The sequence below is a fragment of the Pseudomonas sp. NPDC079086 genome, assembly GCF_044542155.1.
Taxonomy (GTDB): domain Bacteria; phylum Pseudomonadota; class Gammaproteobacteria; order Pseudomonadales; family Pseudomonadaceae; genus Aquipseudomonas.
In genome coordinates, this window is record NZ_JBITTY010000006.1 from 1 (window position 1) to 57,415 (window position 57,415).

Consider the following 57,415-nt stretch of genomic DNA (forward strand, 5'->3'; position numbering starts at 1 on the left):
AGCGTTTCAAACCGCTGTCAACCGCATCTTTTACCGCCTCCGATCAACTTGACCGACCCCCTTCAGACCTAAACACATCACCCCGAAGAGGAGGCGCATTCTACGCAGCTTTCGCTGCTTTGCAACCCCTTTTTAAATCTAACTTCTTGTTTTATAAGAAGTTTAAGGAGCCGCATACGCCTGAAGAGCTGCGCATTATAGGGACAATGAAACGCAGGTCAATCGATTGTTATGCTTTTGTTGCAATAACCACCAACATCCAGGCCGTCAGCCCCAGAACCGCGTCGTCTGCAGAAACGACAAAGCCGTTGAAGCTGACGCTTCAACGGCTTTGTCGAACCCACTACGCCGTTGCTAGGCGCTTTTACCGCGACGCAAGCGCAGCAGGTACTGAATCGGCCCCGAGGCGGCGTATGCCAGGAAGATGATCAGCAGAATCCGAGGCGGATCACTGAACACCACAGCAAACACAAGCACCACCGCCAGGATCGCCACAAAAGGTACGCGTCCTTTTAGATCAAGATCCTTAAAGCTGTTGTACTTGATATTGCTGACCATAAGCATGCCCGCAGCAGCGACCAGGATTGCAACCGCAAAGGCCATATTCGATCCCTTGATACCAAAATCACTAAAGGCCCATACCGTACCGGCAACCACACCTGCCGCCGCAGGACTGGCCAAACCAATAAAGTAACGCTTATCCGTGCTGCCTATTTGCGTATTGAAACGCGCCAAACGCAGTGCAGCACCCGCTACATAAATGAAGGCAACCATCCAGCCCACCTTGCCCATACTCCCCAGTGCCCACTCAAACGCGAGCAGAGCCGGTGCCACACCGAAGGCAACCATATCGGACAGCGAGTCATACTCAGCACCAAAGGCGCTCTGAGTATTGGTCAGGCGCGCCACGCGCCCGTCAAGCCCATCCAGCACCATGGCAACAAACACGGCCGCGGCAGACACATAGAAGTTGCCGTTCATGGCATTGATGATGGCGTAGAACCCTGCAAACAGGTTGGCCGTAGTAAACAGGTTAGGCAGCAGATAAATACCGCGATGACGAACCTTGCGCCCTTCGGCGTCATGCCCCTCTTCTATATGCTCATCGATTGGCAGCAAACTTTCAGCGTCGACGGGAGACTGCGGCTCATCTGGACGTTCATTCATGAACAACACCTTGCAACGGATTTGGAGAATTTCGACAAGCGCTGACAACAACGGTTCATAGCAGCGCCCATGCAACACTCAGGCTTTATACCAGAAGCGTTGCCGCACAATGAAAAAACGCGGCCTTGGCCGCGTTTTTCTTACGTCATAAACCCTTAGTTCTTGGCTTTGTCGACGATTTTGTTGGCACCAATCCACGGCATCATCGAGCGCAGTTGCTCGCCAATGATTTCGATACCGTGAGCAGCGTTGTTACGACGCTTAGCAGTCATCGAAGGATAGCCAGTAGCGCCTTCACTGATGAACATCTTGGCGTATTCGCCGTCCTGAATACGCTTCAGAGCGTTACGCATGGCCTGACGAGACTCGGCGTTGATGACTTCTGGCCCGGTCACGTATTCGCCGTATTCAGCGTTGTTGGAGATCGAATAGTTCATGTTGGCGATACCGCCTTCATACATGAGATCAACGATCAGCTTCAGTTCGTGCAGGCACTCGAAATAGGCCATTTCTGGCGCGTAGCCAGCTTCAACCAGGGTTTCGAAGCCCGCTTTAACCAGTTCAACGGTACCACCGCACAGTACAGCTTGCTCGCCGAACAGGTCGGTTTCAGTTTCGTCTTTGAAGGTCGTTTCGATGATACCGGTACGGCCACCGCCAACGCCCGAAGCGTAAGACAGCGCAACGTTCTTAGCGTTGCCAGAGGCATCCTGATAGATAGCGATCAGATCAGGAATACCGCCGCCTTTGACGAACTCGGTACGTACAGTGTGGCCTGGAGCCTTCGGCGCGATCATGATCACGTCAAGATCGGCACGTGGCACAACCTGGTTGTAGTGAATCGCGAAGCCGTGCGAGAAGGCCAGGGTTGCACCCTTCTTGATGTTCGGCTCGATTTCGTTCTTGTACAGCTGGGACTGGAACTCGTCCGGAGTCAGGATCATCACCAGGTCAGCACCGGCAACAGCAGTGGCCACGTCAGCCACTTTCAGACCATGGGCTTCAGCCTTAGCAACGGTGGCCGAGCCTTTACGCAGGCCAACAGTCACGTCAACACCGGAGTCTTTCAAGTTGCACGCTTGAGCGTGGCCCTGGGAGCCGTAGCCAATGATGGCAACTTTCTTACCCTGGATGATCGAGAGGTCACAGTCTTTGTCGTAATAAACTTTCATGTTCTTGGCTCTTTATAATCGAAAGGGATTGGGTGCATGCACCGCGACGAAGACACCTTAAGTGATCCGTCCCATTGCGTAAAATGATATATTTGCAACACAACATGCCGATAAGTGAAACAAACTATGGACAGCCACGCCCTGCGGCTTTTCCTTTCGCTAGCTGACAACCTGCACTTTGGCAAAACCAGCCGCGAGCTGCATGTCAGCCCTTCAGCACTGAGCCGCAGCATCAAGCAGCTAGAGGATGAACTAGGCGCACCGCTGTTTCTGCGCGACAACCGCTCAGTGCGCCTGACCCGCGAAGGACAACAGTTCCGCGAGTACGCGAGCGAAGTCATGAACGGCTGGCAAGCCATTCGCCAGACCTTCAAGCAGGATCAGTTAATCCTTCACGGTGAGCTCTCCCTCTACTGTTCGGTAACAGCCAGCTACAGCTTCCTCTACGACATCTTGAGCAGCTTTCGCCAGGACTATCCTCGCATCGAAATGAAGCTGCACACCGGCGACCCGGCAAAGGCCGTCGAGCGGGTGCAGGAAGGGCTGGAGGACCTGGCCATCGGCGCCCGCCCCGACAGCCTACCGACCGGTATCGCGTTTCAATCCATTGCCCGCTCTGCACTGTGCTTTATCGGCCCACTGTCGCCCCAGCTGCTAACCGAGGAACAACTGAAACACCCCGACGCGGATACCTGGAGGGACGTACCGATGATTCTCTCAGAAGAAGGCCTCGCCCGAACCCGCACCGATCGATGGTTAAAAAACCACAACATCAAACCGCGTATTTACGCCCAGGTGAGCGGTAACGAAGCCATCGTCAGCATGGTGAGCCTAGGTTTTGGCATTGGCGTGGCACCGCAAATTGTCCTCGACAACAGCCCGCTGACCGCACGCATCCGCATCTATGATATTCAGCCGCCACTGGCTGCCTACGATATCGGCCTGTTCGCGCTGGAGAAACGCTTGAAAGAGCCGTTGATCAACGCGTTCTGGAACCGCCAACGCTAAATAATCGCTGCGCCATGCGCGGAGCCCTTACCCCGAAAAGCAAAAAGCCCCCAGGAGATATCCCCCGAGGGCTTTTCGTTTTTCAGTACAGCGCGATCAGATGCTCAGTACCTTATCGCCACGTGCAATACCGGTGACACCACTGCGCACGGTTTCCAGAATCGACGTGGTGCCAATGGCCTGGATAAAGCTGTCGAGCTTGTCGCTCGTACCAGCCAACTGGATGGTGTATACGCTACTGGTCACATCGACGATCTGGCCACGGAAGATATCGGTGGTGCGTTTGACCTCGGCACGCTGAGCGCCGGTAGCCTTGACCTTGACCAGCATCAGCTCGCGCTCGACGTGAGCGCTTTCCGACAGGTCGACCAGTTTTACCACCTCGACCAGCTTGTTGAGGTTTTTGGTGATCTGCTCGATGACCTCATCATGGCCAACAGTGGTTAGCGTCAGACGCGACAGAGTCGGGTCCTCGGTCGGCGCCACGGTTAAGCTTTCGATGTTGTAGTTGCGCTGCGAGAACAGACCCACCACGCGGGACAATGCGCCGGGCTCGTTTTCCAGCAGCAGGGAAATAATGTGTCGCATGATTAGGTACGCTCCGTCTTGCTCAGCCACATATCGCGCATTGCACCGTCTTTGATCTGCATCGGGTAGACGTGCTCACTGGTATCAACCTGAATATCGAGGAACACCAAGCGATCTTTCATCGCAAAGGCTTCCTCCATCTTCGGTTTTAGATCCTTCAGATCAGTGATGCGCATGCCGACATGGCCATAGGCCTCGGCCAGCTTGACGAAGTCCGGCAACGATTCCATATAGGAATGCGAGTGGCGGCTACCGTAGTTCATGTCCTGCCACTGGCGCACCATACCCAGCGCACCGTTGTTCAGGTTGACGATCTTCACCGGCAAACCGTACTGCAGGCAGGTGGACAGCTCCTGGATGTTCATCTGGATGCTACCTTCACCAGTAACGCAGGCGACTTCGTCATCCGGGAAGCTCAACTTGACGCCCATGGCTGCGGGGAAACCAAAGCCCATGGTGCCCAGGCCGCCAGAGTTGATCCAACGGTTCGGCTTGTTGAAGCGGTAATACTGGGCAGCAAACATCTGGTGCTGACCAACATCGGAAGTCACGAACGCGTCGCCACCGGTGACTTCGGACAGCGTCTCAATCACGGTTTGCGGCTTGATGATGCTGCCGTCACCCTTGTCGTAAGGGAACATGATGCGACCACCGCGCCACTCTTCGATCTGCTTCCACCAGCTCGCCAGCGCATCCTTGTTCAGCTGCTCGCCGATCTCTTTAAGGATGGCGACCATTTCGGTCATCACGCTATCAACCGGGCCGACGATTGGGATATCGGCCTTGATCGTCTTGGAGATGGACGCAGGATCGATATCGACGTGAATGATCTTGGCATTCGGGCAGAACTTGCTCGCGCCGTTGATCACCCGATCATCGAAGCGTGCGCCAACAGCCAAAATCACATCAGCGTGGTGCATCGCCAAGTTAGCGGTGTAGCTGCCATGCATACCGAGCATGCCAAGGAACTGACGATCGGTGCCTGGATAGCCGCCCAAGCCCATCAGGGTGTTGGTGACTGGCAGGTTGAGCATTTGCGCCAGCTCAGTCAGCGGCGCCGCAGCACCACCCATGATCACGCCACCACCGGAGTAGATGACTGGGCGCTTAGCCGTCAGCAGCAACTCGGCAGCCTTGCGGATCTGCCCGGAGTGACCGCGCAGAGCAGGACTGTAGGAACGAAGCTTGACCTTCTTCGGATAAACGTACTCGAACTTCTCAGCCGGGTTAGTCATGTCCTTGGGAATATCCACAACCACCGGGCCTGGACGGCCGGATTGCGCCAGATAGAAGGCTTTCTTCAGGACTTCCGGAATTTCCGAGGCGTGCTTGATCATAAAGCTGTGCTTCACGATCGGCCGGGAGATACCGATCATGTCGGTTTCCTGGAAGGCATCGGTGCCGACCATGGTGCTTGGAACCTGGCCAGACAACACCACCATCGGAATGGAGTCCATGTAGGCGGTGGCAATACCGGTGATGGCATTGGTCGCGCCAGGACCAGACGTTACCAGCACCACACCGGCTTTGCCGGTGGCACGGGCATAGCCGTCAGCCATATGGGTTGCCGCTTGTTCGTGACGAACCAGAATGTGCTGAACTTCCGGCTCTTTGAACAGGGCATCGTAGATGTGTAGAAGAGCACCGCCCGGGTACCCATAGATGTTCTTAACGCCTTCGTCACGCAAAAAGCGGACGACCATTTCAGCGCCGGATAAAAGCTCCACGTTGTTCACCTCTAAAACGCCAGAAAACCGCCCAACAAGGAGGACGGCCTAAGATAGGTTTACTGTCAGCAGAGCATGAGCGACGGTGGTCGCCGACTACGTCAGCTACTACTGAGCAAGTATTGGGAATACCCCAAAGTGTTGCGGGGTTTTCCCACCCAGCGCGAGGTAACGCGTTGCGGGTGTAACAGGTCGGCGCGGGTGTGCACCTCATGTCTACTGAGCTAAAGCCTGCTTGCGGCGGACTCCACTACAGCGAGCGTGGAATTGTTGGGATTCGGAGCTGCCAAGTCAAGTAATCCGTGATTGAATCTGCAATCTTCTGCTGTGACGCAGCGCAGGATGACGATTCGAACATTTTGGTTATAGTAGTCAGCAGGTATCGCAGCTCAACATAAGGAAACAGCATGCGTCGCATGATGATCACCAGCAGCTTGCTGCTCGCCATGAGCGCCACCGCCATGGCCAGCCAGGTTTACAAGTGGGTCGACGCCCAAGGCGTTACACACTTCAGCGCACAGCCACCACAAGGCCAAGACGCCGACAGTATTAACACCGCAACACCACCGCCAAAGCCTGCCGTCGCAGAAGAAAAGAAAGCTGCGCCAACCTTTGAGAGCATCGCCGACCCCGAGCAAGCAGCCATCGATGAGAAGGTCAAACAGGACGTCGCAGCCAGAGAAGTGGAACGCAAAAAATACTGCGAGGATGTGCGCACCAACCTCGCACAATTGCAGAACAATCCACGCGTACGCGTGGACGTAGACGGTGAACTGCGTCGCCTAAGCGAAGAAGAGCGCCAGAGCCGGATCAGCGAAACGCAGAAGTCGATTGCCGAAAACTGCAAGTAAGCCAATGGGCGCGACTTAGGTCGCGCCAACAATCAGCTGATCGAATTCACCCAGCAATTTGATCAACTCTCTGGCCCTCTTGGCCTGACCGCCATACACCTGCTCGGCCATCGGCTGAATCCCGGAAACACTGGGCAACGCCGCCCCAGCCTCCAGCATCTGCTTCATCCTCGGCAGAAATATCCACTGCAGCCATTGCTCGAACGCCAGCGTATCGACACAAAACGGCTGCTGGCTGGATAGCGCCTGCGCACTGGGCGCCTGCGCCTCCCACCAGCCTTGCACACGCAATTCACGCTCAATCAGCAGCAACTGCTCTGCCACAGCCAACACACGCGTATCCATCAGAGACTGACTCGCGCCTGCTCACGGGCCTGGGCAGCACCCGCAGCATCACCTTGGCGCTCGCGCGCCTGGGCAATAAGATTCCATAAGCTTGCCTGCAAGGCCGGACGACCGTTGGCATAACTCAGACCACGACGGGCGAACTGTTCGGCCTGCGCCGCATCGCCTTGAGCCAAACGAACTTCGGCAAGCTTATAGAGCACCTGCGGCTCACGCGGGGCAATACGCTGAGCGCGCTCCAGGCTTGAGGCGGCGCCATTCAGATCGCCACCGCCCTGCTGCTGCTGAGCCGTAGTCAACAAGGCCAGAACCGGACCATCCAGCTGCTCATCCATGGCCAAACCGCCGCTTGGAATGCCGCTGGGTGCCGGCGCGACATAGCCGCCTTGAGTAGTTGCGGGCGGCGTGACACTCCACGGCTGCGTAGTGGTGCCGATATCCAGCGGGGCATTGCTTGCCGGGAACGACTGAATCGGCGAGGAACTACCGCCACCGCCTGGCACCATCACCACCACGCCGGAATCTTCCGGCATCGCCTGAGACTGTGCGCTCTGATTGCTGTAACCGCCAGGCGTACCCGACTGCGCGCCGGCTACCGCAGTACCGCCCTCAACTACCGGGATAGAGCCACGCGGCACACTGCTACAACCAGCCAACATCAACGAAACCGTTACAGCTGGAATCAACCACTTATTCACGTCACACCCTCTCACTTAATCCAACCAGCCGCGTACCCAATCCATCACTTCATTGACCGGTGCCTGAATACCACAGGCCGGCCCGGCGACAGGTTGGCTGCCGCGAATATACGGCATCTGCACTGCATTCGGACAACTCGGGTCAGTACCCTGACCACTATTGGCATCCACCCAGGCCTGCACCACGTTATCCGGCACCGGCATATCCAGCGGCAGCGGATCGGCCTTGCGCATAAAGTCCGTCCACACCTGCAATGCACCAGTCGCGCCGGTTAGCGGAGTCGGACCGTTGTCATCACGCCCCAACCAGACCACAGCCAGAACATCCTGACTAAAACCGGCAAACCAGCTGTCACGAGAGTCATTACTGGTACCGGTTTTGCCGGCCAGCGCCAGGGAGCGCGCCAGCTGGCTGTAGACCGAACGCCCCGTGCCTTCTGACATCGTGCGCTGCATGGCGTTCTGCAGCAGATAAATGGCGCCGCTGTCGAAACGCTGTTGAATTTGATACGGGTAGCGCTTGAGCGGCTCGCCATCGGCCGTCAACACGTTGCGAATACCGCGCAACGGTGTATTGAAACCACCATTAGCCAGGGTCTGATACATATTCGCCACGCTCATCGGGCTGAGCCCGCCAGCGCCCAGTAGCATCGACGGATACGCAGGCCATTTCTGCTCGACACCCAAACGATCCAGCGTCTTCAGCACCTCTGGCACACCAAGTTCCAGGCCGAGTTTCGCGGTCGACAGGTTGTAGGAGTTGACCAGGCCCTGGTACAGGTAAATCGTGCCATGGGCCTTGCGATCGTAGTTCTGCGGGCTCCAGACCTGACCGTCCTGCCCTTTGATCGAGAACGGCTGATCTTCGAGCAAACTGGTCAAGGTGTATTGGCTGGGCCGCTCCAGCGCCGTCAAATAGATCGCAGGCTTGATCAACGAACCAATTGGCCGCACCGCATCCAGCGCCCGGTTGAAACCGGCAAAGCGTGGCTGACGACTGCCAATAATGGCCTGTACCTCACCGCTTTCCGGGCTGGTCACGACCATCCCCGCCTCGACCTGATCAACCCCTTTGCGCCCGGAAAGGCGTTTCAAGGTGTCGGCCAAGGCACTCTCGGCCTTGAGTTGCATGATCGGATCGAAGCTGGTGAAGATGCGCAGGCCTTCTTCGGTCAGATCCTGCTCCTGGTAATCCTCACGCAGCTGACGTTTGACCAAATCGAGGAAGGCCGGGAACGAGCTGTCCGCCAGAGTACCGCGCTGGGTAATGCTCAGCGGTTTCTGCTTCGCTGCTTCCACTTCTTCAACGCTGGCCACGCCCTGCTCTGCCAAGACATCCAGCACCAGGTTGCGTCGCTCCAACGCGCGTTCAGGGTTACGCCGCGGATTGTAATAAGTCGGCCCTTTGACCATACCGACCAGCAGCGCCACCTGATCAAGCTTCAACTCGGACAGCGGCTGACTGAAGAAGTACTGGCTGGCCAGACCAAAGCCGTGCACGGCACGCTGACCGTCCTGACCGAGGAATACCTCGTTGAGGTAGGCCTCGAGAATGTCCTTCTTGTCGTAATGCAGCTCCAGCAAGACCGCCATCATGGCTTCAGTCGCCTTGCGCGACAGGCTGCGCTCATTGGTCAGGTAAAAGTTTTTCACCAGTTGCTGGGTCAGCGTACTGCCGCCCTGGCGCAGTTGCCCGGCGGTAGCATTGATCCATACGGCGCGAGCGATGCCCTTGGGCGACACGCCAAAGTGATTGAAGAACTCGCGGTCTTCAATCGCCACCAGGGTTTCCACTAGATAAGGCGGCACCTGATCGATCTTGATCAGGATGCGATCTTCCTGGTGCGCAGGATAAAGCCCACCAATCAGCAGTGGTTCAAGGCGGGCCACCGCCAGGTTGCCGCCGCCGGTTTGAGTCAGGCCGGCGACGTAGTCACCCGAAAAACGCACACGAACACGCTGCGAAGGTTCATTGCTTTCATAAAACTGGAAGCCACGCGAAAACAGCTCAATGTTGTTACCCGCCACCGAAACGCCACCGGGGCCACTTACCGCGCCCTCACGGCGATAACCTAATGCATCCAGCTCCTTAAGAAAGTCAGTCTTGGCTAATTTTTGCCCAACGAACAATTCCAGGGGCCTGGCATAGACTTTGGCGGGCACAGTCCAGCGCTTACCGGAGAATTTCTCCTGTACCACTGCATCGAGGTAAACCGCAAACACGGCGAGCACCACCAAACCAACCAGACTGAGCTTGATAGCCCAGCCCAACCAGGGGCGCATACCGCCGGAACGGCGTTTAGAACGGGGACGGGAAGATCGGGTACGAGTCATGGCGCGGCATTATACGCACTTTGCCCACTTGCCAGCAGGCCTGCGCAGCGGTTTGCAGACTGGCATTGAGCGGCCATAATGGCCGACTCTTATTCAGCACAACGCCAAGGATCGCCCGTGAGCCAAGCTCTGATCGCCGCACTGCAGAACCCGGCCCTCTACCCTCATCCAGTGGAGCAGTTCCAGGTCATCGAGACCCATATTTCCTGGGTGGTGCTCACTGGTCCTTTTGCTTACAAGATCAAGAAACCCGTGAACTTCGGCTTTCTCGACTTCACCGAGCTGAGCGCACGTGAGCACTTCTGCAAGGAAGAGCTGCGTCTCAATCAACGCCTGACTCAAGACCTCTACCTTGAAGTACTACCGATCAGCGGCAGCGTCGAGGCGCCGCAACTCGGCGGCAGCGGCTCGGCCATCGAATATGCACTGAAAATGCGTCAGTTCCCACAAAGCCAGCTGCTCAGTGACGTGCAGGCGCGCGGCGAACTGAGCGAAGCGCATATCGACGCCCTGGCCAAGCAGATTGCCGAGTTCCACGGCTCGACCCCTGCGGTCCCGGCCAACCATGCACTGTGTGCGCCTGAAGCGATCGTCGCGCCGATGCGGCAGAACTTCGAACAAATCCGCCCAATGCTCAAGGACGCTGCCGACCTGCAGCAACTTGATGCATTGGAAGCCTGGACCGAAGCCAACTGCGCACGCCTTGAGCCGCTGCTGGCCGCGCGCGCGGCCAATGGATCGATCCGCGAATGCCACGGTGACATTCACCTAGGGAACGCCACATTGCTGGACGGTCAGGTGGTGCTGTTTGACTGCATCGAGTTCAACGAGCCGTTCCGCCTGATCGATATCGCCTCTGACGCCGCCTTCCTCGCCATGGACCTGGAAGACCGCGGCCTCAAGGCCCATGCCTGGCGCTTCGTCAATGGCTGGTTGGAGCACACCGGTGATTACGCCGCCCTGGAGCTGCTGAATTTCTACAAGGCCTACCGCGCCTTGGTACGCGCTAAAGTTGCGCTATTCAGCCTGGCGCATCAGACAGATGCCGTACAGAAGGCAGTGACCCTGCGCCAATACCGCAATTACGCCAACCTAGCGGAAAGCTACAGCGCTATTCCGTCGAGCTTCCTGGTCATCACTCATGGTGTTTCCGCCGTGGGTAAAAGCCATGTCGCCATGCGCCTGGTCGAGGCACTGGGCGCAATTCGCCTGCGCTCGGATGTAGAACGCAAGCGCCTATTCGGCGAGCAGAAGGATGCCGACCTCGGCAAACTCAGCGCCGGCATCTACACCCAGGACGCCAGCGCTGCCACTTACCAGCGCCTGCACCAGCTGGCCGAAGCGGCGCTGCACGCCGGCTTTCCGGTAGTCATCGACGCAACTTATCTGAAGCAAGCACAGCGCGAAGCCGCCAGCCAGGTTGCCGAAGCTTGCGGTGCGCCCTTTCTGATTCTGGAATGCAGCGCCCCAGACGAGGTAATCGCCAGTTGGCTGGAGCAGCGCAAAGCCGCCGGTAACGACCCGTCTGACGCCACCATGGAGGTGGTACACGCCCAACAGGCCAGCTGCGAGGCCTTGAGTGACGATGAGTTGCTGCACAGCAAGCGCGTCGACACCCACGAAAGTGCCAGCCTGGACACCCTGATCGCGCGCATTCGTCAGCGCCTGACGGGCCTGTAATACAAAAAGGGGCAATATAGTTGCGGCGCGAGCAGAGCGCGCCGCGGCTTCTATAATGGCGGTGAGCCCATAAGGAGATGCACCATGAGCCAGCCCCGGCAACTGGATAACCCGTTGTATATCCTGATCCGCAACGAACAAATCTCCGCTTTCAATGCGCAAAGGCCCAAGGACACAGTCGTCGATCTGAGCAACGGTGATTTTCGCGGTATTGACCTGCGCGCCCTGGATGCCCAAGGCATCAACTTCACCAACGCCTACTTTCGCGGCACCGACCTGCGCGGCCTCGACCTGCGCAATGCCCAGCTCGAAGGTGCCAGCCTGGCCCACGCACAGATTTCCGGGGCCTACTTCCCGGTCGAGCTGACGGCTGACGAGATTCTTATGTCGGTGAATTTCGGCACCCGCCTGCGCTACAACACCCGTTGAGCGACAACCACGTTAGCCGACTGTTCGGCGCCCGAGCAGACGCCTACGCCAGCTTCCGCCCGCACTACCCCGCAAGCCTGTTTGCCTGGCTGGCCGCGCAATGCCCAGAACGCCTGCGGGCACTGGATATTGCCTGTGGCAATGGCCAGGCAAGTCGCCCACTGCGCGAGCATTTCAAGCAGGTACTGGCCTGCGATGCCAGCCTTGAGCAACTGCAGGCCGGCGCGGATCAACCAGGACTGCAACTGTTCGTCGCCGAGGCGCAAGCGCAACCCTTACCCAGCCAAAACCTGGATCTGATCGTGGTGGCACAGGCGCTGCACTGGTTTGCCACTCCGGAATTCTTTAGCGAAGTGCGCCGCCTACTCAAACCTGGCGGCGTATTCTGCGCATGGTGTTACAGCCTGATGCGTATCGACGAGGAGTTGGATGCGCTGATCGACGACTTTTACTGGAATACCCTCGGCGGTTACTGGCCAGCAGGACGCGCCAGTGTCGATGCCGGCTACCGCGACATCAACAACCCCTTTGCTCCACTCATCCCGCCCGCCTCGGCAATCGAAATCAGCTGGACGCTGGAACAGCTGCTGGGCTACCTACGCACCTGGTCTGCCGTGCAGCGCTACGAACAGCAAAACGGCGCCGATCCGCTGCTGCAACTACAGCCAAAGCTGCACCAGGTATGGCGTGATGCCAAACAGCCACGCTTTGTCCGCTGGCCGCTACACTTTCTGGCAGGCACGCCAAACTGACTCCATCCGCACGACTGCCCAGCAGCGCAAGGAGGCTTGATGAACGATGAACTGCAACACCTGAAGAACCTCGGCAAAACCTCAGCCCAGTGGTTACACGCAGTCGGCATTCACAGCGCCAATGACCTACGCCGCCTGGGTGCAGTCAGCGCTTACCGAGCGGTACGTGCGCGGGGCTTCAGGGCATCCAAGGTGCTGCTTTATGCGATTGAAGGCGCACTGCTGGACGTGCACTGGAACGAACTGCCACCCGGGCATAAAGCCGAACTGAATGGCCAGCTCGATGAAAGTTCACCCCACAACAAGAGCTAGCTCACAACCTCTCAGGCTTTTGATTTACCTGAAGCGCGCTGGCAACTATTGTTTTAGGGACGTTCGTGCGGTTTAGTATGCCCAGCCAGTTCAAGGAAATTCGCTCATGTATTTACTCGGGGAGCAACCGGCTTACGCCGATCAGCTAATCAACCGACTACAAAGCATCCCCACTCAATTGCTCGATGGGCTTGCACCTGCTGGATCGCCACTACAGCTTGAACGTGCGGAAGACCTGGCCAAGATGCTGCCGGGCAATCAGCTATTCATCATCGAGAATGGCCTGTTGCATGCCGTAGTCGACGAACGTCCGCTGTTTTATCTGCAGGAAGGCGACCTGGTTGGCCTGCGCCAGGGCTTGGACATGCCCAGCTGCCGTTACAGCAGCGAAGAGCAACTGAGCCTGATCCCCTACTCGCGCAGTGAAGTGTTCAAGCACATCTATGCCAGCGAGCAGCGCCAGGAACTGTTTATCCAGTATTTGATTGGCCATACCGCCCTGCTTTCTGATGCATTGGCGCGCTTGAAACAGCCAGAAATTCGCCCATCCACCGGTTTCCAGCATTTTGCTGCGGGCGAAGAGCTGATCCACCAGGGTGATGTCGCCGATAACGTATTTATCATCATTGAAGGTCATGCCGAAGCGTACGTCGACGGACACAAGGTCGGTGACGTACAGAAGGATGAAATCTTCGGCGCCATGGCCGTTTTCACCCGCGAGAAGCGCAGCGCCACTGTACTGGCCAGCGAGCCTTGCACCGTGATGGTTATTCCCAAGGAGCAGTTCCTCAGCCTGATGCAGAGCAATCCACGGATTGCCCACAGCCTGATCGAGAGCATGGCCAAGCGTATCGACCTGCTGAACAAGGAAGTCACCCAGCTGCGCCTACCAGCCGAAGCGTCCTGACCCCCCCTTGCACCATCAACAACCCGACCTTGCGTCGGGTTGTTTGTTTATGGGCCGAGCAGGTCGCTGGCAGGTCGATAAAAAAGTTTGCTTAAGACTGTTGACTTGAAAATGAGAATTGTTATTATTACCACAACTGGTCGCGAGATCAGCCGATAAGCTTAAGAGACCTTCAGTCGGCCTCTTCAGATTATCTCCTCATCAGGCTAATCACGGTTATTGACCCGGCTCTTGCCGGGTCTTTTTTTACCTGTCGAAAAGTACGCTTAGCTGCCTTTAGAAATCGACCTGCGCCAGCCACTCCGGCAGGTTGAAATGCTGGCTTACTCGGGCGATCTTGCCGTCGCGAATCTCAAAGAAACTTGCTCCCGTCAGCTGATAGCTCTGGCCACAGGCATCCGGTAAACCGTCGTCAGTGCTCAAGTATTCGCCGCTCAAGGTGAACTCGCAGGCAGCGCGCTGCCCGCTTGGCTCGGTGAGGATTTGCAGGTTATCGATGCTTTCGCGGTAGCAGCGCTGGCTGCGCTCCAAGTAGTCGGCAAAAGCTTGTACGCCCTGCTCGCGCGGCCCCTGGTTGATATCCAGCAGCACATCGGCACTGAGCAGAGCCAAGCAGGCGCGGCTGTCGCGCTCGTTGAGGGCGTTGAAGTAACGGGTAAGTAGGGCGTGAGCAGCGGCTGGCATCGTCAGTCTCCGGTGAAAACCGCAGACTACCTGCTCAGCCGCAGGCAAATCGGGCTAGGGTCGCAGTTTGGCGCAGTGGTCCTGCTCAGGCTGCGCCGGGGTGTACCAAACGAAATCGGCAGACGCGGCGGTAATCTGGCTACCAACCTCCGCCAGAATCAACACCTGCACACCCTTGGCAGCACCTAAATCCTGCAAATGCAGCGGCACGCCCAGCTCGCGGCGTGCATGGAATGCGCCAGCAAATAACAGGCTCGGTTCAGGTGCCACGATCAACGCTTCAGCCATACGCCGGTCGCGTTGCTGCTGCACGGCGAGCATGGCAGGTAGCTGGCTTTCCGGCAGCAGGTTGCAGTGCGACTGACGAATCTGCTTGAGCAACGCCTCGCGCACCGGTTGAGCGGTGGAAGCCTGGCCTTGCAGCTGCGGCACCTGGGTATAGATCTGCATGATCTCGCGCCGCTCGAGGTTGGCCGCCAGCAGCGGATAAGGCTGACGCAGAGCATGCTGCACCAGCGGCCCGTACAGCGACCAGGCCCAGCCCGGCTGCCAGGCCAGGGCATCGAGCATGTCCTGCGGCGCCTGCCCAGTCGCGATGGCAGCGCGCACCTGATCAACTTTGACCTGCTGATCCGGCGTCAGCATTTCCAACAGCAGACTGCCCTGCGGGCGCTGCGCTGCCAGGGCACGCAACAGCCAGAGCTGCAGCGCGTGGTGATCGGGATTGTCATGCCGTTCGCCCACCAGCACCTTGGGTGCAACGGCCAGGCGCTCAAGCAACTGCGCCGGGGTCAGCTGCGCGCCAGTACGCAACTCGATAATCTGCCCCAGTTCGGCATGCTGCAAACCCTCCGGGCTTTGCCAGGCCGGTAAAGCCGGTAACGAAGCCTGACAAGCACTTAACAGCGCGGCAACCAGCAATAAAACAATGCGCATAACTATGACCTTAGCGGGCAATGATTAACGGATGACCGCGCTCTGGATGCTGTTGCACCAGCACTTCGAGACCGAACACGGCCTGTAGCGGCTCAGCGCGCAAGACTTCCTCAGGCGTACCGAGCGCATGAGGCCGGCCGCGCTCCAGCAGTAACAGGCGGTCGCAATAACGCGCGGCCAGATTCAGATCATGCAGGATCACCAGCACCGCCGCGCCTTGCTCAACGAAGGCGCGCGTGGCCTGCAGCGTGGTGTGCTGATGCAGCGGGTCGAGCATTGAGGTCGGCTCATCGAGCAGCAGCATCTGCCCCTCACCACCGGGCCAGAGCTGCGCCAGCACCCGCGCCAGGTGCACGCGCTGACGCTCGCCTCCGGATAACGCCAGGTAACTGCGCCCGGCCAGGTGTAACGCATCGGCCGCCTCCAACGCCTGCTTGATGATCTGCGCATCTTTTAGCTGGCCGCTGGCATGGGGCAAACGGCCCATTGCCACCACTTCCTCCACACGAAAGGCGAAGTTTAACGTCGAGGTCTGCGGCAATACCGCCAGGCGTTGCGCGCGCTCACTGCCAGGCCAGTCCTGCAGTCGCCGCTGATCCAGCCAAACGTCGCCGTGGCTCGGCTGCAGTTCACCACACAAAGCCCCCAGCAAGGTGCTCTTGCCGGCGCCATTGGGGCCCAGCACGCCGAGCACTTCGCCCGGGCGCAACTCCAGGTTGATATCCGCCAACACCGTGCACGGGCCGCGCTGTACCGCCAGATTTTCCGCGCGCAGCATCAGGTACGCCCCCGTAACAACAGATAAAGGAAGAACGGCGCGCCAATCAGCGCCGTGACAATACCAATCGGTAACTCGGCCGGAGCCAATGCTAGCCGCGCTACCAGATCCGCCAGCAGTAACAGACTGGCACCCGCCAGAGCTGAGGCCGGCAACAGCACGCGATGATCCGGCCCCACCAGCAGGCGCACCAGATGCGGCACCACCAAGCCGATAAAGCCAATCATCCCCGCTGCGGCCACCGCTGCGCCGACGCCCAGGGCCGTGCAGAACACCAGCTCGGCCTTGATCCGTTCAACCGCAAAGCCCAGGTGGCGAGCCTCGGACTCGCCCAACAGCAAGGCATTCAGCGCTTTGGCTCGTCGTGGTAACCACAGCGCCACCGCTGCCGTGACCAGCAGCAACGGCCACAGGCGCGCGTAACTGGCACCATTGAGACTGCCCAGGTTCCAGAACGTCAGAGTACGCAAGGTGGCGTCATCGGCTAGGTAGGTGAACAGACCGATGGCCGCGCCGGCCAGTGCGGTCAGCGCGATACCGGCCAGGAGCATGGTCGCCACATTGGTTTCACCATCACGCCGGCCCAGGCGATAGACCAGCGCCGTCACGCCAAGGCCGCCGATAAAGGCAAACAGCGACAACAGATAAGGGGCAAAGGCTTCCGGCAAGCCGCCAAGGGCCGCGCCGCCGACAATCGCAATCGACGCGCCGAGGGCCGCGCCGCTGGATACGCCGATCAGGCCGGGATCGGCCAGCGGGTTGCGAAACAGCCCCTGCATTGCCACCCCACACAGCGCCAGCACCGCGCCAACCAGCAACCCCAGCAGCGTACGCGGCAGACGAATCTGCCCAAGGATCAGTTCGGCCTGGGCAAGGTCATCACCCGCTTGCGCCAGGCCAAGCAGGCGCAACGCCGCCTTGAGAGTGTCAAGCAGCGGCAGGCTGACCGGCCCCAGCGCCAGGGATAACCAAAGCGCGAGCGCCAGCAGCAGGCTCAGTGCGATAAACAGTGAGCGCGGACGAATAACAGGATTCATGGCGTTGGCTTAGCTTCGGCGACCAGAGGTTGGCTGGCAGGATAAAAGGCTGCGGACAAGGCCGCCAGCCCATCCGGTAAACGCGGACCGAGACCGCCGACCAGCAGCGTCGGGTCAAGCATCAACAAACGTTGATTGCGCGCCGCCCGGGTCGCTGCCAGCGCGGGATTCTGCTGCAACAGCGCCTCACGCGCGGCAGCACCGGAAAGACTGCGATCAGCAATGATCACCACCTCCGGATCAAGCGCCAACAAGGCTTCGGTGGACAGCGCCTTGTAACCGCTATGGCTGGCCAGATTGCGCCCGCCGGCGCGCTCGATCAGCCAATCGGCCGAGGTGTCCTTACCGCCCGCCATCGGGCTACCACCGGCATGTCCGAGCAACAACAGCACCCCTGGCATGGCTTGCTCGCGCTGCGCAGTCACTAACCAGTCGACCTGTTGCTGCAGGCGTTGCTGGTAGGCCGCAAAGGCCTGTTCGGCGCGCTGCGGTTCACCCAGCAGCATGCCGATACGCCGCAAGCTGGCCAGCAGACTGGGCAGATCCGCCTTGGCCGAGAGCATTTCCACCCGCACACCCGCGCCGCGCAATTGCGCCAGCACCGGCGGCGGGCCCATTTCCTCACTGCCGATAAGTACATCCGGGCGCAGCGTCAGCATGCCCTCGGCCGCCAGCTGACGTTGATAGCCGATGCTCGGTAACGCGCGCAGCGACTGCGGATGCTGACTGGTGCTGTCCACTCCCACCAGACGGCTTTCGCCGCCTAGCGCCACCACCCACTCACTGAGCGAGCCGCCGGAGCTGATCCAGCGTTGCGGCAATGGCTCGGCGGCCATTAACGAGGCACAGGACAACAGGCTCGCGCAGAAGGCGAGCAGAGTATTAAGGAGTTTCATGATTGGCCTCTAGAAGAATGCGACTGTCCTGAATGCCCTGCTGTTGCAGCAAGGCCATCAGATCGAGAAATGCCGACAACGGCGCCTGACGATCCAGTGCCAGGTCCAAGCCTGCCGTGTTGTCGGCGGCAAAGGCTTCGCTCAGTTCAGTGCGCAGCGCGCTGAAATCCGCCTGCTGCGCGCCGTTAAAGCGCCAAGCCCCGTCAGCGGAGAGTTGTATTTGCATGCGCTCGCCACTGCCGGCACTCGCCGTGGGCAACGCCTCGCGACTCTGCGGCAACTGCAAGGGCAGCTCCAGCAGTGGCGTTTGCGCGGTCAGCAGAAAGAACACCAGCACGATAAAAATCACATCGAGCAGCGGCGTCAGATCGGGCAACAGATTGCTCTGGGAGCTGCTGGCCGCGGGCAGACGAATCATGGCAACACCCACTGGTTAGCCAATGGGCTACCGGTCAGTTCCAACTCCAGTCCGTCCAACGCCAACTGACAGCGATTGAGCAGCGCTTGCACACCTTCCAGATAGCGCTCAGACCACAAGGCAAAGCCCTGCCCGGCTGCCAGCGCCGGAATGGCGATCAGCAAGCCCCACACCGTTGTGTACAGCGCCTGCCACAAACCATCGGCGAGCAGCGCGGGGGTGACCGGGCTGTTCTGCCCGGCGATATTGGCAAACATTTCCAGCATGCCCAGCACCGTGCCGAGCAAGCCGAGCATGGGTGCCAGCATGCCGATCAGCTGCAGCAAGCGCAGCTGGCGATTAAGGCGCTGGCGTTCCTCCAGCAGCCAGCAGCCGAGCAGCTCTTCGCGCTGCACCGCTGGCAAGGCGCTGTGTTTGAGCAACAACGCCAGGCCATAACGCCAACCGCGCGCACGGCCTTTGCAGTGCTCGCGCTCACAGGTGCGACAGGCGCTGACTGCTGCACGCCCGGCGGCAGTGCTCAGCGGCTGCAAACGCAGAAAAACACTGAGACGCTCAAGTATCAGCGCCAGCGCCAGCAGCGAACACAGCGCCAGCGGCCAGCCCAGCGGCCCCATCGCACTCCACCACTGGCTCATTTCAGCACTCCAGAGCGGCAGCGCTTTCGGCCAGGGCGCGCCAGTCTTCGCGCTCAGGGATGCCCGGTTTGCGCGCGCCAAACAGCTGCACCACCAGCTCGCCATGGGCATCGAAGGCTTCCCAGCTGGTGATCACGCCATCGCTGCTCGGCTTACGCACCCGCCATAGCTCGGTCACGCCAGTGGTTTGCAGATGCAGATTGAACTCGTGGTCGAGCACGTTGAACCAGGTATCCATCCAACGCAGGTTGCGCACCGGGCCGGAGTGAATCTGGATGCAGTGGCGATTGCCGACAAACACCATAATCGGCACTTCACGCGCACCAGCCTGCTCCAGCAGTTTCGGCAGCTCGCGCACATCCACTGGCTCGGCCCATTCGCGCCCCGCCAGGCGCAGGGCCTGGGTGCGTGTGGTGCCGTGTTTTTTCAGCAGGGCAAAGAAGTGGTGAGTGTCTTTGAGGGTCGACCAGCCCACGCGCAATGCATTCACATCCACCTGGGCATCGGCTTGCGCCGGCTGCGCCTGGGGCAAAGGCATCAGCTCCAGTTCGGCGCTCTGCTCAGCCATACGCAAACGCTCCAGCAGTGGCCCCCAGGCACTTAGCTGACTGTCCTCGGTGAGAAAGACCTTATGCACCGCAGTGCCCTGACGGTCGAACACCTGAATGCTGCGCTGGGTGCCTTTGCCGGTTTGCTCCTCGATGGCAAACACACTGGCCCAGCCACCGAGGAACAGGCGCAGGTCGATATCGGCCGAGACCACCAGGCCCATCTGGCCATTAGCGGTAACCGTTACTTCACGGTAATAACCTTTGCGCTCATGCACGCAATGCTCGTTACGGGTCAGCGCCATCACATAACCCAGCTCGCCCAGTGCCGGCAGCAACTGCGCCCAATCCGGCTGCAGACGCACCGCATCGACATCGAGACGGCTGGCCACCAGTTCGGCCTCGCTGACGGCCAGACGTTCGGCGGCATCGCGGGCACGCAGGCGTGGCTGCTCGCTGCGCAGCACCTGCCAGGCTAGATACAGATCATTGGTGGGCGCGACGGATTGGGCGTGTGTGCTCATGGAAACTCCTCAGTGATTTATCAACGGCTCGCGGTCAAAGCGAACTGAATAGGGATCTGTACACGGCTAGGCACAGCCTGACCGCCGGTGGTTTCGGGGCGAAAGCGCCACTTGGCAACCGCCTCCAGGGCGGCGCGATCAAGACTCTCCACGCCCGAAGAGCGCAGTACGTTCAGGCTGCGTTGCTGGCCGCGCTCATCCAGACGCACCTCGACCAGCACCACACCCTGCTGATTACGCCGCCGCGCCTGGGACGGGTAGCTAGGCTGGCGTGGCGGCTCACGAAAGCTCGGTTTAGCGCTGAACACTTCAGCGGCCGGTTGCGCGGCAACCTGCTTGGTGGGCGCGAACTGAGCTGAGCCGGTCACCACAGCAGACTGACGGGTTGTCTCGGCTGGCTGCGCTTGCAGGGGCTGGTTTTGAGTTGGCTGTGCCACTACCGCTGGCTTTGCCTTGGTCACTGGCGTCCGCACGACAGGCTTAGGCGCCGGCGCCTTTCTAGGCACGACCATCTGGCGTTGCGGTTGCAGTTGCGGTTGCGGTTGCGGTTGCGGTTGCTCTGGCAGCTTGGCCGCTGCCGGCGCGGCCTGTTGCAGCACTGCAGCCAGGCGTAACACCTGAGGCGCTTGATGGGTTTGCGCCGCGTTCAAAGCAGGTGGCTGCTGCTCGCCATGCAGCAGCCAACCGGCGCTATGCAGCGCCAATGACAGCAACAAGAACAACGACAAACGCAGCATGCGGATACTCGGTTAGCTCGAATTAAATCTATTTGATAATTATTTGCATTCGCATGTCAATGTCGTTTAGGTTTGCCGCCGATGCCAACCCGGTGGTCAGAGAAACCACCCGTACGATCCTGGAGTCCCCATGCACAGAAGTCCTCCATTCGCCCGCCGCCCATGGCTTGCTCTACTGTTACTCAGCCCATCACTGGCCCTTGGTGCCGAGAAAGCGCCGAACCAGTTCGACACGGTGACCGTCACGGCCACCCGCACCGAGCAGACCCTCGACCAGGTGCCGAGCACCGTATCGGTTCAGACCGAACGCGATATCGATCAGCAGAACATCAAGAACATCAAAGATCTGGTGCGCTACGAGCCCGGCGTATCGGTCGGCGGCAGCGGTGATCGTTTCGGCCTGTCTGGCTTTACCATCCGCGGCATAGGCGGCAACCGTGTGCTGACTCAAGTGGACGGTGTCGGCATGCCCGACGCCTTCTCCTTCGGCGGCTTCCTCAGTGCCAAACGCGATTACGTCGACCTCGACACCGTCAAGCAGGTGGAAATCATCCGTGGCCCTGCCAGTTCGCTGTATGGCAGCGATGCGATTGGCGGCGCGGTGAGCTTTCTGACCAAGGATGCCGGCGACTATCTGGATGCAGGCGATGACGCCTACGCACGTTTAAAGACTGGCTATGACGGCAGCGATGACAGCTGGCAGCGCAGCGCCACCTTCGCCGCGCGTCTGGGCCAGGTTGATGGCCTGCTGCACCTGGGCCGGCGCAGCGGTCAGGCTACAGAGACCTACGGCGGCCAGGGCGGCATCGGTGCAACCCGCGAACAGGCCAACCCGCTGGACTACCGCACCGACAACCTGCTGAGCAAATTCGGCTGGGATTACAGCGACACTGGTCGCCTGCAGTTGACCTACGAGCGCTACCAGGACGACACCGACACCCGCGTACTGAGCAACTACAGCAACACCGCGACCATTCGCACCCAGGACGCCGAAGACCGCGTCGACCGTGAGCGCTTCTCCCTCGCCCATACCCAGCAACTCGACACCTTGCTGGTCGACCAAATCCACAGTCAGCTCAACTATCAGGACAGCCAGACCCGCCAGCAAACCTTCGAAGACCGTGTGGTCGGCGGGCAGCCGCGTTACCGCACACGGGATTCGTACTACGAAGAAAAGCTTTGGGCCTTCAACACCAAGCTGGACAAGGCCTTTAGTATTGGCAGCACGCAACATGCGCTGGTCTACGGCCTGGACATCAAACACCTGAAGAATGCCGACCTGCGCAAAGGCGGCGAAACAGTCCTGGCCACCGGCGTCACCACGCCTGTTTTACCGACCAGCGACTTCCCCGATCCAACGACCAAGGAATATGCGCTGTTTGTGCAGGACAACATCAGCATCGGCCGCTGGACCCTGCTGCCAGGCCTGCGCTACGACCGCTATGAGATGCAGCCGCACGTTACCGACAAGTACCTCAATAGTCAGGCCACCGAGCGCAATCCCAGCGACTTCAAGGATTCGGCGCTATCGCCCAAGTTTGGCGTGACCTACCAGCTCGACGAGGCGCACAGCGTCTACGGTCAGTACGCCGCCGGCTTCCGTGCCCCTCAGGCCATCGAAATCTTCGGTGAATTCACCAACCCAGGCATGTACCGCACGCTGGCCAACACCAGCCTGAAGGCGGAAACCAGCGACAGCTTTGAACTGGGCCTGCGTGGCCAATACGCCATCGGCAGCTTTGGCGCGGCGCTGTTCTACAACCAGTACGATGACTTTATCGAGCAAGTCAGCCGGGCCTCCAGCGTGCCAGGCTTTCCCTTCGGCGAGTTCCAGTACGTCAACCGCGACCGCGTGACCATTCGTGGCGCAGAGGCCAAGGGCGAACTGTTCCTTGATCAACTGGGCTTACCTGCAGGCTGGAAGGCCCGTGGCAGCGTCGCCTATGCCCGTGGCAAGGATGAAGGAACAGGCCAACCGCTCAACAGTATCGACCCACTCAAGGGCGTGTTCGGCCTGGGTTACAGCGAGCCGAACGGCAGGTTTGGCGGCGAGCTGAGCTGGACTCTGGTCGCGGCGAAAACTCGCGTCGACACCACACAAACCAGCAACCACGTGCAGACCTCTGGTTATGGCGTGCTCGACCTGAATGGCTGGTGGCAGATGAGCGACAACTTCGCGGTGAATGCCGGCCTGTTTAACCTCACCGACAAGCAGTATTGGCAATGGGGCGACGTGCGCGGTTTGACCGAGAACAGCGCCAGCATGGGCCGCTTCAGCCAACCAGGGCGGCATGCGGCGGTCAATCTGGTCTGGGAAATCTGACCTGGGCAACCGCCTAGTGAATAGCTGCAAAAACGAGTTCCACTTGGCGCACGGATGCGCCCTCCTCTTTCACTTCCGCGCCAGGGCGGCATAATGCCGGCCTGTCGGGGAGGTTCCTATGTTGCGATTATGTGCACCGGATGAGTTGGCTGAAGGCCAGAGCCGGGGCTTCGAGATAGCTGAAGAGAAGCTGCTTGCCGTGCGCAAGGACGGTCAGCTGTATGCCTATCGAAATCGCTGCCCGCACCGTGGCATCCCACTAGAATGGCTGCCCGACCAGTTTCTCGACGCCAGCGCCAGCCTGATCCAATGCGCCACCCATGGCGCACTGTTTCTGATCGAGTCCGGCGAATGCGTCGCAGGCCCTTGCGCCGGGCAGTCGCTGCAAGAGCTTGCCATCCGCGAGGATGATCAGGGCATCTGGATCGATCTAAACGAAGCCTAAAAACTCTAAAGTCCGGCAGTGGCCAAACGCTGCGCATGCTCTACAAACAATTTGACCGGTTCGGCACCCTTACCGACCAGGCCGAAGGTCTGATTGATGATGTCGAAGTGATCCAGCGGGTACTGATCACCAATCACCGTGCCCAGGTGTGAGCTGTAGCGCCCGACCATACCGTCGCACTGCCCAACCTCGCGCTGAAAGGTTCGGGCAAACATCCGACAGGCAACATTCGGCCCGTCAAAACGGTTGCCACCTTTATTGGTGATACCCGGCTGAATGGTGCCGGACCAGGAGTAATAGCGCACGCCATTGACCTCGGCTGCGCCCTCACCGCCCCAGGCCTCAGGCAGGCCCTGCGGATACTGCACATTGAAGGCCGCCACGCCGTCACTGGTCAGCGATTGCTGCGCTGCTGCCACATCCATCGGCAGTGGTTCGCCTTTATAACCACGTTCCAGCCACGCCATACAACGCGCCACGCCGCGTAATAAAACACTCAACACGCGCTCACGCAGGCTGCCATGCGGGGCTTTGCGTTTGAGAAAATCCGCCAGTTCCGAGCCATGGTTGGGCCCCGCAACCGAGGTGGCCGACGCCACCCACTCGGGCTTTAATGCGGCCGCATAACGCGCCGTCAGTGCGCCCTGGCTATGACCGATCAAGTGGACCTTTTCTGCGCCGGTCTCTTGCAACACATCGGCGATGCGCAGTAGCAGTTGCTCGCCGCGCACCTCGGTCGAATGCACCGAAGACACCAGCACAGGGAAGACTTTTGCACCGATGCGGCGCAGCGCCGTGACGATGCCGTACCAGTAGGGATAACCGAGCAGGCTGACAAAGCCGAGCAAACCGGGCACCAGGACCAGGGGATAACGGGGTGTAGAAGATGTCGACATAGCAAACCATCCTTGTGTCATACCGCCGAGAAAGAAAGTGCTGAACCACGAAGCATGCCAATGACGCTCGTGGGCAAAGTGGACCACCTGACATATAGTCCAGGCTCCTCTTTGCGCTGCCATGACCATGCATACCATCGAACGGATTTACCCGAAGGATCTCAACCCGCTCAACCCGGACGACCAGGCCAGCCTGCAGATTCATATGCAGCGCTACGAGTTCGCCGTCGAGCATTTAAGCGGCCAGCGGGTGCTGGATATGGCCTGTGGCTGTGGTTATGGCACGGCCCTACTGGCCGAGCGCAACCCGGACAAACAGATCACCGGGGTGGACATTGACCCGGCGGCCATCGCCTACGCTCGCCAGCATTACCAACTGGCCAACCTGCGTTATGAATGTGCCGATGCCGAGCAATTCAGCAGCGACCAGGGTTTCGATTGCATCGTCAGCCTGGAAACCATTGAGCATCTGCCACGCCCGCAGGTGCTGCTGGCCAACTATGCGCGTTTATTGGCTGAAGGCGGCAAGGTCATCGCTTCGGTGCCGATCACTCCAACCCTGGACGGCAACCCCCACCACCTGCATGACTTCAGCAAACGCAGCTTTTATGCACTGTTCCGCCAGCAGGGGCTGCATGCTCGCCAGTACTTCGAACAGATTCAGTGGTGGCAGTTCAAAGGTTTATTCTCGAAACAGGCCGATCAACAGAAACAGCATCGCTCCGAAGGCGTCGGCAATGCTGTGCTGCTGTACTACCGCAAGCGCCCGCTGTACCTGTTTAGCCGGCTGTATTCGATGCTGCGCTACGGCTTTAGCAACCGCTATCTGACTTGCGTATTCACGCGCCAGCCGGCATAGCCTCTTAGGGTGGATGACGCCTCCCTCATCCACCCTACATAGCTCTGTTAGTCCGTATTCCGCGTCAAACCCCGACAGGCATAGCCTCGACCGGACGCTGGCGGTAGATCCATATCCGCTTAAGCACTGTCGAAAATTGGCTCCACAGACTGCCGTTGTTGTAGACCTGGCCGTAACGCTCGGCGATCTCGCGCACTTCCACGGCCAACGTCGCATAACGCCGTGCCGGCAAATCGGGGAACAGGTGGTGTTCGATCTGGTGGCTAAGGTTGCCGGTGAGAATATGAAACAGCGGCCCGCCGTTAAGGTTGCTGGAACCGCGCAACTGTCGCAGGTACCAGTGACCGCGGCTCTCGCCGACCACCGACGCCTTGCTGAACACCGCCGCCTGCTCGGTAAAGTGACCGCAGAAGATCACCGTGAAGGTCCACAGATTGCGGATCAGATTGGCCAGCACATTACCGGCCAGCACCGCCAGGGCATTGGCCCCGATCAACAGCGCCAGCAGTGGGAAGAACAGATAATCCTTGCCCCACTGCCGCAGTATCTTGGCGTTGAACTGCTTGATCAGCGGGCGCACCTCCTCTTTGCTCAGCCGGCCCTTGTAGACCTTATCCAGACGCAGATGCTGCACCGCGATCGAGTACTGGAACAGCACCGCCTGAATCGTCACCCACAACGGTTGCCAACGGTAGAACGGCTTCCAGCGCTGCTCGGGAAACAGGCGCACCAGGCCATAGCCGACGTCATCGTCCATGCCCAGCACATTGGTCCAGGTGTGGTGCACATGGTTGTGGGTGTGCCGCCAGAAATCGCTCGGCCCGGCGATATCCCACTCATAGCTGCGCCCGGCAAACTCGGGATCATTCATCCAGTCGTACTGGCCGTGCATGACGTTATGGCCCAGCTCCATGTTCTCCAGAATCTTGCCCAGACCCAGCAGCAGCGTGCCGAGCAGCCAGGTCGGCGGAAACCAGCCGAGCATCAATAGCCCGCGCCCGCCCCCGCAACAGCAGCGCACCGCCGCGCGAATCCGGCGGATATAGCGCGCATCCGCCTCGCCCAGATCGGCCAGAGTGCTTTGGCGCAGGGCGTCCAGCTCGTTGCCGAAGGCGTTCATTTCATCCGTGGAAAGTTCGCGATCACGACGCATGGGTATTCCCTCGCAATTTAAAGATCAATCTCAACATCACTGTGCGGCGCGCTAATGCACAGGCGGATCGGCTGACCCGGCTCGCTGAACAACACGCCGCTGCGCAAGTCGCGCACCGTGCCGCTAAGCAAGGTACAGGTGCAGCTGGCGCAGATACCTTGGCGACAGCCATGCACCGGCTGCAGGCCATGGGCCTCGGCCTGCTCCAGCAAGCTGTTTTGATTATTGGCAGTCGCCTGTTGATGGCTGCGGGCAAAACCCAAACGAACCTGGCGCAGGCTGACGTCGGCGCGCAGCACAGGCGCAGTGAAGGCCTCGACCTGCAGCGCACCGAGCAAGCTGGCGGCCTGCCACCACTGCTGCACCTGGGCGACAAACCCCGCCGGACCGCAGGCCAGTACGCGACGCTGATCTAGCTGCGTGACCTCGGCCAGGTGCTCGCCAGCAAAACGCCCAGTCAGGGTTCCCGGCTCAGCTCCGGCGGCAGTCAGCGACCAGCACACCTGCAGATTGCTGTGCTGCGCCTGCAAGGCCTGCAACTCGTTAACAAAACCGCGCTGGCCCTGCTCACGCACGTAATGCAGCAAGGTAATCGGTGCACTGAAGCCTTGAGCCAGAGCAGCGCGCAACATGCCCAGCAGCGGTGTGATGCCACTGCCGGCGGCCAACAGCAGCACACCCTGTTGCGCCTCGGGCCAGCTCAGCTCGCCATACACCGGACCCAGTTCCAGCACATCGCCCACTGCCATATGCTCCAGCAGGTAGGGCGAAACACGCCCGCCCGCCTGATGTTTGATCGCAACCTGCAAACGGCCACCGGCTTGCACCGCAGTCAGGCTGTAACTACGGCTCAGGCGTACGCCGTCACGTTCGAGATAAAGCTGTAGATGCTGCCCCGGCTGCGCGCCGCGCCAGTTGCCGTTGGCCTGCAGGGTCAATTCGAGCATGTCATCGGCAACCCACTGTCGCTGGGTAACCCGGGCAAACACCCGATTCAGCCGCAGCGCCGGGTGCAACAGCGCCAGCCCCGCATCGACATCACTTTCTCGCAACCAGCCATGAGCGACCAGCACGCGCAGCGGATAGAGCAGGCTTGCGAGCCCGCGTACCCAGGCAAAAGGAAGAAGGGCCATGGCAAGACTCCAGTGAACAATTGTTCACTAGACTGGCAGAGCATATTAACTCAGTCAACACTCGCTCACTCAAACCCAGATAAGCAACCGCGGTTCGACGTAAACAACGGCCATTTGTTAGAGTGCGGCGCTGATTTCGCAATGCAGAGCCATGCACGCTTGAAACCACTACAACCGCGCGCCGAACAAAAACTGCAAACCCGCCACGCCTTAATGGACGCCGCGCGCAGCCTGATGGACAGCGGCCGCGGCTTTGGCAGCCTGAGCCTGCGTGAGGTGGCGCGCTGCGCCGGCATCGTGCCGACCGGTTTCTACCGGCATTTCGAGGATATGGACGCGCTGGGCCTGGCGTTGATTGCCGAAGTAGGGGAAACCTTTCGCGAAACCATCCGCCAGGTACGCCATCACGAGTTCGAAGTGGGCGGCGTGATCGACGCCTCGGTACGCATCTTCCTCGATGCGGTGGCGGCCAACCGCTCGCAGTTTCTGTTTCTCGCCCGCGAGCAGTACGGCGGCTCGCTGCTGGTACGCCAGGCCGTGGGCGCACTGCGCGAACGCATTACCGCCGACCTGGTCGCCGACCTTGCAGCCATGCCGAAACTGCAGCACTTCGACGCCCCGGCGCAGAACGTGATCGCCGACCTGGTGGTAAAAACCGTATTCGCCACCCTGCCCGAGCTGATCGACCCACCCGCATCGCCCCTGCCGATGCACGCCTCGCCTGAGATCAAAATGATCGAGCAGCTGCGCTTTATCTTTATCGGTGCCAAGCATTGGCAGGGTCTGGGCCAAACCCGCGACTGATCGCAGACCAGCAGTCGCACCAAAAACGCGCATAAAACCAGCGCACGCACCAAACCCAACCCCTCCACGCTCCAATTTCAGCCACACCAATACCCACGCGCCCCGCTCTGCGTGGCGCAACGGCAGCTTGGCAAGGCACTTGCTCTATAACCGGCATTGCCCTGCCGGAAACTGCCCCATGTTGGTGATCCACCGCCGTATTGCCGCCCAGCCGCACTGGGACGCCGAACTTGAACTGAGCTTCGAGGCCCGCAGCAAAAGCCGCCTGCGCTGCTTCAGCCGTACAGGTGAGGACGTCGGCCTGTTCCTCGAACGCGGCCAACCCGCCCTGCATGACGGCGAATGCCTACAGGCCGAAGATGGCCGTATCGTGCGCGTCATCGCCCGCGCCGAGCCGCTGCTGCACGTTACCTGCGCCAACCCATTCGAATTGATGCGCGCCGCCTACCACCTGGGCAACCGCCATGTTGCCCTGCAACTCGGTGATGGCTGGCTGCGCCTGCCGGATGACTATGTACTCAAGGCCATGCTCGAACAGCTCGGCGCCACCGTGGAGCTGATCGAGGCGCCCTACCAGCCCGAGCAAGGTGCCTACGGCGGCGGTCATCACCACTCGCATGCCGGCGATGCCGAATTCAGCTATGCACCGCGCCTGCATCAGTTTGGTGCGCGCAAGTGAATAAAGCTTGGCAGTTATTGAGGCTCGCCAGCCCGCAGCTGCCGATTGGCGGTTATAGCTATTCCCAGGGGCTGGAAATGGCCGTTGAACAAGGCCTGGTCGATAACGCAGAAAGCGCCGAACGCTGGATTGCCGATCAGCTACTGCTCAACCTGGCGCACTTCGAAGCCCCTTTGCTGCTCGCCCATTGCCAGGCCGCTGCGCTTGAGGACTGGGCGCAGCTGCGCAGCCTCGCCGAACAACAGCGCGCCAGCCGCGAAACCCGCGAGCTGCGCCTGGAAAGCCGGCAGATGGGTTACTCCCTGCAACAACTGCTCAGCGGCCTGCCAGAGCTGGATCAACCGGCGCAGCAGCTGTTTACCGAGCTCGACGAGCCCGGCCTGGCCGTCGGCTGGGCTCTGGCAGCGCGGACCTGGCAGATCGAGCCAGAGGATGCCCTCGCCGCCTGGCTGTGGGGCTGGCTGGAAAACCAACTGGCGGTGCTGATGAAAACCCTGCCGCTGGGCCAACAAGCCGCCCAGCGCCTGACCTCGCAACTGCTGCCGCTGCTTGATCAGGCGCAGCGCCAGGCCAGTGAACTGCAACCGCAACACTGGGGCAGCGCCGCCTTCGGCCTGGCCCTGGCGAGCATGGCGCACGAGCGCCAGTACAGCCGTTTATTCCGTTCTTGATGATAAGGAAGACTAAAAGATGAACAGCCAACCCCTGCGCATTGGCATCGGTGGCCCGGTCGGCTCCGGCAAGACGGCCCTGACCCTGGCCCTGTGCCTGGCCCTGCGCGAGCGTTACAACCTGGCGGTGGTGACCAACGATATCTACACCCAGGAAGACGCGCAGTTTCTGGTACGCAACGAGGCCCTGGCCCCGGAGCGGATTATCGGTGTGGAAACCGGTGGCTGCCCGCACACGGCGATTCGCGAGGACGCTTCGATCAACCTGGAAGCTGTCGACCAGCTCAACCGGCGCTTTCCGGGACTGGACCTGATCATCGTCGAATCCGGCGGCGACAACCTCTCGGCCACCTTCAGCCCCGAGCTGTCCGACCTGACCATCTATGTGATCGACGTATCGGCCGGCGACAAGCTGCCGCGCAAGGGCGGCCCGGGCATCTGCAAATCCGACCTGCTGGTGATCAACAAGGTCGACCTGGCGCCACTGGTAGGTGCATCACTGGAAGTGATGGAGCGCGACACCCTGAAGATGCGCGGCGACAAGCCGTTCGTGTTCAGCAACCAGAAAATTGGCCAGGGTCTGGAGCAGATCATCGCCTTTATCGAACGCCACGGCATGCTCACGGCCGCCTAAAAACGCCCTTATTCAGTCAAGGAGACACCCCATGAACCTGCGCAAATCACTATTCGCCATCGCCCTGTTCCTCAGCCCAGCGGTGGCCTTCGCCCACGCCGGTCACGACCACTCCGGACTAATGGCCGGCCTGGCGCATCCGGTGTTCGGCCTCGATCACCTGCTGGCCATGCTCGCCGTAGGCCTGTGGGCCGCGCAGCAATCCGGCGCGGCGCGCTGGGCGCTGCCGCTGACCTTTGTTGGCAGCATGCTGATCGGCGGCCTGCTCGGCTTTAACGGCCTGCAGATGCCACTGATGGAGACCGGTATCGCCGCCTCGGTATTGGCCTTTGGTCTGCTGGTGGCCGTGGCTATTCGCCTGCCGATGCTGGTTGCCATCGCCCTGACCGCAGTATTTGCCCTGACCCACGGCGTCGCCCACGGCCTGGAGCTGCCAGAGCTGGCCAGCCCATGGGGCTATGCCGCAGGTTTTGTAGTCGCCACCGCTGCCCTGCATGCCAGCGGCTACGCCCTGGTGCGGCTGTTGCCACAAGCTGCGGCTCCTGTAGTTCGGGTGATGGGCGCCGCTTCGGCACTGACCGGTGCCTGGTTGTTGGCGAGCTGATCAGGCTGTCCGGGTGGACGCTGCTAGCGTCCACCCACTTACCGCCAGCCGCCCCTGACCGCAAAGGTCGCTAGGCTGGCGCATTTCGCCTCTCGCCCAGCAGCCATGGCTTTGTCATAGTCGAGGCGTATTAAACCCCTCACTATTTGACTGCCCTGGACCCTGACCATGCTGCGCGTTGCCCGCTTTCTCTCTGCTCCACTGCTATTGCTTGCCATCGCCCTCGGCGTGCTGGCCCTGACCAGCAAACCGGCCCAGCCGGCGGCGGTGCTCAGCAGTTTTGCCGAACAACCACTGGTTATCGCCCACCGTGGCGGCAAAGGCCTATGGCCGGAGAACAGCCTGTTTGCCTTCCAGCGCGCCAGCGCACTGGGCGTGGACATGCTGGAGATGGACCTGCACCTATCCAGTGATGGCGAGCTGGTGGTCATTCACGACAGCACCCTGGAGCGCACCACCAATGGCGAAGGCCCGGTTGCGGCGCTCAGCCTGGAGCAGCTGCAAGCGCTGGATGCTGGCTACAACTGGAGCGCTGATGGCGGCCAGAGCTATCCCTATCGCGGCCAGGGCATTCGCATCCCAAGCTTTGCCGAAGTGCTCGACAGCTTTCCGAATACGCCCAAGGTGATTGAAATCAAGGTACCGGATGTCGGTATGGAAGCGCAGCTGTGTGATGCCCTTGAGGCGCACAAACAACGTGATCAGGTCATCGTCGGCAGCTTTTATGACCGCAGCCTGCAGTTGTTCCGCGAGCAATGCCCAGGCGTGGCCACCTCCGCTGGGCCCGGTTCGGTACGTCTGTTGGTGGCGCTCAACTGGGTCGGCCTGGGCAGTTTGCTGTCGCCCTCTTACCAGGCGCTGCAGATTCCCGAAGCCCACGGTGGCCTGCACGTTGCCAGCCCAAGCCTGCTGAAGACCGCCGCACAGCGCGGGCTTAACGTGCAGCTGTGGACCATCAACGAACAGCCGGACATGCGCCGCCTGCTCGATCTGGGCGCACACGCGCTGATCACCGACTACCCGGACCGCGCCCTGCAGGTACTCGGACGCTCGACGCAGATCAGCGCCCTGGAAGACTAAAAGCCTTTTACGAGCTGCTGCGTCCCAGCCCTACTGTACAAAAAACAACCTAACACGCTCAGGCCACGCCCGCTGTGGCCTGAACGCAAGCGTGCGCAGCTTATCCACAGATCACTCCACAACAACCTGGGATAAGTTATCCACCGCGCACCCCGGCACTGCAGCAAACCCTTGAAATAACGCGATTATTGCTTGACTCGAACCTCTCTAAATGACGTATTTCGAGGTATGTGCAAGCTGTTCAAAAATCGACCAAAGCGCGCAAAGCCTGGCTTTATAAGCCTCTCAGCCAGGCATACCATAGTTATCAACAGCTCTACCCACAGTAGTCGTGGACAACTTCAGCGCTACCCCATAACGCCCTGAATAACCAGGCTAAGCTGTTGTTTATACGATAAATAATTGACTGATCAAAAAGCGTACAGCAGCCGCAAAGAGCCATGCAACTAAGCCTTCAAGCGCCTACGCCCACCTTATCCACAGTTCGCTCCACAGTCTTTGTGCACAACTACCCATGCACCGCCACAAGGGCTGTGCATAACGCCGCTGCGGTTGCTGGCTATGACCCCTATCGAGACAATCAACAGCCCATGTGCCGAGCACAGGCGTAACGTCGCTCCATCAATCACGGAGATACGTCCATGCCACTCAATGACCTGTTACGCAGCCTGCTCGCCGCCTATGCCAATGGTGCTACTGGCAGCAGCGACTAACTTCACAGTCGGTTTTCGTGCACTGCGGCAAACCTGAATTGGCCGCCTATGGCTGATGCGTACTGACTCACGTATAAATCTGCGCACTATCGCCTGCAGTTATGCCGGTGGTTTACCCAAGCAACCGTAGAAAGGAATCCCTCGTATGGCCGGTGCCAGCCTGTTAACCCTGCTCGATGACATCGCCGCCGTTCTCGATGACGTGGCCCTGATGACCAAGGTGGCCGCGAAGAAAACCGCAGGCGTACTGGGTGACGACCTGGCGCTGAATGCCCAGCAGGTCACTGGCGTACGCGCTGAACGTGAACTGCCAGTGGTCTGGGCGGTGGCCAAGGGTTCCTTTCGCAACAAACTGATTCTGGTGCCAGCAGCATTGCTGATCAGTGCCTTTGCCCCCTGGGCGGTAACACCGCTGTTAATGCTCGGCGGTGCGTTCCTCTGCTACGAAGGTTTTGAGAAGCTCGCGCACAAATTTCTGCACAGCAAGGATGAAAGCCAGAGCAAACACGACGAACTGCGCACCGCCGTGGCTGACCCCGCTGTGGATATGTTGGCGTTCGAGCAGGACAAGATCAAAGGCGCGATCCGCACCGACTTTATCCTCTCGGCGGAAATCATCGCCATCACCCTTGGCACGGTCGCCATGGCCAGCTTCGGCAAGCAGGTTGTGGTGCTTTCCGGTATCGCCATTCTGATGACTGCTGGGGTGTATGGCCTGGTGGCGGGCATCGTCAAACTGGATGATGCGGGGCTGTTTCTCAGCCAGCGCAGCGGAGAAGGCCTGATTAACCGCCTGCAACGCAGCCTGGGCCGAGGCCTGCTACTGACAGCGCCGTACTTGATGAAAGGGCTGTCAGTCGTGGGCACGGCGGCAATGTTTATGGTCGGCGGCGGCATCCTCACCCACGGCGTTCATGCCGCGCAGGTGTGGATCGACCAGTTGGCGCAGAGCGTGGCTGCCAGCAGTGGAGTGCTGGCAGCCCTGTTGCCCACCCTGCTGAATGCTGGGATCGGAGTCATTGCCGGGGCCATTACCTTGCTGCTGGTAAGCCTAGCAACCCGCGCCTGGAAAGCCGTCAAAAGCTAACCTGGCAAGGGCAGCACCGTCACCTGCACCTCGGGGTCGTGGCTGCCGCCGCCGAGAATGACCCCGCGCAGCGGCGATACATCAGCAAAATCGCGGCCCCAGGCCAGGGTGATGTGTTCGAGCGCCGGGCGGATATTGTTGGTCGGGTCGAAATCCACCCAGCCGTGCTGCGGGCAATACACCGAGATCCAGGCGTGTGAAGCATCGGCGCCGATCAACCGCGGCTGGCCAGGCGGCGGCTGGGTCAGCAGGTAGCCGCTGACATAACGCGCCGAAAGTCCCATGGAGCGCAGGCAAGCGAGCATCAGGTGGGCGAAGTCCTGGCACACGCCGCGACGTTCCTCCAACACCTGCAGCAGCGGCGTGGCCACCTGGGTGGCCGCGGCATCGAAGCTGAACTCGGCAAAGATCTTCTGCATCAACCCAGCCACCGCCGCCAGCAATGGCCGGCCGGGGCTAAAGCAATCCGCCGCGTAATCGGAAAACACCTGTTTGAGGTGCACATAGGGCGATTCGAAACGAAAGCGCGTCGCCTCCAGCACCCCAGGCAGCAACGCCTGACCGCTGTAGCGCAGCGCCGTGCAGGCCTCTTCCCAGGGCGGCGACGCCTGCAGATCCAGCGCAGGGCGCGCCAGCACCTCGACCTGCAGGCGCGCGCTGACCTTGAGCTCGTCATGCGGGCGCTCGAACACCAGGCGAGTCAGCGGGTTGCCGAATACATCCAGAGCATCCTGGCGCCTGCACGGCTGTGGGCTGACCTGCAGCTGCTGGTTGTGATTACGCTGCCAGGGGCAAGCGCGCGGCCACAGGTGCGCCAGTTGTTGGGCCAGCGACACCGGACTGGCGTAGCGATAATGGGTGTCGTGAAGAATCTGGTAGCGGGCGCTGCTCATGAGGATTGCGTCCGCTGGCTGGCATCGACATGCACGAAAAAGCGCAGGCCCAAGCGATCAGAAATTTCCGCACTGGCCTGGCTGATGCTTTCCAGCAGCGCGGACAAGCCGTCGAGCACTTCCTGCACACTGGCCGCGCCAAACAGCGGATTCTCCAGGCTGGCCAGGCTAAAGCGCGCCAGCTGCCCTTCCAGGTGTTTCAGCCGGCGCTCGCTGGGTAGCTCGAAACGCTCGCCCAGGCGCGATAGCGAGCGCAGCAGAGTACGCACCTGAAACAGCACCGCATGCGGGTTCTGCTCATCCAGCAGCAACAGGTCGAGCACTGGAATCAGCTGCGCCGAGGCCAGGTAGCGGGTGCGGTAGGTGATGCTGCTGTTACCCAGCTCCAGCAGCCACTCCAACGCCGACTGATCCTGCGCCGCGCTGCTACGCAGAAAATTCGCCAGGCTGTCACAGAGAAACTGCAGGCGCTCAATGCAGCGGCCAATCATCAGAAAACGCCAGCCATCATCGCGGGTCATGTCATCCAGGGCAAAGCCTGACAGCGCCGCCAGCGACAGCAGCAGACGGTCGAGAAAATCCAGTAACTCGCCGAAGTCGGCCTGCTCGCTGCTCAGCCCCTGGGCCTCACGCTGCAACTCCAGCAAGGCCTGCCAGTTAGCCTGGGACAGCTTGCCACGCACGCTGCCAGCCACCCACTGCAGGCGCTGCAGATTGCCGCGCAGGCTGTCCGACCAATCCTCGCCGAGCAGTGCTTCAAGCAGGCGCGCTTGTAGCTCGCCACTCTCGGCATCCGGCAACAAGCCAAGGCTCTCGGCCAGGCTCAGGGCGGTTTGCAGGGCCTGAGGGTCATCGTCGTCATCGACATAGCGCGCCAGCATGATGCGCAGCAGCCGCGCGCCGTCCTCGCAGCGTTCGCTGTAACGACCAAACCAATAGAGGTTTTCCACCACTCTTGAGGGCAGATAAGGGTCGCTGCGTACCAGATCGGCCACCCCCAGCGGGCGCAGCCATTGCCAGGGCTCGCCGCCACCATGCCGCTCGCCGAGCACCCAGGTGTCCTTGCTGGCACCACCGCGCTGCATCGACACCACTTCGGCGTCGGCATCGGCGGCGACTCGGGTCAGGCCGCCAGGCATCACCCGATACCCCTCGGCGCTGGCCACGGCGAATACCCGCATACCGATGGCACGTGGCGCCAACTGGCCTTCCTCAGGCTGCCAGACCGGCGCCTGCGACAGTTGCGCCAACGCCTGAGCGACATAGGCGTATGGCCGCGCCTTGAGGCGCTCGGCCAGCTCGGCGCGCTGGGTATCATCCAGATCACGGCCAAACACCGGAGTAAAACTCTGTGAGGGAAAGCTGGCGCGCACCAGCAGCTCATCGAGCTGCTCAAGGGCTTTGTCCAGCACCGGCGGCTCGCCGCACCACCAGCTCGCGATACTCGGCAGCAGCAGTTCTTCGCCCAGCAGTTTTTCTGCGATGGCTGGGAGAAAGCCCGGCAGTCCCGGGGACTCCAACACGCCGCTGCCGAGGGCATTGGCCACCAGCACATTGCCTTGGCGCACCGCTTCCAGCAGGCCGGGCACGCCAAGGGCCGAGTCAGTACGCAGCTCCAACGGGTCGCAGAAATCATCATCCAGACGGCGCAGCACAGCATGTATGCGGCGCAAACCGGCCAAGGTTTTCAGGTAGACCTTGGCGTCACGTACGGTCAGGTCGCTGCCTTCCACCAGCGGGTAGCCGAGCTGGCGCGCCAGGTACAGGTGCTCGAAATAACTCTCGTTGAATCGCCCAGGCGTAAGCAGCACCACCAGCGGCGTTTCTCCATCAGCCGGAGCCTGACGTGCCAATGTGTCCTGCAAAGTACGGAAGAAACCGGCCAGGTACTGCACGCGCAGGTCACGGTACAACTCGGGAAAGGCGCGCGAGACAATCTGCCGGTTTTCCAGCGCATAACCGGCGCCGGAGGGCGCCTGGGTACGGTCGGCGGTGACCCACCAGCGGCCATCCGGGGCGCGGGCCAGGTCCACCGCATACAGATGCAGATAGGTTCCGCCAGGCGGCTGCACGCCCTGGCAAGGCCACAGGTAGTTGTTATGGCCAAACACCAGCTCGGCGGGTAACAGGCCATCGGCCAGCAGCTGCTGCGGGCCATACAGATCAGCCAGCACGGCATTCAACAAACCCGCGCGCTGCGCCACGCCGGCGGCGATCTGCTGCCACTCTTCGGCCGGAATCAGGTTGGGCAGCAGGTCCAGCTCCCATGGCCGGTCGGCGCCATCGGGGTCGGCGTAGACGTTGTAGGTCACGCCGTTTTCCTGAATCTGCCGCGCCAACAGGGCCTGGCGCTGAGCCAGCTGCGCCGGGCTGCTGCGCTGTAAACGCTCCAGCAACAGGCGCCAATGCGGACGCACCAGTCCATCAGCGTCTACCAGTTCGTGGTAAGCCCCTGGCGTCAGGGGGGAGTCGGCAAGCAGGTCGGGCATGGCAGGCTCGATAAATGGCAGCGCTCCCATCGCCACTTGTATGGAGGGAGTGATAATCCTCTCCAGACAAGCGGCGCTGGGATTAAACGAGGCGCAAATCCAGGGTCATGGGCATTTCATTATTATTGATCGGAGCCAACGCCGGGCGCTTGCCGGGACTGTGGCCCAGGCGGAAGAAGCGCGCCAGGCGCCGACTCTCGGCTTCAAAGGCATTGACCGGCAGGCTGTCGTAATTGCGTCCGCCGGGATGGGCGACATGATACTGGCAACCGCCCAGGGAGCGGCTCATCCAGCTGTCCACCAGATCGAAGACCAGCGGCGCATGTACCTCGATGGTCGGGTGCAGGCAGTTGGCCGGCTGCCAGGCGCGGAAACGCACGCCGCCGACAAATTCGCCGACCTTGCCGGTAGGCCGCAGCGGCACCGGTACGCCGTTGCAGGTCAGTACATAGCGATCGCTCGGCAGCCCGCTGAGCTTGACCTGCATGCGTTCCAGCGAGGAGTCGACATAACGCACCGTACCGCCGCCACCGCCCTCTTCGCCCAACACATGCCAGGGCTCCAGCGCCTGACGCAGTTCCAGTTCGATGCCTTTGACGTTGAAGTCGCCGGACTTGGGGAAGCGGAACTCGAAGTGCGGGGCAAACCACTCGCTGTGCAGACGGTAGCCACAGCCGTCTAATTCCTGCAGCACGTCGGTAAAATCCTGCTCGATAAAGTGTGGCAGCAGGTAGCGGTCATGCAGCTCGGTGCCCCAGCGCACCAGCCGCGCCGGCTTGTAGGGCTCGCGCCAGAAACGGGCGATCAACGCGCGGATCAGCAACTGCTGGGCCAGGCTCATTTGCGCATGGGGTGGCATTTCGAAGGCGCGCAGCTCCAGCAGGCCGAGACGCCCGGAGGCCGAGTCCGGCGAATACAGCTTGTCGATACAGAACTCGGAGCGATGGGTGTTACCGGTCACGTCCACTAACAGGTTGCGCAGCAGGCGGTCGACCAGCCAGGGCTGACAATCGCGCCCCACTTCGGGCATTTGCGCGAAGGCAATTTCCAACTCGTACAGGGCATCGTTACGCGCTTCGTCGATGCGAGGTGCCTGCGAAGTCGGGCCGATAAACAGGCCACTGAACAGGTAGGACAGCGATGGATGGTTGTGCCAGTAGCTGATCAGGCTGCGCAGCAGGTCCGGCCGACGCAGAAACGGCGAATCCGCCGGGGTCGCGCCACCGAGTACAAAGTGGTTACCGCCCCCGGTGCCGGTATGGCGGCCGTCGATCATGAACTTCTCGCTGGACAGGCGGCATTCGCGGGCCTGTTCGTAAAGAAACTCGGTACGCTCGACCAGCTCATCCCAACTGGCGGCCGGGTGGATATTGACCTCGATCACGCCAGGGTCCGGAGTCACCCGAAAGAACTGCAAGCGCGGGTCCTGCGGTGGCTCGTAGCCTTCCAGCAGCACCGGGCATTTCAGCTCGGCGGCGGTGGCTTCGATGGCAGCCACCAGTTCCAGGTAATCCTCCAGGCGCACCAGCGGCGGCATAAACAGATAGAGCTTGCCCTCACGCGGTTCGGCGCACAGCGCAGTACGCACGATGCCGGCAGCCGATTGACCGAGTAGCGGACGTTTGCCGCTGCCATTCTGACTGCCCGTCCAAACACCACGCACCTGCGGCTTGATCTGCGCCGCAGCCGGCAGTGGCGCGAAGTGCTGGCTCGGATCTTCCGGGGTCACGTAGGGGTAATCGGCTTCGCTGACCCAGGGCTGTGAGTCCAGCGGCAGGCGGTAGCCCATCGCCGAATCACCTGGTATCAGCCGACAATGCTGGTCACGCAGGAACCAGCTGCCGCTTTGCCAGCCCAGCTGCTTGGCGTGCCGAGCCAACGGCAGGATATGCCCGACCACTTTATCCAGGCCTTGCTCGAAGACTTTGCGCAGGCGCTCGCGCTCCAGCGGGTCGGCCAGGCGCGGGTCTTCAGCGGTAACGTTGCTGGGTAAGCGCTGCTCACGCCAGAGGTAATAAAAGCGGTCCTCATAAGCCGGCACACAAGATTTACCGTCCACGCCCAAGCGCTCGGCCAGCAGCGTGAGGAAATCCGCAGCCTTGGCGGCGTCGACGGCATAGTCCTGCTGCTCATCGGCATACAGCGCCGGGTTGTGCCAGATCGGCTCACCGTCACGTCGCCAATAGGCATTCAGCGACCAGCGTGGCAGCTGCTCACCGGGGTACCACTTGCCCTGGCCAAAATGCACCAGCGCTTCTGCCGCGTAATGCTCACGCAGGCGATGAAACAGCTCGGTGGCCAGGCGACGCTTGTTCGGCCCCAGGGCGGCGGTGTTCCACTCAGGGTCATCGGGGTAGTCCAGTGCGACAAAGGTTGGCTCGCCGCCCATGGTCAGGCGTACGTCCTGGGCCTGCAGATCGTCATCTATTTTCTGGCCGAGGCCGACAATCGCCTGCCACTGCTCGTCGCTGTAGGGTTTGCTGACGCGCGGCGCTTCCCAGATACGCTCGACCCACATTTCATGGCTGAACTCACACTCGCTCTCATCCACGCCGCCACTGATCGGCGCCGCCGAGGACGGTTCGGGGCTGCAGGCCAGCGGAATATGACCTTCGCCAGCGAACAGGCCGCTGGTAGGGTCCAAGCCAATCCAGCCGGCACCGGGCAGGTAAACCTCGCACCAGGCATGCAGGTCGGTGAAATCCACCTCGGTGCCGGAGGGGCCATCGAGGGATTTCACATCGGCTTTCAGTTGGATCAGGTAACCGGAAACAAAGCGCGCCGCCAGGCCCAGGTGGCGGAATAGCTGCACCAGCAGCCAGGCCGAATCGCGACACGAACCGGAGGCCTTCTCCAGGCTTTCTTCCGGGGTTTGCACTCCCGGCTCCAGGCGGATCAGGTAGCCGATGTCAGTGGACAGGCGCTGATTCAGCGCTACCAGAAAGTCCACGCTCGGCAGTGGCGTGCGCTCGATGCTGGCCAGGTACTTGGCAAACTGCTTACCGGCCGGCAGTTTGACCAGATAGGGCGCCAGCTCCAGTTGCTCGCCAGCGGTGTAGGCGAAGGGGATTTTCTCGGCGTAGGGTTCGAGGAAGAAATCGAAGGGGTTAAACACCGCCATTTCGGCGACCAAATCGACCTCGATTTTCAGCTCGCGGGTCTTCTCCGGAAACACCAGGCGCGCCAGGTAGTTACCCTGGGGGTCCTGCTGCCAGTTGATAAAGTGCTCGCCCGGCTCGACCTTCAACGCGTAGGACAGAACCCGGGTACGGCTGTGCGGTGCAGGGCGCAGGCGCACGACCTGCGGGCCAAGGTTGACGGCGCGGTCGTAGCGGTAGTGGCTGACATGGTGCAAGGCGATATGAATCGACACAGCGGGCCTCCTGCGAGCCTGGACGATAACCAGGCAGCGCAAGACTTATGCCAGTGGCCCACACCTGCACTGCCGCGGCCTGGCGTACTCTCCCGCCACTGACGCGCACCACAACAGGGCTAGGCATGCCCCACACCTGCCGCAGCGCACGAAAACAGGTCGCCCCTTGATCGCATGGCGTCTGCAAAACCGTGGGAGGGGCCAGGCGGCGATCCGCTTTAGCCGCGACAACAGCTCGCCGCTACGACTGCATGGATGCAGGAGGTAGAGCGAAGCAGGATGCCAAAGCCGAAAGCCCCCTACACCTCCTAGCCCGTAAAAGGGATAACTCAGCAATCCCCTTGCAGGCTGGCAATCCAGCGCTGCAGCACCTCGACGCCTTTGGCATGCACGGTGGAGCGGCCCAACTCCGGCATCATGATGCTTGGGTCGACACTTTCCACGCGAAACAGCAGCACCGATTTGTCCGGCTGCCCCGGGTGAATATCCACCAAGCGGTCGCCCGAGCCTTTACCCGCCGCCACCGGTTGTTTGCACAGGCCGTAACTGATGCCGATGGCCGTGTCGGGGTTAAGCAATAGCCCTGAGGTACGCCCCGGCCCCTTGGGGTTGTGGCAGTGGCTGCAGTTGGCATCCAGATAACTGCGCGCCTGCTTTTCCAGGCTCTCACCACTGCGCGGCGTCGGCCATAGGGCGTTTTGCGGCACGCCCTGCAACTCGGCTGGCACACCGTGCAGACGGCCCTGCTGCTGCCAGTGCTGCAACTGGTTATGGGTGCCATCGGCGTAGGCAAAGTCCTTGTTCAAGTGACGCGCTTTGGGCCCCAGCGGGTTGACGCCCTGCCCTGCACGCTCCTCATGGCAACCGGCGCACTGGTTGGCATCCGGTACCTGGTAGGCCACTGGCTGGGTCTTACCCTCGGCATCCAGCAGGCTCAGCTCGCGGCTGTCGCCTGCCCACTCCAGATGCGCCTCCTGTTGTTGTTCATCCCACACATAGGGCAGCGCTATCCAGCCATCCTGCTGTTTAAGCAGGATGCGTGTCTCAATCAACTGCACCCGCGCCAGCTCCAGGCCGCGTTGCGGGTCGCGATCATCCTGCTCGTTGAGCAGCAGACGGCCCTGGCCGTCTTTGGGGTAGTAGAAGGTCTTGCTCAGCACCGTGCCGAGCGGGTAATCGAAATGCGCCTCGGCATAGGTCGCCGCCGTACCCGCAGGCATCCACACACTGCGCAGCTTGTGCGCGTAGTCGGTAAACAGCGGGGTATTCAGGTCATAGGGCAGCGCATCGGCAATCGGCGCGATAAAACCATCGGCGCGCTGCAGCATGCCCCATTCGCTGAGTTTTTCCGGGTAGCTGTCACCTTGCGGCAGGTACAGCGGGGTCGATTGCTGCTCGCAGCCGACGAGGAACAGCAGCACTCCCAGCAACAGACGACGCATCAGGCCCCCTGGTCGGCATCAGCCGAGGCCAGCTTCACCGCCGGCAGCGGCGGCAGGCTGCACCGGTAGTCGGCCATTTCGGTGCTGATGTTCTTGTAGTTATTCGGCGCATCAACGTTGATCATCCCCGCATCGCCGTTATTGATGCAGATCGCCCGGTCAGCCGGCAGCTTGCCATCCACCAGGATGTCGAGGTTGACGAAGCCGTCCCAGAGAATGTCCGGCAGGCGACCATTCAAGCCGAACTGGCTGACTTTCAGGGCTTTCAGTTCCAGATGATCCGGGCTGTCGCCACCAGGGCCGAAGCGGTTGCCGTGGATATGGATGCCTTCGGGATAGGGGTCGAAGTTCTCGGCGGTGGAAAGGTCGGTATACCCGGTGCTGAAGTAGCTGCTGATGATCACGTTGGCGGTCTTGTGGTCGCCAATATCGTTGTCGAACACCTCGACATCGTCATTGGAGTTGATCACCACACCGGAGCCTGCCGGCACGCTGGCCACGGGCGTGCCCTTGTGGCCAAAGTTCTTGTGATTGTTACCTTCGATCTTGTTGCGGAATACCCGCGTCACCCGCCCGGCCTGCGGTAGGTTGGGCATGTTGAACACCAGAATGCCGCCGGTATTGCCGGTGGCGACGTTGTCATACACGTCGGCGTCGATGGTGTTCTCGATCTCGATGCCGGCGACGTTGCGCTCGGCGCGGCTGTTGCGCACCACCACGTTGCGCGACTGGCCGACATAGATGCCAGCATCGGATGCGCCAATGGCCACCGCGCCGTCGATCAGGGTGTTTTCGGTCTGCACCGGGTAGATGCCGTAGGCGCCATTCTCGGTGGCCGGGCCGTTGGTCCACTCGGTGCGCACGCGGCGGATGATGATGTTCTTGCCACCCACTACTTTCAGCGAATCACCCAGGGTGTCCTCGAAGGCGATGTCTTCGATGGTGAAATCCGAAGCGTCCACCAGCAGGCCTTCGGCGCCGGACTTCTGCCCCTTGAAGCTGAGGATGGTCTTGTCCATGCCTGCGCCCTTAATGGTCACACCGCTGACTTTCAGGCTCAGGCTGCGGTCGAGCTGGTAGGTGCCAGCAGGAATCTCGATCACGCTGCCAGGCTTGGCCTTGATCAGTTGGGTCTGCAGGTCTTTCTGGAAGTCCAGATCGGCCACCGGAGCCGGTTCTTCGCTGCAGGCGGCAAGCAGCACGGACAGGGCAAGCAGGGAAAGCGGGGCAAGGCGCATGGCAATCTCCAGCGTTTTTCTTATTAAGTGGAACGATAGTACCAATTAATAAGAAAAAACCAAGCCCCGCACACGCGTAACCCACGCCGCCCGAGCAATAGCCCAGAGCGCCACGCATCCGTTACCATCGCCGGCAATTAAGCGAAGAGATGCAGCATGTATATCTATCGATTGGTGCTGATCCTGGTGGTGGGGATCTACCTGTTCTCCCCAGCCATCATGGACTGGTGGATCGACCCCAATGGGGCCTGGTACCGCCCCTACCTGCTGTGGCTGATCCTGATCGTCGTGACTTTTATTCTGCAGAGCCAGCGTGATGCCGATGAACTCTGACTTGCTGTGGCGCGACGTGCGTGACCGCTCCTTACCCTTCTTCGCTGCAGAGCCAACGTGATGCTGACGAGCTTTAGCCTGAGCCAGCTGATCCTGATCAGCGCTGCCTATCTTCTGATTCTGTTCGGCGTGGCCTGGATCAGTGAACACGGCCTGATTCCACGCTGGGTGATCCGCCACCCACTGACCTACACCCTGTCACTCGGCGTCTATGCCAGCGCCTGGGCCTTCTACGGCACGGTAGGGCTGGCTTATCAGTACGGTTATGGCTTCCTTGCCAGTTACCTGGGGGTTTCCGGGGCGTTTCTGCTGGCACCGGTGCTGCTCTACCCGATTCTGCGGATCACCCGCACCTACCAGCTGTCATCCCTAGCGGACCTATTCGCCTTCCGTTTTCGCAGCACCTGGGCCGGCGCCCTGACCACGGTGTTTATGCTGGTTGGCGTGCTGCCGTTGCTGGCCCTGCAGATTCAGGCGGTGGCCGACTCCATCGGCATTCTCACCCGCGAGCCGGTGCAGGAGCGCGTGGCGCTGGCCTATTGCGGGCTGATCATTCTGTTCACCATCCTGTTTGGCGCGAGGCATATCGCCACCCGCGAGAAACACGAAGGCCTGGTGTTCGCCATTGCCTTCGAGTCAGTGGTCAAGCTGGTGGCGATCAGCGTGATCGGCCTGTACGCACTGTATGGCGTATTCGACGGCCCGCAGGACCTGCAATCCTGGCTGGTGCAAAACCAGTCGTCGCTAACCAGCCTGCACACGCCGCTGCAGGAAGGTCCGTGGCGCACCCTGCTGCTGGTGTTCTTCGCCTCGGCCATCGTCATGCCGCACATGTATCACATGACCTTTACCGAAAATCTCAACCCGCGCGCCATGGTCAGCGCCAGCTGGGGGCTGCCGCTGTTTCTGCTGCTGATGAGCCTGGCGGTACCGCTAATTCTCTGGGCCGGGCTGAAACTCGGCGCGACCACCAACCCGGAGTACTTCACCCTCGGCGTCGGCATTGCGGTCAACAGCCAGACCCTGGCACTGATTGCCTATGTCGGCGGCCTGTCGGCCTCCAGCGGTTTGATCATTGTCACCACCCTGGCGCTGTCCGGCATGGTGCTCAACCATGTGGTGTTACCGCTGTATCAGCCGCCGTCGGAGGGCAATATCTACCGCTGGCTGAAGTGGACACGCCGCGCGCTGATCCTACTGATCATCATGGCCGGTTACGGCTTCTATCTGTTGCTCGGCGCCGAACAGGACCTGGCCAACCTGGGCATCGTCGCCTTCGTCGCCACCCTGCAATTTCTCCCAGGCGTACTCTCGGTGCTGTACTGGCCGACCGCCAACCGCAAAGGCTATATCGCCGGGTTGCTGGCGGGGGTCGGCGTGTGGGTAGTGAGCATGCTGTTGCCGATGCTCGGCAATCTACAGGGGCTGTACCTGCCCTGGTTCAACGTCATCTATGTGCTGGATGACAGCAGCTGGCACCTGGCGGCCATCGGCTCGCTGGCGGCCAACGTACTGGTATTCACCTTGGTGTCGCTGTTCACCGAAGCCAGCCCGGAAGAAAAAAGCGCCGCCGAAGCCTGCGCCGTGGATAACGTGCGCCGCCCGCAACGCCGTGAGCTGCTGGCCGCATCACCGCAGGAGTTTGCCGCGCAACTGGCCAAACCTCTAGGGGCGAAAACCGCCCAGCATGAAATAGAACAGGCGCTGCGCGATCTGCATCTGCCATTCGATGAAGGCCGCCCCTATGCCCTGCGCCGCCTGCGTGACCGCATTGAGGCCAATCTCTCCGGGCTGATGGGCCCCAGCGTGGCCCAGGACATCGTCGAAACCTTCCTGCCTTATAAAGCTGGCAGCGAAACCTATGTGACTGAGGATATCCACTTTATCGAGAACCGCCTGGAGGACTACCACTCGCGCCTCACGGGCCTTGCGGCGGAACTCGATACCCTGCGCCGCTACCACCGCCAGACCCTGCAAGAGCTGCCCATGGGTGTCTGCTCGCTGGCCAAGGATCAGGAGATCCTGATGTGGAACAAGGCCATGGAAGAACTCACCGAAATCCCCGCGCAGCGCGTAGTCGGCTCGCGCCTGAATACCCTCGGCGAACCGTGGCGCGGCCTACTGCAGAACTTTATTGAACTGCCCGACGAGCACTTGCACAAACAGCGCCTTGCCCTCGACGGCCAAACCCGCTGGCTCAACCTGCACAAGGCGGCCATCGACGAGCCCCTGGCGCCCGGTAACAGCGGCCTGGTGCTGCTGGTTGAAGACCTCACCGAAACCCAGATGCTCGAAGACAAGCTGGTGCATTCCGAACGCCTGGCCTCCATCGGTCGTCTAGCCGCCGGGGTAGCCCACGAGATCGGCAACCCGATCACCGGCATCGCCTGCCTGGCGCAGAACCTGCGCGAAGAGCGCGAAGGCGACAGCGAGCTGACCGAGATCAGTGAGCAAATCATCGAACAAACCAAGCGCGTGTCGCGCATCGTCCAGTCACTGATGAGTTTTGCCCATTCTGGCAGCCACCAGAACAGCGAGGAGCCGGTTTGCCTAGCCCAGGTCGCCCAGGATGCCATCGCCCTGCTGGCCCTCAACCGGCGTAGCGTTGAGGTGGAGTTTTTCAACCTCTGCGATTCCGACCATTGGGTGGTCGGCGATCCGCAACGCTTGGCCCAGGTGCTGATCAACCTGCTATCGAACGCCCGTGATGCCTCACCGCCGGGCAGCGCGATCCGGGTCAAAAGCGAACGTTTCGAGCACACCATTGACCTGATCGTCGAGGACGAAGGCAGCGGCATTCCCAAAGCGATCATTGACCGTTTGTTCGAACCCTTCTTCACCACCAAGGACCCAGGCAAAGGTACGGGACTGGGCCTTGCACTGGTCTATTCGATCGTGGAAGAGCATTATGGACAGATAACAATCGACAGCCCGGCCGACCCCGAGCTTCAACGCGGCACCCGCATTAGGGTCAGCCTGCCGAGGCATGTCGAGGCGACGTCCATAGCGACTTAAACCAGCTACCAGCGAGCATGCCTGCCAGGCCCCTTGGTCCAGCGGCATGCCCCGAGACCGTCGAGAGACCGAATTGATGCCTCATATTTTGATCGTCGAAGACGAAACCATTATCCGCTCTGCCTTGCGTCGCCTGCTGGAACGTAACCAATACGAAGTCAGCGAAGCCGGCTCGGTGCAGGAAGCGCAAGAGCGCTTCAGCATCCCCAGCTTTGATCTGATTGTCAGTGACCTGCGCCTGCCAGGTGCGCCCGGCACCGAGCTGATCAAGCTTGGTCAAGGCACCCCGGTGCTGATCATGACCAGCTACGCCAGCCTGCGCTCGGCAGTCGATTCGATGAAAATGGGCGCGGTCGATTACATCGCCAAACCCTTCGACCACGACGAAATGCTCCAGGCCGTGGCACGCATCCTGCGCGATCACCAGCAAATCAAAAGTGCACCCGCTCGTGCCGCAGGCACGGCGAAAGCCAGCGCCGACAAAGTGGTGGACAACAGCAACGGCGAAATCGGCATCATCGGCTCCTGCCCGGCCATGCAGGAGATGTACAGCAAGATCCGCAAGGTCGCGCCCACCGACTCCAACGTGCTGATTCAAGGGGAATCAGGCACCGGTAAAGAACTGGTTGCCCGCGCCCTGCACAACCTCTCGCGCCGCGCCAAGGCGCCGCTGATTTCGGTGAACTGCGCAGCCATCCCGGAGTCGTTGATCGAATCCGAACTGTTCGGCCATGAGAAAGGCGCCTTTACCGGTGCCAGCGCCGGCCGTGCGGGCCTGGTTGAAGCCGCCGACGGTGGCACCTTATTCCTCGATGAAATCGGGGAGCTGCCCCTGGAGGCCCAGGCACGCCTGCTGCGCGTGCTGCAGGAAGGCGAGATTCGCCGGGTCGGCTCAGTGCAGTCACAGAAGGTCGATGTGCGCCTGATCGCCGCGACCCACCGCGACCTGAAAACCCTGTCGAAAATCGGCCAGTTCCGTGAAGACCTGTATTACCGCTTGCACGTGATCGCCCTGAAACTGCCACCACTGCGTGAGCGCGGGGCGGACGTGATCGAAATTGCCCGCGCCTTCCTGATTCGTCAGAGCACTCGTCAGGGCCGTCTCGACCTGAGCTTTGCCAATGATGCCGAACAGGCCATTCGTCATTACCCCTGGCCAGGAAACGTGCGCGAGCTGGAGAATGCCATCGAGCGTGCGGTAATTCTCTGTGAAGGCAGCAGCATTTCCGCCGAGCTGCTGGGCATCGACATCGAACTGGATGACCTGGAAGACGACTTCACTGGCCTGCCTGCGCAAAGCGGCGGCCTAGGCCATGAGTCGAGCGAACCAACCGAAGACCTGTCACTGGAAGATTACTTTCAGCACTTCGTTCTGGAACATCAGGACCACATGACCGAGACCGAACTGGCACGCAAACTCGGCATCAGCCGCAAATGTTTGTGGGAACGCCGCCAGCGCCTGGGCATTCCACGGCGCAAGTCCTCGGGCGCAACCGCAGGCTAGAGCGCCGCAGCTGGGTGACAGATGTGTGCGAAAAAGGTTCCATAGCCTGTTACCCATTCAACACTTAGTAACAAAAGCCGGGTCTTATGGTAACGAGAACCCGGCTTTTTTATGCCGCACCAGCATCCTCACCGTAGCTCAACCCCCTGTTTTAAAAGGAATTGCAAAAACTGGCACGGGTTCTGCTTTACTACTAGCACAACAACAATAACAAGCACGCTCCAAACCTAATAAAAATAAGACGTACCGACTCCAGCACAATAAAAACAACAACGCGGAGGCGCAGCTAACTGATTCTTTTGGAAAGGAATTGCCTTTGGGGTTCGCCCCAAAACCTGGCTGAGAATAATAAAACTGCCCTAAGGCAGCGCCAGAACTGGTTGGGTCACTGTGTGATCATGGCAGCATCAGCATTCAAAGCAATCCGTTTGCTCTTGATTCCCAGCTTGGGAAAGTTTCCAAAAGTCCTTGACTGGATGGAACGGGCAAATCAACAAAAACAACAAGCCCGCCATAATAATAAAAACAGAGCACGCACCAATTTGGGGGGGAGCTTCGGCTCCCCCAGTAGCTTCAAACTCCCCGACTGCAACAGTCTCTCGCCGTTTCCTGCATCAAACCCCGACTCAATGCTAGAATCCGCGCCATTCCTGCGGCCGGCATATACTCTGGCCAGTCATTTAGTCAAACAGTGCCTCCCATGCTGAAAAAGCTGTTCAAGTCCTTTCGTAGCCCTATTCGTCGCGGCAACCACTCGCACAGCACGCCTGAAGTGCTTAGCAGTAGCCAGCACCCTATCGAGCGCGGTGAAATCAGCCGTTATGCCATCAGCGTCGTCGAGCGCCTGCAGCAAGCTGGCTATCAGGCCTATCTGGTCGGAGGCTGCGTACGCGACCTGCTGCTAGACATCGAGCCCAAAGATTTCGACGTAGCCACCAGCGCGACACCGGAGCAAGTGCGTGCTGAGTTCCGTAATGCACGGGTTATCGGCCGTCGCTTCAAGCTGGTTCACGTGCATTTCGGTCGCGAAATCATCGAGACGGCAACCTTCCGCGCCAATCACCCCGAAGGCGATGAGGACGAAAACAGCAATCTGTCTTCACGTAACGAGAGTGGGCGTATCCTGCGCGATAACGTGTATGGCAGCCTGGAAGACGATGCCCAGCGCCGCGACTTCACCATCAATGCGCTGTATTACGACCCGAGTACCGAGCGCATCCTCGATTACGCCAACGGCGTGCACGACATCCGTAACCACCTGATCCGCCTGATCGGTGACCCAACCCAGCGCTACCAGGAAGACCCGGTGCGTATGTTGCGCGCGGTGCGTTTTGCCGCCAAGCTGGATTTCGACATCGAAAAACACAGTGCCGCACCGATCTACAAGCTGGCTCCACTGCTCGGCGGCATCCCCGCCGCGCGCCTGTTCGATGAAGTGCTCAAGCTGTTCCTCGCCGGCTACGCGGTGTACACCTACGAGCTGCTGGTGGATTACGGCCTGTTCGGCCAGCTGTTCCCCGCCAGCGCCGAAGCGCTGAAGCTCAACCCGGACTACACCGACCAGTTGATCCGTAATGCCTTGGACAGCACCGATCTGCGCATCCATCAGGGCAAGACGGTTACTCCGGCGTTCCTCCTAGCTGCACTGCTGTGGCCAGCTCTGCCGGCCCGCGTGATCAAGCTGCAGGATCGCGGCATGCCGCCGATCCCGGCCATGCAGGAAGCCGCTCACGAACTGATCAGCGAGCAATGCCAGCGTATCGCCGTGCCGAAACGCTTCACCATGCCGATCCGCGAAATCTGGGATATGCAGGAACGCCTGCCGCGCCGCAGCGGTAAACGCGCCGATATGCTGCTGGAAAACCCGCGCTTCCGTGCCGGTTACGATTTCCTTCTGCTGCGTGAAAGCGCTGGCGAGGAAACCGGTGGTCTCGGTGACTGGTGGACCCGTTATCAAGACGTCAGCGACAGCGAACGCCGCAATATGATCCGCGACCTCAGCAACAAGGACGATGGCCCAGGCGCCCCCCGCAAGCGCAAGCGCAACAACAGCAAGCGCAAACGCGGCCCGGCGAGCGATAGCTCAAGCAGCCCTGCCAGCGAATAATGGAACGCGTCTATATCGGCCTGGGCAGCAACCTGGCCACACCGCTCGAGCAACTGCGCAGCGCCCTGGCCGCCCTGGCCGCGCTGCCGCACACCCGCCTGATCGCCCAGTCATCCTTCTATAGCAGCGACCCATTGGGTCCTGCGGATCAACCGCGCTATGTAAATGCCGTGGCGGCACTGGACACTGAGCTCAGTCCATTGGCCCTGCTGGATGCCTTGCAGACGATCGAACTCGAGCAAGGCCGTACACGCAAGGCAGAACGCTGGGGGCCGCGCACTCTCGACCTGGATATCCTGCTGTTCGGCGAACGCCGACTGGATGAACCACGCCTGACCGTGCCGCACTACCACATGCATGCCCGCGCCTTTGTCCTCTACCCGCTGGCCGAAATCGCCCCCACGCTAAACCTGCCAGACGGCCGCCCCTTGCGCGAGCTGCTCGCGGCCTGCCCCTTCGAAGGCCTAGAGCGCCTGCCTGCATCTGAGACCGTCACCAGCGAAGACTAGACCAGGCAAAAGCAGGCAATAAACGGAGTCCTCGTCCGTACATGAGCATTTGACTCGCTGCGCCCTCACTGGAGCTGCGCTGAGGCGCGTTCAGCTTATCGCTGCGAGCCTGCTTTTATCGCCGTCTAAGCGAGCGCAGCAGGTTTCATTGGCGGTAACGCCAGTAACAGGCCGGTAACACCTGCAATTGACTTCGAGCTCCCCCATCAGGACTATAGGCGTCCCGTTGCCCCGCACCGGTGCAATTCGAGGCCAATGCAGGCCAACTTGAAGCAGCACAACTGCTGACTGAACGCCTGAGTGAGGACAGTTTTCATGCCTGATGTAACCCTGACCACCCTGCAAAGCCTCAAGCAGAGCGGCGAGAAGATCGCCATGCTGACCTGCTACGACGCCACGTTCGCCCAGACGGCCTGCCAGGCCGGTGTCGATGTGCTGCTGGTGGGCGATTCCCTCGGCATGGTCTTGCAAGGCCATGACAGCACACTGCCCGTCACTGTCGCCGAGATGGCGTACCACACCGCCAGCGTCAAACGTGGCAACCAGGGCGCGCTGATCCTCGCCGACCTGCCGTTTATGGCCTACGCCACTATTGAGCAGACCCTGAATAACAGCGCGGCACTGATGCAGGCCGGCGCGCATATGGTCAAGTTGGAAGGCGCTGCCTGGCTGGCTGAGCCGATTCGCCAACTGGCCGAACGCGGCGTACCGGTGTGCGCGCACCTGGGCTTGACCCCACAGGCGGTGAATATCCTTGGCGGTTACAAGGTGCAGGGCCGCCAGGAGGCCCAGGCGCGGCAGATGCGCGCCGACGCCATGGCGCTGGAACAAGCCGGCGCGGCCATGCTGCTGCTCGAATGCGTGCCCAGTGAACTGGCCGCTGAAATCAGCCAGGCGGTGAAAATTCCGGTGATCGGCATTGGCGCCGGCGCTGCCACCGACGGCCAGGTACTGGTGCTGCACGACATGCTTGGGCTGTCCCTGAGCGGCCGTATGCCGAAGTTCGTGAAGAACTTCATGGCCGGCCAGAGCAGCATCCAGCACGCCATCAGCGCCTACGTCAAAGCGGTCAAAGACCAAAGCTTCCCAGCAGCCGAACACGGATTTTCTGCATGAACACAGTTAAAAGCGTGCGCGAGTTGCGCGCCGCTGTCGCCCAGGCGCGCGCCGAAGGCAAACAGATCGCCTTCGTCCCGACCATGGGCAACCTGCACGCCGGCCACGCCGCGCTGGTGGAAAAAGCCGCACAACGCGCCGACTTCGTGGTCGCCAGCATCTTCGTCAATCCGTTGCAGTTCGGCCCTAGCGAAGACCTCGACAAATACCCGCGCACCCTGCTCGCCGATCAGGAGAAACTGGTCGAAGCCGGTTGCCACCTGCTGTTCACCCCGGATGTCGAGGAAATGTACCCGCACGGCATGGAAGGCCAGACCCGCGTCAGCGTGCCAGGGGTATCCGAAGGGTTGTGTGGCGCTAGCCGTCCCGGACATTTCGAAGGCGTCGCCACCGTAGTCAGCAAGCTGTTCAATATGGTGCAGCCGGACTTAGCCATTTTCGGCCAGAAGGATTTCCAGCAACTGGCGGTAATCCGTACCCTGGTGCGTGACCTGAACATGCCGATCCAGATTATCGGCGAGCCTACCGTACGCGCCGAAGATGGCCTGGCGCTGTCCTCGCGCAACGGGTACCTGAATGCCGAGCAACGTGAAGCCGCCCCCGTGCTGTACCGTTCATTGCAGGATATGGCCACAGCGATTCGGGCTGGCGAACGCAACTACAGCAAGCTGGTTGCCACGGCGCAGCAGCAACATGACGCCGCAGGCATCCGCCCTGATTACCTGGAAGTGCGCGAGTCAAATAACCTGCGCCCGGCCACGGCCGATGATCAGCAGTTGGTGATTCTGGTGGCGGCCTATATTGGCAACACCCGCCTGATCGATAACCTGGCCTTCGACCTCAATACTTCAGCCTGATCAACATCGCAGGTTGTTGCCTGCCCCCCGCACCTGCCAGTTACACTCAAGGCCCGGATCATTCCGGGCTTTTTTGCATTATTTGCCGCACCCAGGACAAGGAACGCGCACCAATGGCCTATTACCAGCATCCGCATGACGTCACCACCCTGCCCGCCTGGCAGGCGTTGCACACGCAGCGCGAGCAGATGAACGACTTCAGCATGCGCGAGGCCTTCGCCAATGATCCGCAACGCTTTAACCGCTTTTCCCTGAGCAGCTGCGGCTTACTGCTGGACTACTCGAAGAACCTGATCGACGAAAAGACCTTGGGATTGCTGGTGCAACTGGCCGAGCAGACCCAACTGCAAGCGTCTATTCAATCGCTGTTTACGGGCGAGGAGGTCAATGCCTCTGAAGGACGCGCTGCATTGCACACGGCCCTGCGCAGCCCGATTGGTCGCAGCCTGAAACTCGATGGCGTTGACCTGATTCCGCAAGTACACCGAGTGCTGCATCAGATGACCGAACTGGTCAGCCGCGTGCACAGCGGCCTGTGGCGCGGATACAGCGACAAGCCGATCACCGAAGTGGTGAATATCGGCATTGGTGGCTCGTTCCTCGGCCCACAACTGGTCTCCGAGGCGCTGCGGCCCTTTACCCAGCGCGGCGTGCGCTGCCATTACCTGGCCAATATCGACGGCAGCGAGTTCCGGGAGCTGACTGCGCGCCTGAATCCCGAAACCACTCTTTTTATTGTTTCTTCGAAGTCCTTTAGCACTCTGGAAACCCTGAAGAACGCTCTGGCTGCACGTGACTGGTACCTGGCCCTGGGCGGTCCGGAAGCCGAACTGCACAAACACTTTATTGCGGTAACCAGCAACCCAACGGCGGCCATTGAGTTCGGCATCAAGGCTGAAAACATCTTCCCGATGTGGGACTGGGTCGGCGGGCGATATTCGCTGTGGTCAGCAATCGGCTTGCCTATTGCGCTGGCGATTGGCATCTCCAACTTCAAGGAGCTGCTGGCCGGCGCTTATGCCATGGACCAGCACTTTACCCAGGCGCCACTGGCCGAAAACATGCCGGTACTGATGGCCCTTCTGGGTATCTGGTACGGCAACTTCTGGGGTGCGAAAAGCCAGGCGATCCTGCCCTATGACCATTACCTGCGGAACTTCACCAAGCACTTGCAGCAGCTGGATATGGAGTCCAACGGCAAATCGGTGCGCCAGGACGGCAGCCCGGTAGACTTCAGCACCGGGCCCGTAATCTGGGGCGGTGTCGGCTGCAACGGCCAGCACGCCTATCACCAACTGCTGCATCAAGGCACCGAGCTAATCCCGGCGGACTTTATCGTGCCGGTCAACAGCTTCAGCCCACTGGCCGACCACCATCAGTGGCTGTTTGCCAACTGCCTGTCACAGAGTCAGGCACTGATGCACGGTAAAACCCGAGCAGAAGCCGAAGCCGAGTTACGCGCCAAGGGCCTGGATGAAGCTGAAGTGCAGCGCCTGGCGCCGCACAAGATGGTTCCCGGCAACCGCCCGAGCAATATTCTTGCACTCAACCGCGTCGACCCATTCGGCCTCGGCGCGCTGGTCGCGCTGTATGAGCACAAAGTCTTTGTGCAAAGCGCCATCTGGGGCATCAACGCCTTCGACCAATGGGGCGTCGAACTGGGCAAAGAACTCGGCCAGGGCGTCTACCAGCGCCTGACCGGCCAGCTCGACACTCCGGCCAGCGATGCCTCGACCCAAGGCTTGATCCAGCACTTCCGCGAGCGGCATCGCGGCTGATCCGCTGCGACTGAGCACAAAGCCAGCACTTGAACCAAGCACCAGCTTGGGTGCACCCTTGGGGGTATCGCGGAACACAACAACAAGGACCCGCCATGTTCGAAATTACCCGCCATCCCGTGCCCGACGCCGTGCGCCAACGCGCCCATTTGAATAACGACGACTACCTGCGTCTTTATCAACAGTCGATCGAGCAACCAGAAGTCTTCTGGGCCGAGCAGGCCAAGGCCTTTCTCGACTGGAGCAAACCATGGACCAGCGTGCAGCAAGGTGACTTGCTCATCGGTCAGGGCTCCTGGTTCAAGGGTGGCCAGCTAAACGTCAGCTATAACTGCATCGACCGCCACCTCGAACGACGCGGCGAGCAGATTGCACTGATCTGGGAAGGCGACAACCCCAGCGAATCTGCGCATATCACTTACAACAAGCTGCACCACAACGTCAGCCGCCTGGCCAATGTGCTGAAAAGCCGTGGGGTGAAAAAGGGAGACCGGGTGTGCATTTATATGCCAATGATCCCCGAAGCCACCTACGCCATGCTCGCCTGCACGCGTATCGGCGCGGTGCATTCAGTGGTGTTTGGCGGCTTCTCCCCGGACGCGCTGCGCGACCGCATTCTCGATGCCGATTGCCACACGGTGATCACCGCCGATGAAGGCGTGCGTGGCGGCAAATACGTGGCGCTCAAGGCCAACGTCGACAAGGCGTTGCAAAGCTGCCCGGCAGTAAGCACGGTGGTGGTGGTCGAACGTACCCAGGGTGAGATCGACTGGGTCGAAGGCCGCGATATCTGGTACCACAAGGCACTGAGTGAAGCCGACAGCGTCTGCCCGCCAGAGCCGATGGACGCCGAGGACCCGCTGTTTATCCTCTATACCTCGGGATCGACGGGCAAGCCGAAAGGCGTGCTGCACAGCACTGGCGGCTATCTGCTGATGGCGGCAATGACCCACAAGTACGTATTCGATTACCACGAAGGCGATATCTACTGGTGCACCGCCGACGTTGGCTGGGTCACTGGGCACAGCTATATCGTCTACGGCCCGCTGGCCAATGGTGCCACCAGCCTGATCTTCGAAGGCGTGCCCAACTACCCGACGGCTTCGCGCTTCTGGCAGGTGATCGACAAGCACCAGGTGAACATCTTCTATACCGCCCCCACTGCCCTGCGAGCGCTGATGCGTGAAGGCAGCGCCCCGGTCGAATGCACCGAACGCACCAGCCTGCGTCTGCTTGGTAGCGTCGGCGAACCAATCAACCCGGAAGCCTGGGAGTGGTATTACAACGTGGTCGGCGAACGCCGCTGCCCGATCGTCGACACCTGGTGGCAGACCGAAACTGGCGCCATCCTGATCACCCCACTGCCCGGCGCCACCGACCTCAAGCCTGGCTCCGCCACTCGGCCGTTCTTCGGCGTGCAGCCTGTGCTGCTGGATGAACAGGGTAAGGAAATCGACGGCCCTGGCTCAGGTGTACTGGCGATCAAGGACAGCTGGCCAAGCCAGATCCGCAGCGTCTACGGCGACCATCAGCGGATGATCGACACCTATCTGAAGCCCTACCCCGGTTACTACTTCAGTGGCGACGGCGCACGCCGTGACGAGGACGGCTACTACTGGATCACCGGGCGCGTGGATGACGTGATCAACGTCTCCGGCCACCGCATCGGCACCGCCGAAGTAGAAAGCGCGCTGGTCCTGCACGACGCCGTGGCTGAAGCCGCAGTGGTCGGCTACCCGCATGACATCAAGGGCCAGGGTATCTACGCCTTTGTCACCCCGATGAACGGCGTGGAGCTCAACGAGGCATTGAAGAAGGAACTGCTGGCCCTGGTCGGCAAGGAAATCGGCAGCTTCGCCAAGCCCGAGCTGATCCAGTGGGCACCGGGCCTGCCGAAAACCCGCTCGGGCAAGATCATGCGGCGCATCCTGCGCAAGATCGCCTGCAACGAGCTGGAAAACATGGGCGACACCTCGACCCTGGCCGACCCCACAGTAGTGGACGGTTTGATCGAGCAACGCCTGAACCGCTGAACCCAGACGTAGAGCGGCCATGCTCACGGCATGGCCGCTCTACAGAGCTCCTATGGAATTCCTGCGCCGTCGTATCGAAAGCCAAGTCCTGAGCCTGAGCGGTATCGCCCTCGGCCAGATCGACTTTGAAAAACCCCAGGGCGACCCCGGCCTGTTCGGCCCGGACTCGGTGAGCTGGCAGGTGCATGGCGACTTCACCAGCATGCTGATTGGCGGCATAAGCGCCCTGCTCTTGCAGGCCCTGCACCCACTGGCGCTGGCTGGGGTGTGGGACCACTCGAATTTTCGTGAGGATCTGCTCGGTCGCTTGCGTCGCACCGGGCAGTTTATTTCCGGCACCACATACGGCTCTCGCGCCGATGCCGACTGGCTGATTGACAAGGTTAAAACCATTCACCTCAACGTCACGGGCACCGCCCCAGATGGCCGCGCCTATGCCGCCAGTGATCCTGCGTTGCTGACCTGGGTGCATGTGGCCGAG

Annotated in this window: 51 protein-coding genes (1 of these 51 cut by a window edge); 27 read left to right on the plus strand and 24 right to left on the minus strand. The window is 60.7% G+C overall.

The features are described 5' to 3' along the window. Positions 1-354: 354 nt before the first annotated feature. Positions 355-1,167, minus strand: coding sequence for a CDP-diacylglycerol--serine O-phosphatidyltransferase (gene pssA, locus ACIGEK_RS20890; protein WP_397495166.1), 813 nt, complete (start codon positions 1,165-1,167; stop codon positions 355-357). A 155-nt stretch (positions 1,168-1,322) separates the two neighbouring features. Continuing rightward, positions 1,323-2,339 carry a ketol-acid reductoisomerase gene (ilvC, locus tag ACIGEK_RS20895; protein ID WP_304869596.1) on the minus strand — a complete coding sequence of 339 codons (1,017 nt, stop codon included), beginning with the start codon at positions 2,337-2,339 and terminating at the stop codon, positions 1,323-1,325. Between the two features lie 126 nt (positions 2,340-2,465). Here ilvC and ilvY point away from each other — a divergent pair, with 126 nt between their 5' ends. Then, positions 2,466-3,347 (plus strand): HTH-type transcriptional activator IlvY, encoded by an 882-nt coding sequence (gene ilvY, locus ACIGEK_RS20900; protein ID WP_397495167.1) that lies wholly within the window; start codon positions 2,466-2,468, stop codon positions 3,345-3,347. Between the two features lie 96 nt (positions 3,348-3,443). Here ilvY and ilvN read toward each other — a convergent pair whose 3' ends face one another. Both ilvN and ACIGEK_RS20910 read right to left on the minus strand, forming a co-directional pair. Beyond that, complete coding sequence (gene ilvN, locus ACIGEK_RS20905; RefSeq protein WP_108488665.1) at positions 3,444-3,935, minus strand: acetolactate synthase small subunit; 492 nt, start codon at positions 3,933-3,935, stop codon at positions 3,444-3,446. 2 nt (positions 3,936-3,937) lie between these two features. Continuing rightward, on the minus strand, positions 3,938-5,662 hold the full coding sequence (locus ACIGEK_RS20910) for an acetolactate synthase 3 large subunit (protein ID WP_090256048.1): 1,725 nt from the start codon (positions 5,660-5,662) through the stop codon (positions 3,938-3,940). Positions 5,663-6,069: 407 nt separating this feature from the next. Between ACIGEK_RS20910 and ACIGEK_RS20915 the strand changes: the two genes are divergently transcribed. Further along, positions 6,070-6,513, plus strand: coding sequence for a DUF4124 domain-containing protein (locus ACIGEK_RS20915; RefSeq protein WP_397495168.1), 444 nt, complete (start codon positions 6,070-6,072; stop codon positions 6,511-6,513). 15 nt (positions 6,514-6,528) lie between these two features. On the opposite strand, the gene ACIGEK_RS20920 is transcribed toward ACIGEK_RS20915, so the two are convergent. From ACIGEK_RS20920 to mrcB, 3 genes are read right to left on the minus strand one after another with little or no spacing between them, the layout of a single operon-like run. Further along, entirely contained in the window at positions 6,529-6,858 is a 330-nt protein-coding gene (locus tag ACIGEK_RS20920; protein WP_397495169.1) for a YqcC family protein, read from the minus strand. Beyond that, positions 6,858-7,556 carry a tetratricopeptide repeat protein gene (locus ACIGEK_RS20925; protein WP_397495170.1) on the minus strand — a complete coding sequence of 233 codons (699 nt, stop codon included), beginning with the start codon at positions 7,554-7,556 and terminating at the stop codon, positions 6,858-6,860. The genes ACIGEK_RS20920 and ACIGEK_RS20925 overlap by 1 nt, the downstream gene beginning before the upstream one ends. Before the next feature lie 15 nt (positions 7,557-7,571). After that, entirely contained in the window at positions 7,572-9,890 is a 2,319-nt protein-coding gene (mrcB, locus tag ACIGEK_RS20930; protein WP_397495171.1) for a penicillin-binding protein 1B, read from the minus strand. A gap of 117 nt (positions 9,891-10,007) precedes the next feature. Between mrcB and ACIGEK_RS20935 the strand changes: the two genes are divergently transcribed. The 5 genes from ACIGEK_RS20935 to ACIGEK_RS20955 all read left to right on the plus strand — a co-directional run bounded on the left by ACIGEK_RS20935 (position 10,008) and on the right by ACIGEK_RS20955 (position 13,970). Next, a complete protein-coding gene (locus ACIGEK_RS20935) occupies positions 10,008-11,570 on the plus strand; it encodes an AAA family ATPase (protein WP_397495172.1) in 1,563 nt (520 codons plus the stop codon). An 84-nt stretch (positions 11,571-11,654) separates the two neighbouring features. Beyond that, complete coding sequence (locus ACIGEK_RS20940; RefSeq protein ID WP_397495173.1) at positions 11,655-11,999, plus strand: pentapeptide repeat-containing protein; 345 nt, start codon at positions 11,655-11,657, stop codon at positions 11,997-11,999. Next, entirely contained in the window at positions 11,996-12,751 is a 756-nt protein-coding gene (locus tag ACIGEK_RS20945; RefSeq protein WP_397495174.1) for a class I SAM-dependent methyltransferase, read from the plus strand. The genes ACIGEK_RS20940 and ACIGEK_RS20945 overlap by 4 nt, the downstream gene beginning before the upstream one ends. Positions 12,752-12,790: 39 nt before the next feature. Then, positions 12,791-13,063 (plus strand): TfoX/Sxy family protein, encoded by a 273-nt coding sequence (locus ACIGEK_RS20950; RefSeq protein WP_275961632.1) that lies wholly within the window; start codon positions 12,791-12,793, stop codon positions 13,061-13,063. A gap of 106 nt (positions 13,064-13,169) precedes the next feature. After that, entirely contained in the window at positions 13,170-13,970 is an 801-nt protein-coding gene (locus ACIGEK_RS20955) for a Crp/Fnr family transcriptional regulator (protein WP_397495175.1), read from the plus strand. A gap of 276 nt (positions 13,971-14,246) precedes the next feature. Here ACIGEK_RS20955 and ACIGEK_RS20960 read toward each other — a convergent pair whose 3' ends face one another. From ACIGEK_RS20960 to ACIGEK_RS21000, 9 genes are read right to left on the minus strand one after another with little or no spacing between them, the layout of a single operon-like run. After that, positions 14,247-14,654 (minus strand): nuclear transport factor 2 family protein, encoded by a 408-nt coding sequence (locus tag ACIGEK_RS20960; RefSeq protein WP_397495176.1) that lies wholly within the window; start codon positions 14,652-14,654, stop codon positions 14,247-14,249. Between the two features lie 54 nt (positions 14,655-14,708). Beyond that, positions 14,709-15,590: a ChaN family lipoprotein gene (locus ACIGEK_RS20965; RefSeq protein WP_397495177.1), complete on the minus strand. Its 882-nt coding sequence runs from the start codon at positions 15,588-15,590 to the stop codon at positions 14,709-14,711. Positions 15,591-15,600: 10 nt separating this feature from the next. After that, positions 15,601-16,368, minus strand: a complete 768-nt coding sequence (locus ACIGEK_RS20970) for a heme ABC transporter ATP-binding protein (RefSeq protein WP_090243844.1) — start codon at positions 16,366-16,368, stop codon at positions 15,601-15,603. Then, a complete protein-coding gene (locus ACIGEK_RS20975) occupies positions 16,368-17,405 on the minus strand; it encodes a FecCD family ABC transporter permease (RefSeq protein ID WP_397495178.1) in 1,038 nt (345 codons plus the stop codon). The genes ACIGEK_RS20970 and ACIGEK_RS20975 overlap by 1 nt, the downstream gene beginning before the upstream one ends. Next, positions 17,402-18,301 (minus strand): hemin ABC transporter substrate-binding protein, encoded by a 900-nt coding sequence (locus tag ACIGEK_RS20980; RefSeq protein ID WP_397495179.1) that lies wholly within the window; start codon positions 18,299-18,301, stop codon positions 17,402-17,404. The genes ACIGEK_RS20975 and ACIGEK_RS20980 overlap by 4 nt, the downstream gene beginning before the upstream one ends. Then, entirely contained in the window at positions 18,288-18,719 is a 432-nt protein-coding gene (locus tag ACIGEK_RS20985) for an ExbD/TolR family protein (RefSeq protein WP_397495180.1), read from the minus strand. Before ACIGEK_RS20985 ends, ACIGEK_RS20980 begins: the two co-directional genes overlap by 14 nt. Further along, on the minus strand, positions 18,716-19,357 hold the full coding sequence (locus ACIGEK_RS20990) for a MotA/TolQ/ExbB proton channel family protein (RefSeq protein WP_397495181.1): 642 nt from the start codon (positions 19,355-19,357) through the stop codon (positions 18,716-18,718). The genes ACIGEK_RS20985 and ACIGEK_RS20990 overlap by 4 nt, the downstream gene beginning before the upstream one ends. A 1-nt stretch (position 19,358) precedes the next feature. Continuing rightward, the gene (locus ACIGEK_RS20995) at positions 19,359-20,429 is read right to left on the minus strand and encodes a hemin-degrading factor (protein WP_397495183.1); all 1,071 of its coding nucleotides are present in this window, start codon (positions 20,427-20,429) and stop codon (positions 19,359-19,361) included. A 20-nt stretch (positions 20,430-20,449) separates the two neighbouring features. After that, positions 20,450-21,166, minus strand: coding sequence for an energy transducer TonB (locus ACIGEK_RS21000; protein ID WP_397495184.1), 717 nt, complete (start codon positions 21,164-21,166; stop codon positions 20,450-20,452). A 130-nt stretch (positions 21,167-21,296) separates the two neighbouring features. Between ACIGEK_RS21000 and ACIGEK_RS21005 the strand changes: the two genes are divergently transcribed. Both ACIGEK_RS21005 and ACIGEK_RS21010 read left to right on the plus strand, forming a co-directional pair. Beyond that, the gene (locus ACIGEK_RS21005) at positions 21,297-23,489 is read left to right on the plus strand and encodes a TonB-dependent hemoglobin/transferrin/lactoferrin family receptor (protein ID WP_397495185.1); all 2,193 of its coding nucleotides are present in this window, start codon (positions 21,297-21,299) and stop codon (positions 23,487-23,489) included. 118 nt (positions 23,490-23,607) lie between these two features. Further along, positions 23,608-23,934: a Rieske (2Fe-2S) protein gene (locus ACIGEK_RS21010; RefSeq protein WP_397495186.1), complete on the plus strand. Its 327-nt coding sequence runs from the start codon at positions 23,608-23,610 to the stop codon at positions 23,932-23,934. 5 nt (positions 23,935-23,939) lie between these two features. On the opposite strand, the gene ACIGEK_RS21015 is transcribed toward ACIGEK_RS21010, so the two are convergent. Beyond that, positions 23,940-24,830, minus strand: a complete 891-nt coding sequence (locus ACIGEK_RS21015) for an esterase/lipase family protein (RefSeq protein WP_397495188.1) — start codon at positions 24,828-24,830, stop codon at positions 23,940-23,942. A 121-nt stretch (positions 24,831-24,951) separates the two neighbouring features. Here ACIGEK_RS21015 and ACIGEK_RS21020 point away from each other — a divergent pair, with 121 nt between their 5' ends. Beyond that, positions 24,952-25,689 (plus strand): class I SAM-dependent methyltransferase, encoded by a 738-nt coding sequence (locus tag ACIGEK_RS21020; protein ID WP_397495189.1) that lies wholly within the window; start codon positions 24,952-24,954, stop codon positions 25,687-25,689. 64 nt (positions 25,690-25,753) lie between these two features. Here ACIGEK_RS21020 and ACIGEK_RS21025 read toward each other — a convergent pair whose 3' ends face one another. Beyond that, positions 25,754-26,842, minus strand: coding sequence for a fatty acid desaturase family protein (locus tag ACIGEK_RS21025; protein WP_397495190.1), 1,089 nt, complete (start codon positions 26,840-26,842; stop codon positions 25,754-25,756). A 17-nt stretch (positions 26,843-26,859) separates the two neighbouring features. Beyond that, positions 26,860-27,975, minus strand: a complete 1,116-nt coding sequence (locus tag ACIGEK_RS21030) for a ferredoxin reductase (RefSeq protein WP_397495191.1) — start codon at positions 27,973-27,975, stop codon at positions 26,860-26,862. A 213-nt stretch (positions 27,976-28,188) separates the two neighbouring features. On the opposite strand from ACIGEK_RS21030, the gene ACIGEK_RS21035 reads away from it, so the two are divergent. From ACIGEK_RS21035 to ACIGEK_RS21065, 7 genes are all read left to right on the plus strand, one after another. After that, entirely contained in the window at positions 28,189-28,779 is a 591-nt protein-coding gene (locus ACIGEK_RS21035) for a TetR family transcriptional regulator (RefSeq protein WP_397495360.1), read from the plus strand. Between the two features lie 178 nt (positions 28,780-28,957). Further along, positions 28,958-29,458 carry an urease accessory protein UreE gene (gene ureE, locus ACIGEK_RS21040; RefSeq protein WP_397495192.1) on the plus strand — a complete coding sequence of 167 codons (501 nt, stop codon included), beginning with the start codon at positions 28,958-28,960 and terminating at the stop codon, positions 29,456-29,458. After that, complete coding sequence (locus tag ACIGEK_RS21045; protein WP_397495193.1) at positions 29,455-30,129, plus strand: urease accessory protein UreF; 675 nt, start codon at positions 29,455-29,457, stop codon at positions 30,127-30,129. Before ureE ends, ACIGEK_RS21045 begins: the two co-directional genes overlap by 4 nt. Positions 30,130-30,148: 19 nt before the next feature. Further along, the gene (gene ureG, locus ACIGEK_RS21050) at positions 30,149-30,763 is read left to right on the plus strand and encodes an urease accessory protein UreG (protein WP_296222197.1); all 615 of its coding nucleotides are present in this window, start codon (positions 30,149-30,151) and stop codon (positions 30,761-30,763) included. A 31-nt stretch (positions 30,764-30,794) separates the two neighbouring features. Beyond that, positions 30,795-31,367: a HupE/UreJ family protein gene (locus ACIGEK_RS21055; protein ID WP_397495194.1), complete on the plus strand. Its 573-nt coding sequence runs from the start codon at positions 30,795-30,797 to the stop codon at positions 31,365-31,367. Between the two features lie 168 nt (positions 31,368-31,535). After that, complete coding sequence (locus tag ACIGEK_RS21060) at positions 31,536-32,447, plus strand: glycerophosphodiester phosphodiesterase (RefSeq protein WP_397495195.1); 912 nt, start codon at positions 31,536-31,538, stop codon at positions 32,445-32,447. Between the two features lie 858 nt (positions 32,448-33,305). Then, positions 33,306-34,247, plus strand: a complete 942-nt coding sequence (locus ACIGEK_RS21065) for a DUF808 domain-containing protein (protein ID WP_397495196.1) — start codon at positions 33,306-33,308, stop codon at positions 34,245-34,247. Here ACIGEK_RS21065 and ACIGEK_RS21070 read toward each other — a convergent pair. The 5 genes from ACIGEK_RS21070 to ACIGEK_RS21090 all read right to left on the minus strand — a co-directional run bounded on the left by ACIGEK_RS21070 (position 34,244) and on the right by ACIGEK_RS21090 (position 43,682). After that, positions 34,244-35,140 (minus strand): transglutaminase N-terminal domain-containing protein, encoded by an 897-nt coding sequence (locus ACIGEK_RS21070; RefSeq protein WP_397495197.1) that lies wholly within the window; start codon positions 35,138-35,140, stop codon positions 34,244-34,246. The two genes, ACIGEK_RS21065 and ACIGEK_RS21070, sit on opposite strands and share 4 nt — an antisense overlap. Then, positions 35,137-37,629: a circularly permuted type 2 ATP-grasp protein gene (locus ACIGEK_RS21075; RefSeq protein ID WP_397495198.1), complete on the minus strand. Its 2,493-nt coding sequence runs from the start codon at positions 37,627-37,629 to the stop codon at positions 35,137-35,139. Before ACIGEK_RS21075 ends, ACIGEK_RS21070 begins: the two co-directional genes overlap by 4 nt. 82 nt (positions 37,630-37,711) lie before the next feature. Next, positions 37,712-41,002 carry a DUF2126 domain-containing protein gene (locus ACIGEK_RS21080; protein WP_397495199.1) on the minus strand — a complete coding sequence of 1,097 codons (3,291 nt, stop codon included), beginning with the start codon at positions 41,000-41,002 and terminating at the stop codon, positions 37,712-37,714. Positions 41,003-41,331: 329 nt separating this feature from the next. After that, positions 41,332-42,444, minus strand: coding sequence for an SO2930 family diheme c-type cytochrome (locus ACIGEK_RS21085; protein ID WP_397495200.1), 1,113 nt, complete (start codon positions 42,442-42,444; stop codon positions 41,332-41,334). Beyond that, positions 42,444-43,682, minus strand: coding sequence for a parallel beta-helix domain-containing protein (locus tag ACIGEK_RS21090; RefSeq protein ID WP_397495201.1), 1,239 nt, complete (start codon positions 43,680-43,682; stop codon positions 42,444-42,446). The genes ACIGEK_RS21085 and ACIGEK_RS21090 overlap by 1 nt, the downstream gene beginning before the upstream one ends. A 156-nt stretch (positions 43,683-43,838) precedes the next feature. Here ACIGEK_RS21090 and ACIGEK_RS21095 point away from each other — a divergent pair, with 156 nt between their 5' ends. The 10 genes from ACIGEK_RS21095 to ACIGEK_RS21140 all read left to right on the plus strand — a co-directional run. Beyond that, complete coding sequence (locus ACIGEK_RS21095) at positions 43,839-44,015, plus strand: hypothetical protein (RefSeq protein ID WP_003244646.1); 177 nt, start codon at positions 43,839-43,841, stop codon at positions 44,013-44,015. A 60-nt stretch (positions 44,016-44,075) separates the two neighbouring features. Next, positions 44,076-47,030 (plus strand): sensor histidine kinase, encoded by a 2,955-nt coding sequence (locus tag ACIGEK_RS21100; RefSeq protein WP_397495202.1) that lies wholly within the window; start codon positions 44,076-44,078, stop codon positions 47,028-47,030. Positions 47,031-47,106: 76 nt separating this feature from the next. Continuing rightward, entirely contained in the window at positions 47,107-48,534 is a 1,428-nt protein-coding gene (locus tag ACIGEK_RS21105) for a sigma-54-dependent transcriptional regulator (protein WP_397495203.1), read from the plus strand. A gap of 700 nt (positions 48,535-49,234) precedes the next feature. Beyond that, the gene (locus ACIGEK_RS21110) at positions 49,235-50,641 is read left to right on the plus strand and encodes a polynucleotide adenylyltransferase PcnB (RefSeq protein ID WP_397495204.1); all 1,407 of its coding nucleotides are present in this window, start codon (positions 49,235-49,237) and stop codon (positions 50,639-50,641) included. After that, complete coding sequence (gene folK / locus ACIGEK_RS21115; RefSeq protein ID WP_397495205.1) at positions 50,641-51,150, plus strand: 2-amino-4-hydroxy-6-hydroxymethyldihydropteridine diphosphokinase; 510 nt, start codon at positions 50,641-50,643, stop codon at positions 51,148-51,150. Before ACIGEK_RS21110 ends, folK begins: the two co-directional genes overlap by 1 nt. A gap of 315 nt (positions 51,151-51,465) precedes the next feature. Beyond that, positions 51,466-52,266 (plus strand): 3-methyl-2-oxobutanoate hydroxymethyltransferase, encoded by an 801-nt coding sequence (gene panB, locus ACIGEK_RS21120; RefSeq protein ID WP_397495206.1) that lies wholly within the window; start codon positions 51,466-51,468, stop codon positions 52,264-52,266. Then, complete coding sequence (gene panC, locus ACIGEK_RS21125) at positions 52,263-53,123, plus strand: pantoate--beta-alanine ligase (protein ID WP_397495207.1); 861 nt, start codon at positions 52,263-52,265, stop codon at positions 53,121-53,123. Before panB ends, panC begins: the two co-directional genes overlap by 4 nt. Before the next feature lie 113 nt (positions 53,124-53,236). Then, on the plus strand, positions 53,237-54,901 hold the full coding sequence (gene pgi, locus ACIGEK_RS21130) for a glucose-6-phosphate isomerase (protein ID WP_397495208.1): 1,665 nt from the start codon (positions 53,237-53,239) through the stop codon (positions 54,899-54,901). A 95-nt stretch (positions 54,902-54,996) separates the two neighbouring features. Then, positions 54,997-56,934: an acetate--CoA ligase gene (gene acs / locus ACIGEK_RS21135; protein WP_397495209.1), complete on the plus strand. Its 1,938-nt coding sequence runs from the start codon at positions 54,997-54,999 to the stop codon at positions 56,932-56,934. Between the two features lie 52 nt (positions 56,935-56,986). Next, a protein-coding gene (locus ACIGEK_RS21140) for an oxygenase MpaB family protein (protein ID WP_397495210.1) crosses the window boundary here: on the plus strand, positions 56,987-57,415 show its 5' portion. It continues 447 nt past the right edge of the window; only the first 429 of its 876 coding nucleotides appear in the window; its start codon is at positions 56,987-56,989; the stop codon falls past the right edge of the window.

Excerpts from the sequence above, each read along its gene's own strand:
- ACIGEK_RS20990 (WP_397495181.1), bottom strand. The coding sequence starts at position 19,357 with ATGAGCCAGTGGTGGAGTGCGATGGGGCCGCTGGGCTGGCCGCTGGCG.
- ilvY (WP_397495167.1), top strand. The coding sequence starts at position 2,466 with ATGGACAGCCACGCCCTGCGGCTTTTCCTTTCGCTAGCTGACAACCTG.
- ilvC (WP_304869596.1), bottom strand. The coding sequence starts at position 2,339 with ATGAAAGTTTATTACGACAAAGACTGTGACCTCTCGATCATCCAGGGT.
- ACIGEK_RS20955 (WP_397495175.1), top strand. The coding sequence starts at position 13,170 with ATGTATTTACTCGGGGAGCAACCGGCTTACGCCGATCAGCTAATCAAC.
- mrcB (WP_397495171.1), bottom strand. The coding sequence starts at position 9,890 with ATGACTCGTACCCGATCTTCCCGTCCCCGTTCTAAACGCCGTTCCGGC.
- ACIGEK_RS20980 (WP_397495179.1), bottom strand. The coding sequence starts at position 18,301 with ATGAAACTCCTTAATACTCTGCTCGCCTTCTGCGCGAGCCTGTTGTCC.
- ACIGEK_RS21000 (WP_397495184.1), bottom strand. The coding sequence starts at position 21,166 with ATGCTGCGTTTGTCGTTGTTCTTGTTGCTGTCATTGGCGCTGCATAGC.
- pgi (WP_397495208.1), top strand. The coding sequence starts at position 53,237 with ATGGCCTATTACCAGCATCCGCATGACGTCACCACCCTGCCCGCCTGG.
- ACIGEK_RS21095 (WP_003244646.1), top strand. The coding sequence starts at position 43,839 with ATGTATATCTATCGATTGGTGCTGATCCTGGTGGTGGGGATCTACCTG.
- ACIGEK_RS21100 (WP_397495202.1), top strand. The coding sequence starts at position 44,076 with ATGCTGACGAGCTTTAGCCTGAGCCAGCTGATCCTGATCAGCGCTGCC.
- panC (WP_397495207.1), top strand. The coding sequence starts at position 52,263 with ATGAACACAGTTAAAAGCGTGCGCGAGTTGCGCGCCGCTGTCGCCCAG.
- ureE (WP_397495192.1), top strand. The coding sequence starts at position 28,958 with ATGTTGGTGATCCACCGCCGTATTGCCGCCCAGCCGCACTGGGACGCC.
- panB (WP_397495206.1), top strand. The coding sequence starts at position 51,466 with ATGCCTGATGTAACCCTGACCACCCTGCAAAGCCTCAAGCAGAGCGGC.
- ACIGEK_RS21110 (WP_397495204.1), top strand. The coding sequence starts at position 49,235 with ATGCTGAAAAAGCTGTTCAAGTCCTTTCGTAGCCCTATTCGTCGCGGC.
- ACIGEK_RS20985 (WP_397495180.1), bottom strand. The coding sequence starts at position 18,719 with ATGATTCGTCTGCCCGCGGCCAGCAGCTCCCAGAGCAATCTGTTGCCC.
- ACIGEK_RS21035 (WP_397495360.1), top strand. The coding sequence starts at position 28,189 with ATGGACGCCGCGCGCAGCCTGATGGACAGCGGCCGCGGCTTTGGCAGC.
- acs (WP_397495209.1), top strand. The coding sequence starts at position 54,997 with ATGTTCGAAATTACCCGCCATCCCGTGCCCGACGCCGTGCGCCAACGC.
- ACIGEK_RS21030 (WP_397495191.1), bottom strand. The coding sequence starts at position 27,975 with ATGGCCCTTCTTCCTTTTGCCTGGGTACGCGGGCTCGCAAGCCTGCTC.
- folK (WP_397495205.1), top strand. The coding sequence starts at position 50,641 with ATGGAACGCGTCTATATCGGCCTGGGCAGCAACCTGGCCACACCGCTC.
- ACIGEK_RS21020 (WP_397495189.1), top strand. The coding sequence starts at position 24,952 with ATGACCATGCATACCATCGAACGGATTTACCCGAAGGATCTCAACCCG.
- ACIGEK_RS21015 (WP_397495188.1), bottom strand. The coding sequence starts at position 24,830 with ATGTCGACATCTTCTACACCCCGTTATCCCCTGGTCCTGGTGCCCGGT.
- ACIGEK_RS20915 (WP_397495168.1), top strand. The coding sequence starts at position 6,070 with ATGCGTCGCATGATGATCACCAGCAGCTTGCTGCTCGCCATGAGCGCC.
- ACIGEK_RS20940 (WP_397495173.1), top strand. The coding sequence starts at position 11,655 with ATGAGCCAGCCCCGGCAACTGGATAACCCGTTGTATATCCTGATCCGC.
- ACIGEK_RS20950 (WP_275961632.1), top strand. The coding sequence starts at position 12,791 with ATGAACGATGAACTGCAACACCTGAAGAACCTCGGCAAAACCTCAGCC.
- ACIGEK_RS20960 (WP_397495176.1), bottom strand. The coding sequence starts at position 14,654 with ATGCCAGCCGCTGCTCACGCCCTACTTACCCGTTACTTCAACGCCCTC.
- ilvN (WP_108488665.1), bottom strand. The coding sequence starts at position 3,935 with ATGCGACACATTATTTCCCTGCTGCTGGAAAACGAGCCCGGCGCATTG.
- ACIGEK_RS21055 (WP_397495194.1), top strand. The coding sequence starts at position 30,795 with ATGAACCTGCGCAAATCACTATTCGCCATCGCCCTGTTCCTCAGCCCA.
- ureG (WP_296222197.1), top strand. The coding sequence starts at position 30,149 with ATGAACAGCCAACCCCTGCGCATTGGCATCGGTGGCCCGGTCGGCTCC.
- ACIGEK_RS21105 (WP_397495203.1), top strand. The coding sequence starts at position 47,107 with ATGCCTCATATTTTGATCGTCGAAGACGAAACCATTATCCGCTCTGCC.
- ACIGEK_RS21025 (WP_397495190.1), bottom strand. The coding sequence starts at position 26,842 with ATGCGTCGTGATCGCGAACTTTCCACGGATGAAATGAACGCCTTCGGC.
- ACIGEK_RS21075 (WP_397495198.1), bottom strand. The coding sequence starts at position 37,629 with ATGCCCGACCTGCTTGCCGACTCCCCCCTGACGCCAGGGGCTTACCAC.
- ACIGEK_RS20970 (WP_090243844.1), bottom strand. The coding sequence starts at position 16,368 with ATGCTGCGCGCGGAAAATCTGGCGGTACAGCGCGGCCCGTGCACGGTG.
- ACIGEK_RS21060 (WP_397495195.1), top strand. The coding sequence starts at position 31,536 with ATGCTGCGCGTTGCCCGCTTTCTCTCTGCTCCACTGCTATTGCTTGCC.
- ACIGEK_RS20995 (WP_397495183.1), bottom strand. The coding sequence starts at position 20,429 with ATGAGCACACACGCCCAATCCGTCGCGCCCACCAATGATCTGTATCTA.
- ACIGEK_RS21005 (WP_397495185.1), top strand. The coding sequence starts at position 21,297 with ATGCACAGAAGTCCTCCATTCGCCCGCCGCCCATGGCTTGCTCTACTG.
- ACIGEK_RS20965 (WP_397495177.1), bottom strand. The coding sequence starts at position 15,590 with ATGCGCATTGTTTTATTGCTGGTTGCCGCGCTGTTAAGTGCTTGTCAG.
- ACIGEK_RS21085 (WP_397495200.1), bottom strand. The coding sequence starts at position 42,444 with ATGCGTCGTCTGTTGCTGGGAGTGCTGCTGTTCCTCGTCGGCTGCGAG.
- ACIGEK_RS21070 (WP_397495197.1), bottom strand. The coding sequence starts at position 35,140 with ATGAGCAGCGCCCGCTACCAGATTCTTCACGACACCCATTATCGCTAC.
- ACIGEK_RS20920 (WP_397495169.1), bottom strand. The coding sequence starts at position 6,858 with ATGGATACGCGTGTGTTGGCTGTGGCAGAGCAGTTGCTGCTGATTGAG.
- ACIGEK_RS20975 (WP_397495178.1), bottom strand. The coding sequence starts at position 17,405 with ATGAATCCTGTTATTCGTCCGCGCTCACTGTTTATCGCACTGAGCCTG.
- ACIGEK_RS21010 (WP_397495186.1), top strand. The coding sequence starts at position 23,608 with ATGTTGCGATTATGTGCACCGGATGAGTTGGCTGAAGGCCAGAGCCGG.
- pssA (WP_397495166.1), bottom strand. The coding sequence starts at position 1,167 with ATGAATGAACGTCCAGATGAGCCGCAGTCTCCCGTCGACGCTGAAAGT.
- ACIGEK_RS21090 (WP_397495201.1), bottom strand. The coding sequence starts at position 43,682 with ATGCGCCTTGCCCCGCTTTCCCTGCTTGCCCTGTCCGTGCTGCTTGCC.
- ACIGEK_RS21065 (WP_397495196.1), top strand. The coding sequence starts at position 33,306 with ATGGCCGGTGCCAGCCTGTTAACCCTGCTCGATGACATCGCCGCCGTT.